Raw genomic sequence first — 57,671 nt, forward strand, 5'->3', positions numbered from 1 at the left:
GTAGGCGCTTGGAGCAAAGCTGACAGATTGCATTTCATTGTGCAGGGGTCTCAGGGAAAGAATGTCAGGACGAGGCGGAGAGCCTGCGGTATACCTGATCTGCCGTGTGCTCACGGAGATCCTCGGCAGGCTCCAGGCCCGCCCTGAATATTATCCAGTCCACCAGCCTCTCCCAGTGCGGGAGATCAGGAGTGAACAGGATGGATCCTGCCGGGGCTTTTATCTCAAACTTCACGGGCTTCACCGAGAGAGGCCCCGTGAGGTTCACGTCGGCTCCTGCGCTCCTGTGGACCCTCAGCTCCTCTATTTCTTCCCAGGATGCCTGAAAGGATGTGGTGCCCTTCCTGTAGACAAGGCCATCGCTTTTTATGTCTATTGCCATATCGCCATGAAGGATGGTGCTTGCCACCGTGGCCATGCCTATAAAAGCAAACCACACAGGGATGGCAATAAGAGTCTCCGGGTGGCCCCTGAAGAGAAAGTCAGCCACCGATGCGGTCACCGTGAGGATAGAACCTGCCTGCACCGCAAAGTTTTTCACGGGCACAAAGGCTCCGTACTCGTAATGAAGACGGTAGGGGTTCTCTATCGTGTTCTCCCTGAGGGCTCTCTGCATCTCCTTTGCTCCCTGCCAGCGGTCCTCCGGCCGGAGCTCCAGGGCCTTCATGATAACCTTTGAGAGGCCCAGGGAGACGCCGGGGACGAGCGTCGAGGGGGCGCTGAAAAAGAAGGGGGACTGCGAGGGGTCACAGCCTGTGAGGAGGGCATGGAGGGTGGCGCCGAGACTGTAAATGTCGCTTCTGGGATCGGTCTGGCCCTTTCCGTAATGCTCAGGCGAGGCATACCCGGGCGTTCCCACCACCACAGTATCGGATTTCTTCCCTGCCGTATAGAAGCGTGCGATGCCGAAATCCACAAGGCGGATCTCCCCGGCCCGGTCCAGCATGATGTTTCCCGGCTTGATATCGCGGTAAATGATCCCCTTGGAATGGAGATAATCCAGGACCTCGAGGAGCTCGTCGGCGATCTTTACCACCTCATACTGGCTCAGGTGCTTTTTCCCCGCAAGATGCTCCTCAAGGCTTGTGCCGTCTATGTACTCCTCCACGAGGTATTCTTTCCCGCCCTCGCTGAAGCAGTCGAGCACGCGGGGAAGGCCCCTGTGGGAGAGCCCCGAGAGAAGGGACGCCTCGCGCCTGAACTGCTCCTTGATCGCCCTGGTGTCCTCAGCATCGGCCTGCAGGTCAGCCATCTGCTTGATGACCCAGGTCCCTTCCATGTGCCTGTCCTTTGCGCAGTAAAGGACACTCATCCCGCCGCGGGCAAGAAGCCTCTCAACAGTGTATCTACCATTGAGAAGGGTTCCCGGAGAGAGCTCCCCGCCGCTCATCGGAGATACACCTCGTCAAGAACGTCACTGCCGGGGGCATCGGCATTCCTCAGCTTTGCCCTGGCGCGGATAAACCTGGTGAGCTCCTCCCATCCCTCCAGCTCTGAGGTGAATGAGAGCTTCTTGATCCACCCTTTTTCCAGAAGTGCTGCATCATCGAAAGAGGCGTGGGAAAGGGAAGTGTAAATCCTCTCTGAGCTTGTTCCTGCCTCTTCAATGGTATAAAGTATCTCTATTCTGCTTATGGCAATAGACTGCCGGGCCTCCTTCCCCCTTGATACAATTTTGCGCAGCGCTCCTGCCCACCTCTGGGCGCGGCAGATCCTGAGGGCCTTTATGGACTCCCAGGGAATAACCGTGCGGAAGGCGTTATAGCCGCTCCGCGAGAGTGTAAGATCTCTCAGGCTCGCCACTATCCTGGTTCTGCGCTTCTCCAGGTTCTCCGTCAGATATCCGTAACTCACGGCGGCCGAGAAGAGCGAAACCCCGATAAATGCGAGGTTGCCCTCGATTATTGCACTGCTGAGAAAACTGGCAGAGACAAAACCGAAAAGCACCGAGCACACCCCTCTCTTCCCCCTCAGGACGGGGAGGCGCTCGGGATAGCAGAAATTCCTGGCGCGCACCGGCGCATCGCGGGGGCCTGAAAGCACCTCCAGCATCTCCCGGGCGCTCTGGAACCTGTCTTCAGGGGAGAGCTCAACACCTGCCATGATAATGTCGCTGAACCACTTGCTCACTGCCTCGTTTACGATGCATGGAGGGTCAAAATGGAAGGGAGCAAGGGCGGAGTCCTTCCCGGTGACAAGAAAATGGAGGGTTGCCGCCATGCCGTATATATCGCTCCGCTCATCGGTCTGGCGCTGCCCGTAATGCTCGGGGGCGGCGAAGCCCGGCGTGCCCATAAGCACCGTGTCACGGCGTTTGCCGATGCTGAATAGACGCGCGATCCCGAAATCCACGAGCCTGTAAGTCCCGTCGGAGCAGGCCATGATGTGATGGGGCTTCACATCACGGTATATGATCCGGTGGGAATGCAGAAAATCGAGGAGGGAGAGGATCTGCACCGCCACCCCGAGGGCTTCCTCTTCCGAAAAGAGCCCCAGGGCCGCCTTTTTGTCCAGGGTGACTCCCTCGAGATGCTCCTCGACAAGATAGTGGCTTTCCTGTATGGAAAATGAGTCAATGACACGGGGAAGGCTCATGTGGGAAAGTTTTGAGAGGAGAGCGGCTTCCCTCCTGAACTGCCCTATGATGGCCTCCCTGTCTTCAGCAGAAGGGAAGATGTCTCCCATCTCCTTGACCACTATTTTTCCCGGCAGATGGCTGTCAGAAGCCAGATAGACCAGGCTCATGCCTCCCTTTGCAATGAGAGTTTCGATGGTGTAACGGTCATTGAGCACCGAGCCTGGCAAGAGCATGGCAGGCATTCCTCCCGCGTGGCACAGATAATCGTGCCTCTTCTCAGGATTCATCGGAAAGCCCCGGCATCCTTCCCGGGGTCTGCGCGGAAATGAAGCCGGCCTCAACGCACACTGCATATCCGCGGAAGGGGAAGCAGTGCCTGGTATGATGCCCTGGAGGGGCATGCAGAGGAGAAAGGCATCTTTCAGGAGAATCAGTGGTGAGAATCACTCAGAGAATCATGAATGGAGCTTTTATGCAGGCCAGGCACCTGACAGCATTTTTCTTCCTTCTCCTTGTCTGCCTGCTGCCGCCAGGCATTGCATGGGCGGATACCCTCAGCATGGGAGCCTGGAATGCCCCGCCCTATGTAATAATCGGCAAGGACGGCGAGCCCGATGGCATGAGTATCCAGGTCTGGAAGAGTGTTGCAGAGAGGGCAGGCCTGGACTTCAAGATTTACTATTACCGCAGCCTCCCTGATATCCTGGACGATCTCGACAAGGGGAAACTTGACGGTGCCATCGGCCCTGTTGCCATGTCTGCAGACAAGGCGGAAAAATATACCTTCACCATTCCCTACTATACGACGTGCATTGCCTTTATGACGCGGGCAAAGCCCCCGACTCTCTGGGACAGGGTGAAACCCCTCCTCACGAAAGCCTTCTTCACTGCGGCAGGCGGTATCCTGGTGGTCCTTCTCATAGTAGGTCACCTGCTCTGGCTTTTCGAGTACCGGCATAATCCTGAGCAGTTTCCCGCCACATGGCTCCACGGAGTGGGCCATGGCATGTGGCTTGCCCTCTCGGTGATGACCACCGTCGGCTTCGGCGATATCGTCCCGAAAACCAAAGGGGGGAAAATCGTATGCAGCATATGGATGATTATCTCGATGGTGACGGCCTCAACACTCACTGCAGGGCTTGCATCAGTCCTTACCACAATCTTTACTCTGGAGTATCTGCCTGGCGAATCATACAGCACCCCTGCGCAGATCTGCCAGAAGAAAGTGGTGCTGATCGAGGGAACCAACACCGCCCGCATTCTCGGCAAGTACGGCAAAAATTTCACCCTCACGGACAGCGTCCCTGAGGCGATAGGCATGCTTTCTGATGGCACCGCCGATGTCTTTGCCTTTGATCATCTGGCCCTCGAATATTACCTGAAACTCCGTCCCGGCAGCCGTCTGGCAATAAGCCCCTATTCAATGCGCTCGGTGAGTCTTGCCTTCATGTTCACCCGTCAGAACCAGAAAGCCGCTGATGATTTTGACGTAGCCCTCCTCAAAATGCTCGATGAGGGCTCCATAGAGGGTGTCATAGACTCATGGCTGGCAACGGTTTACCAGAAGAGGGGAAGGGCAGAAGCGGGGGACGCGGAAAAAAACGGGAATATTTACTCGCCTGACAGGTTCTGACGGGGCGCCTTCCTGCTTTCAATTTTCTCGTACCGCGCGATCATGTGCTTGGCCACCCTCACTGTCTCGTGATCCAGCACCTCCATGACGAGTGCTTTCTTGAGTTTCTCGCGGGCGCAGCGGGCTTTTGCACGGTCTCCCGATCTTAATACCCCGGGGAGCACTGATGTTCCCTGGCGGAAAAGCTCGAGAGCCTCTTCAAGCCTCGTAGGCCCGGGGCGCCGCTCCCTGACGCCAGGCTTTATCATAAGGCCCCCGCTGCTCGAAAGCTGCGGATAGTCCTCAGGCACTCCCAGGTGGGAGAACTCCTGGCCTTTGCAGAAAAGGGCATACTGCCTGTTCTTTCCGATGGCCTTATAGGTAAAGGCTCTCCTGCCGCCAGGGGTGAAGCAGCAGGGCTCGTCACCAAGGTAACGGGGGACAAGCTTCTGCTCCCGGTCGGGATAAAGTCCGCCATTCTCAGAGGCGTACATCTCGCATGCCGTGGCGACAAGCTTCATATTTGCAAGAGTCCTGGTGAGATATTCAATGCCTTCAGCGGAATTCTGGCTTCCCGGCAGGGGGAGGTCAAGAAGCTTCCGCACTTCCGACTCGTAATCAGATGCCTGTACCGGGCCTGAAACAGGAGGGGCGGGGGCAGCTGCAAGGGGAGCCGATGAGGCCGGTGAGGGCCGCAGAGCCGGGGAAGGTGCCGGCGAAGGAGGCCCTCCCTGGGACCGGCATCCTCCTGAGAGAAAAAGCACCATCGCTGCGAGGATTACAAGCTTGAAAAGCGGCACTATTCCTTTATCCCTTCATAACGCAATTTCACGCTCAACAAAGCATCGGGCATTCGCTTCCATGATTCGCCGCCGAGGCATCCTCTCCCGCTCTTTTCTCCATTTCCTGCCAGAATTCCAGGTGATCAGCCCCCCTGTTTCATCTCATTCACCTTCATTGAACTCCCGCATCGCAGGAGAAATAAGCCGGACAAAGAAGAGGTCATCATGAACAAATGCACCAATGAATGGTTCATTATTTTTCACAATAAGGAAAGATAAGACTATGGAAATCGCCCTGCGGGAAGAGAAAAATATCCATATCGTGACGGTTTCGGGGAAACTTGATGCCGTTTCCGTGAGAGATTTTGATGAAAAGATACAGGGGCTTCTGGAAAGCGGCGCATTGAAAATGCTTTTCAGGCTTGAAAGCCTTGAATACATAAGCAGCATAGGGCTCAGGAGCTTTCTGCAGGCCGCAAAGACCATGAAAAAGCAGAAAGGCAGAATAGCCTTCTCGGGGCTTCAGGAGACGACTGCGAAGATTTTTAAAATTGCAGGGTTCTATGAAATCCTCGGCATTTACTCCACAGAAGAGGAAGCCCTGGCTGCGCTGGTCTGAGAGTGAAGGTGCAGGCATCTTGGGCTCAAGGAGCGGGAGATGGCTCAAAAAACGGTAAAGAAAAAGGGCGGCCTCTTTATCAAGGTGCTCCTCGTTGCATTCTTTACCGTCATCCTCCTTGCCTGCCTCACCATCGGCGCCATTATGGCCGTAGTATCCAAGTACTCCAAGGATCTCCCCGACGTGCAGAAGCTCACCCGCTTCGAGCCGAGCGAGAGCTCGCAGATATTCTCTTTGGAAGGCTCGCTGATAGGCGTGCTATACAAGGAGAACCGCATCTGGGTCTCCATAAAGGATATTCCCCAGAAGATGCAGGAGGCCCTCATCGCCACAGAGGACGCCCGTTTTTACCAGCATAAGGGTGTCGATCCCGTGGGGATCACAAGGGCCGTCTACCAGAACCTCAAGGGCGGCGACATCTCGCAGGGCGCAAGCACCATTACGCAGCAGCTTGCAAGGAATATCTTTCTGAGCCCCGAGAGGAGCATAAAGAGGAAAATCCAGGAGATACTCCTCTCCCTCCAGATTGAGCGGAGCTTTTCCAAAAAAGAGATCCTGGAGTATTACCTGAACCAGATTTATTTCGGCTCCGGTGCCTACGGCATTGAGGCAGCGGCCCAGACTTACTTCGGCAGGCACGCCAGGGATCTCTCGCTTCCCGAGTGCGCCCTGATAGCAGGCCTTCCTGCGGCGCCGAGCCTCTTCTCCCCTCTTGTTGATGAAAAAGCGGCCCTGGAACGCCAGGACATCGTGCTGAAAAGAATGGCCATCTGCGGCTTCATTACCGGCGATGAGGAAAAGAAGGCAAGGGAGACAAAGCTCGACTTTGCGCCGAAAAAATCGGAATTCCAGATGATAAAGTACCCCTATTTCACTACGTTCGCCCTCCATGAGCTCTCTCAGAGATATGACGACAACACCCTTTACCGCGGCGGTCTCAAAATATACACCACCCTTGACCTCTCCATGCAGAAGGCTGCCGCAGCAGCCATCGCCGAGGGCCTGAAGAGGGCTGATAAGCAGCACATGAACGCCACAAACGCGGCGCTTGTGGCCGTAGACCCTGCCACTGGCTCCATCAGGGCAATGGTGGGTGGAAGCGGCTATACAGAGAAGAACCAGTTCAACAGGGCCTGGCAGGCCCGCCGTCTCCCGGGCTCAGCCTTCAAAGTCTTTGTTTACAGCGAGGCTATTGAAGAGGGATATACTCCCGAGACAGTCGTTGAAGACACGCCCGTCACTTACACCATCCCGGGAAGCACCCGGTGGAGCCCCAAGAACTCCGACAGGAGATTCTACGGGCCCCTTACGTTTCTCGACTCCATCAAGTGGTCCCGGAACGTCTGCGCCGTAAAGGTCATCAATACCGTGGGCCCGGGAAAGGTTATCGATCTTGCAAAGAAGATGGGAATCACCGATCCGCTTCAGCCCAATCTCTCCCTTGCCCTGGGATCGAGCGAGGTCAATGTGCTGGACATGGCATCAGCATACGGCGTCCTCGCAGCAGGGGGAAAGCGCTCAAAGCCCACCGCAATACGCCTCATTACCAACTCCAAGGGAAAGGTCATTGAAGACAACCGGAAACCGAAAAAAGAGGAAGTCCTGTCGGAAATGACAGCTTTTACAGTAACAGGGATGCTTGAGGAGGTCATCAAGAGCGGGACAGGGACAGCGGCACAGATCGGGCGCCCTGCGGCAGGCAAAACCGGCACTACCGACGATTACAGGGATGCCTGGTTCGCGGGCTATGTGCCGCAGCTTTCCTGCGCCGTATGGACAGGAAATGACGACTCCAGCGAAATGAACCGCGTCTTCGGGGGAACCCATGCCGCCGGCATATGGGCCGCCTTCATGAAGAAAGTCCTCAAGGGCAGACCCGCCAGGAATTTCGGTGCCAATGATGAGGACGAGATCGGCGTCATGATATGCAGCGACACTGGCCTTCGAGCTACAGGGAAGTGCACCGACATCAGGAAGGACTTCTTTGCGCCCGGCAAGGTACCTGCAAAATTCTGCACCGTTCATGGCATCAGGAAACTCGGGGACACGGGGAAGAAGACACCCAGCCCGACTCCGTCGGCTAGCCCTGCACCCACCATTGACGAGAGGCTGCAGTTCCACGACGAAAGCCCGGGGCCTGAAGAGAGCGGCACACCGGGAAAGAATACACCGGAGCGTGCCACCCAGGGCGTCCCGACGCTTGAGCCAGGCACCGACGGCTCACCGCCTGCTGAGATAGAGCTGCCCACCGAGTTTGAAGAGACTCCCGCGCCGGGGGAAGGCGAAGAGGGAACCGTAAATCCTGCGCCGCCGACGCCTGACGAAGGCAAGAAAACGCCGGGCAAAGTTGAGCTCTAGAAAAATCCGGGAGTGAATTAAAAAGAAGCCTTCCTGCCGGAACGGGGTAGATGAGTTTTCAGCAGGAGAGGCTTCTGTTACCTCTTTATTATAGCGGGGCAGTGTAAGGAAATCCCGCACTTTTGTAAGGAAACGGTAAGGAAATTGTTACCATTTTGCTAAAGGCCCTGGAGGTCCTCGAGGAGGGATATGACAGGGTAGGCGGGATTGTAATGCTTCTGGATGAACATGGGGGCCTTTTTCCGGTAAAGGCGGCGGGCCAGCCTGTCTGCGACGGGGATGACGATACGCTCCGTCTCGCAGAGCACCGGCGAGACCATGGCAATATCGCCGGCAGACTGCCAGTTGATGCAGCCGCAGCGGCTGTGGCATCTTTCCTCGATGGCGCAGCCCCGGCAGGACTCCTTGGCAGCATGAGCCCTCTGAAAAAGGGCTGTGCGCTTACCGTCATCAAAGCCCCTTCTCACGTCTCCGATCCTGAATTCCTCTGTGCTCACGCAGTCCTGCACAAAGGCGACACAGGGGTACAGGCCCCCGTCCGGGGCCACTGACACCTGTTTCACGCCTCCATGGCAGCGCTCGCAGAGGGCTCCCGCCCCATGGATATGGCCTGCAATCTTCACATCAAAAGGGCCGAAATAGAACTTGTGCTCCTCGAGAGTCAATCTCTCATAGAGCTTCGCCAGGAGGCCATACTGCTTTCTCAGCCGCCGCAGATCATTGTCGGTCCACACTCCGCGGTAATCAAGGGAGAGGAGAATATACCTGAAGCCCTTCTCAAGAAGGAATTTCACCGAGTCATGGAAATAATCCAGCGTCGCCGGCGTGACGACCATCATTGCATGGGTATAGGGCTGCCACTTGAGAAGCATCGAGGCCTTTTCATCGACAATGCTGAAAGTGCCCCTGCCATCGGCAGTCTTTCTGTGGCAGTCATGGGACCTTGCATCGCCGTCCATGCTGAGGGAGACTGCGATGTTCTCGCACCCGGCAAACTCGAGAAACTCCTCGTCAAGAAGGATCCCGTTGGTGGTGAGCTTGAAGTGGAAGCGGTGGCCGTGCTTTTCCTCTGCGTCCTTTGCAAGCGCCACGACAAGCCTGATTATATCCTTCCTGAGAAGAGGCTCGCCGCCGTAAAATACAATCCCTGAATGCTTCGGCTGGGTGGTTACGGCGAACTCCATGGCCTGCCGGGCAGTCTCCTCTGTCATATCAAGACGCGCGAGCGGCGGGGAGTAACAGTAATCGCACCGCATCGTGCATCCTGTCGTGAGGTGAAAGGTGAAGTGCATTGCCTCTCCTTCTGGCGGGGGAGCTTATTTCTTTATCCAGCCTTTGTTCCTTGCCCATGCGATGGCATCCTTCACCTGCGCGAGGAGATCCTTGCGCGACGCATCGAGGTCACCCCTGTTGTCCTTCATATCGAGGGGATCATAAAATATCAGCAGGTTCACTTTGCGGGCCCTCGTGAAAAGATCTTCCATGACCACCGCAGCGGGCCTGGAATAAGCTACGGGCGGCGCCGTGCTTCTTATCTCGCCCTTCTTTATATAGAGCGACTCATCGGCAGAGGAAATATACTCATAGGCGAAACGGTGTGCCGAGCTGTAACCGTCAAGCCCGACGGGCCCGCGGTAATTGGAGGGCTCGATTTCACCAAAAATGTCTTTGGCGGTTCCCTTATATTCGCCTGTCACACCGGAGATTATCACGTTGTGCCTGTCAAAGGTGATGCCGGCCTTTTTGAATTCCCCTTCGATGAGCTGCCTGGCCTCATCTTCTCCGAGAGGGGCAGGGAATGATGCCGCTTCGCCGCCGCTCCTCACAAAGCCGTAGCCATGGTTGAAGAGCGGAGCCACTGTGCCGCTTTGTTTCTGCAGGATATCACCGCTTCGCGGCTCGCAGGAAGAGACGGGGATATCCGGTGCAATGCCTCCCGTCCGGGCAGGCGTTCTCGTCGAGGAGACAGAAGGGGTGTCACCGGGGACTGCCTGCACCTGCCCGGCTTTGCCGGTGCAGCCTGAAAGTGCCAGGGCGCAGAGGGTTCCCGCGATGAGAGCATCATTTTTCCAGCGGGAGGGAAGGCATTTCCATGGCGATTCACTATCGCTCCGGAAATCCTCCAGCCCCGGGTAGGGGGGCTTCCTGTAACGCTTGAGCGGTTTTATCCTCATAAGGCCACTTCCTTTCCTGGTCTTCCCTCTTCTCTTCGCATTTTTCCCGATAGTTCTTCAATACGGCAGTGAGGCTCTTCCTCCTTCAGGAGAAACCTTTTCATGATCCTGAGGCCATGGGCTTTCAGCAATTGCTGGTGCTTCAGATGACAAAATGGCTGCCTGTGCAATCATTAACAGACACAGGAAAAAAGCCTTTTGTAAAGAAGTACAGGGGATATCTTCTCACTTTCCATCAGGCTTCAACGGCGCCATTGAGAGACCTGGGGCGCAGGGAAGCTGAAACTGATAGAGATGGCGAAAATTAGTGCAAGGGAGGAATCTCTATGAGAAAGACGGCCTTATGTGTTCTGCTTTTTGCCCTTCTCCTCACCTCATGGGCAGGCGCCCAGGACTTCTCCACCAAGGTGATCTCCATCACTGACGGCAATGATATCCTGGTCGGCGAAGGCACCCTGAAGCTCAACTGCATTGACTGCCCCGATCTTGACCAGCCTTTCGGTCCCCAGGCCAAGACATACCTGGAGCAGCTCATCCAGGGAAAAAACGTTGACGTGGAGGTAGTCTGGGTCGATCACAGCAACAGGAAAGTCTCAAAGATCTCCCTCGACGGGAAAGACGTGGGCACTGCCATCGCTTCAGCAGGGCTTGCCTGGTATGACGGCAAGCTCGAGCAGGACTCGGAGATTGCCCAGGCTGCAGATCTGGCAAAAGCGCAGAAAATCGGCCTCTGGACCCAGCCCAATCCTGTCGCTCCCTGGGATTTCAGGACCCAGCAGCGGGGTATTCAGCCCAACACATCGGGAGCGCCGACGGGAGCCAGCAACGGGAGCTACGGCTTCAATCCCCTCCAGAACAACGGCGATGCGGGAACCTCCTGGGATACCGGTACCACAGTCCTCAGCACGGAGCCTGTATACGGCAATTACGGGTACGGGTATGGCACCGGGGCAAGCCCTTATTACAACAGGACATTCTGCAACTACTGCAATGAATATCACAGGAACAACTCAAGCGAGGCCTGTGGTGCCGTGAGGAGGCGCTGAGCCAAAATCACTTTTGATGACCTGGGCCTTCATCATGATCATCTCGGGTGGAATTGTATTGAGCCGGGGCAGATCCCATCTGACTTTTAAAGGGAATTCCCTTCTGCGGCTTTTTTCATCGCTTCATCGCAGAAAATCCACTTCCCTTCAAGCATCGTCATCAGGACTTTCACCTTCCTGAGCTCTTCAGGCTTCGTCTCGAAAAGGTTCCTTTCCAGCACCACCAGGTCTGCCGCCTTGCCAGCCTCGAGGGATCCGGTGTCCTTCTCATGATGGCGAAGGTACGCGCCGTGGATTGTATAAGCCGCGAGGGCTTCATCAAGGCTGAGGCGCTCATCGGCATTCAATGGAGGCTTGCCTGGCTCTTCTGGGGGCTTCCTTGTGACGGCGACCTGGATTGCCTCAAGGGGATTCATGGTGCTCACAGGCCAGTCGCTTCCTGCAGCCAGGATGGCGCCTGTCTTTGCAATGCTCCCGAAGGGATAGAGGTACCGGGATCGTGCAGGGCCGATGATTGGCTCGGTCAGCTCGGTAATGTATTTGTCGGGGAAAGCCCAGAATGGCTGGCAGTTCGCCACGGCGCCCAGGCGGCGGAAACGCGGGATATCAGCAGGATCGATGAGCTCCAGGTGGGCAATGTGGTGGCGCCGGTCACCGTTGCCGTTTTTCATGAGAGCCTCCTGAAACGCGTCAAGCGCTGCCCTCACCCCCCTGTCGCCTATGGCATGGACATGAACCTGGAAGCCCTCACGGTCAAGGAGCACCACCAGCTCATTCAAAGGCCCCGGCTCGATAAGAAGCTTCCCCCTGTCAACGCCGCTTTGCAGATATGGCTCCAGCAGAGCGGCGGTTTTAGTCTCCAGGACGCCGTCAACAAAGAGCTTCGCCATGCCGGCTTCAACACGCGGCCCACGGTAGCGGTCCCGCCTCGCCATGAGAGCCGGAATCTGCGCGGCTCCCTTTTCTGGATCGACATGGAGTGAAGCAGTAACCCTCACAGTGAGCTCGCCTCTCTTCTCAAGCTCAAGGTACGTCTCAAGCTCATCCTTGTCGGCATTTGCCTCCACCAGGGAAGTGATGCCGAGGGCGCCGGCCTTCCGGAGAAAGGTCATCAATGCCTCGAGCCTCTCGCCGGGCGTCGCGGGAGGGATAAGCTTTTCCACAAGATCTGAGGCACTCTCACGGAGTGTCCCTGAGGGCTCGCCCGTTCCGGCGCGGCGCTCAATGCGCCCCCCCGGAGGATCGGCTGTCCCCTTCGTGATGCCTGCCATCGCGAGGGCTTTCGAGTTCGCCCACGAGGAGTGGCCGTCTGCAGAAGAGATGAACGCAGGCCTGTCAGGCACGAGCCTGTCAAGCTCCTCCTTCGTGGGATTGGCCCCGGGAAAAATGAAGGAAGCCCAGCCGCTTCCCAGAATCCAGCTCTTCTCCCTGTGGCTCTCAGCATAATGCTTCACGGCCTTGAATACTTCCTCCCTGGTGGACAGGTCGAAAAGGGCACATTGAGAAGTCTCGATCCCGCCGAAAATGGGGTGAATGTGGCTGTCGCAGAACCCCGGGAGAACCATGGCGCCCTTGAGATCGATGACTTTTGTCGCGGGACCTATATATTCCCCGGCCCCCTTTCGAGTGCCCGCGTAAAGAATCTTTCCTCCAAGAACCGCCACCGAGTCTGCCCAGCTCCTTGAGGTATCCATCGTGTAGATTGCGCCATTCTGGAGGAGAATGCCGGCTCTGGGGTGATCAGCGCTCCTGACGGCGCATGCAGCACCGAAGAAGAGAGTCAGAAGAATGATGATGATTTTTTTGAACACCGTGCCCTCCTAATGAGGCTCCGTTCCATGTACCGATAATTATACCATACTTTCCATTCTCAGGCCCAAGGGCTGCCGTCATCGGCACCCGGCGGGCTTCCCTTTCAAGATGCCTTCACCTCTCTAAAGAAAACCTAGGAATCTTTATCCGTGGAAACGAACTGTTATCGGAAGAGATTGGCAAAAAAGAGGGACCATGGCAGAAGCGCTTCCCACCGGTACCGTCTTCAGAGCGAGATACAGGATAACTGCCGTCATAGGCGAGGGAGCCACCGGGCGGGTCTACCAGGCGGAAGATCTCACCATTGCCGGGGCGCGGTGGGCTCTGAAGGAGCTTTCAACAGATGCTCTCTCCCCTGAAGAAGGCCGTGAAGCCCGGGAGTTTTTCCAGAGAGAATTCAGGATCCTTTCTGGCCTCAATCACACGGGGCTTCCCAAGGTGGTGGACTGCTTCCCTGAGAGCAGCCGCCACTACCTGGTGATGGAGTATATCGAGGGGGAAAACCTGGAAGAGAAGCTCTCACTCCGCGAGGGCTCCTTTTCCGCAGAGGAGCTCATGCCCTGGATATTCCAGATTATGGACATCCTTGAGTATCTCCACAGCCAGAGCCCTCCCCTCATCTACCGCGACCTGAAGCCTTCCAACATCGTCATCACCGCGGGGGGGAAAGCCAAGCTCATAGACTTCGGCATCACAAGAGCCTTTGACCCGGGTAAAATGCGGGACACCCAGGCCATAGGGACCCCGGGCTTCTCTGCGCCCGAGCAGTACGGCACCAGGCAGACCGACGGGCGCTCCGACATATACTCCCTGGGAGCCACGACGTTCCGCCTCCTCTCGGGAGAGAATCCCCAGAAATTCAATTTCCAGTTTCCCCCCCTGCTCCAGGTGAGGAGCGGCCTTGATCCCCGCCTCTCCCTTGCAGTGGGGAAAGCCCTGGAGAAAGAGCCTGAGCGGCGCTTCCAGTCAATCGCCGAAATGAGGGCATTTCTCCGGAAAGAGGAGGAGGGGGGCAGCAAAGCCCCACAGGCGCCTTCCGCGAAAAAATGGCAGCCCCTGGTGCTTCTCACCGACGAACCCTGGACACTCTTCCTGTACCTGATGACCATTGTGTTCTGCGCGGTCATACCGGTTGTGGGATCATTCATATGCATTGCAGGCTTTGCGGGGCTTGCCGTGCTTGTGCTGGCCTCACTGCCGGCAGCCTGTTTCCATATGGCAAAAGGCGAGTGGCGCAAAGCTGTCAATTCGCTGGGAGTCATAGCAGCTTCCCTTGTGCTGCTGCTGATCCCGGTTTTTCTCCTCTCCCCCTCCCTCAAGGGCACCGGAGACCGCACAATGCTTGACGGCTGCAGGGAGAACCTGAAAACCATCGCCGCGGCCATTGAAGTCTATTCCCATGAAAATAGCGGGTCCTCTCCCCCGAGGCTCGATGCCCTCACCCCGGCGTATCTTCAGAAGATTCCCTCATGCCCCGCGGCGGGCAAAGACACTTACCGCGGAAGCTACACAAGCGCCGGTGCTGACAAATACACCTTTTACTGCAGGGGATCATCTCACGGGAAGCTGCTCTCCCAGCCTGATTATCCCCGTTACAGCAGAAAGGAGGGTCTCGTGGTGGACCCGTCGGATTTATGAGCCTTAAGCCAGAAAGGCGGTGATTGTCCCGTGCTGTGCTCGAAATGCAAGGCCTCACTCGACGTGAAGCCCTCGCTTCCCTACGTTGAATGTTCCTCATGCGGCGCCCTGACAGCCCGTGCCCATCCTCTCCCGAAACCAGACAAGGTCCAGGTGTCCCTCACTCCCGAAGAGCTGAGACTGGTTATCGACTACAGGAGCCCCTGGAGCGGCGGAATATTGATTGCCTTGCTCATTTCAGGGGTAATCATTTTTACCTATATGTTCTTCAATGATCCCGAGACGAAGGGAATGGGAGCCCACCTCAGCGATTTCATGAGGGAGGAGCCTCTCCTCTTCCTGCTCCCCATGCTCTCATCCCTTGTCATGCCGCTTGCCATCTTCTATTTTGCCCTTACCCGCATGGTGAACAGGAATGTCATCACCGTCACCGCCACTCTCCTTACCCGCGCCACCACGCCTCTTCTCGGCCTGGACCGCCCCATGAGAGCAGCCCCTGGCGACATAGAAAGCCTTGAAGCGGAACATGTAAAGAATTACGGCTACCGCGCCAGGGCAGTCACCGTGCAAGGCAGGTCGCTCACTCTCTGGCCCACTGACACCAATCCCCTCATGGTCATCTACCTTGTGGAGAGAGTCCGGGAGTATCTCGATTATCTCAAGGACCGGGAGGGCAGCCCTTTCTATGAGGAATACTCCCAGGCCCTCGACAATGGCGACTGCGGTAAAATCCTTGCCATGCTCGACAAAAACCCCAGACTGGCAGGCATCCGCTCGGCAGGCGGGAAGCTTGCCCTCACGGTGGCCGCCTCGGGGGGGCACAGGGCCCTGGCGAAAATCGCCCTGGACCTTGGAGCCGATGTGAACGGCAGGGAGTGGAGAAGCCTCAGGACTGCCCTCCATTTCGCCTGCCACAGAGGTGACGGTGAGCTTGTGGACCTCCTGCTGGCTCACAGGGCGGAAGTGAACTGCATTGACAATGAGATGGCCACCGCGCTCCACCTGGCCCTGGCGGGCACTCACCGAAAGATTGCGGAAAAGCTCACCTCCCGCGGCGCCCAGGATATAATCGCTTACACTACCAAAGATCCAGGTTTTCCCTTTGCCAGACTGGCACCCTTGCTTGCCCTGCCGATCCTTTTCACTATAATCTTCACGCTTCAGATGAACAGCGTCCACATGGCGGCCAACAGGGGCGACCTGAAGAAAGTCCGGGCATATATCGATGCCAATCCCGGCCTCCTGAACGAGCCTTCCGCCAAGCTCCTCGAGACGCCGCTCCACGAGGCGGCAGGAATGGGCCGCCTGGAGGTGGTGAAATACCTCGTGGAAAAAGGAGCCGACTGCTCTCTGAAAGACAGTTCGGGCCATACCGCACTTGAGAAAGCGATCGACCGGGGCCACAACGATGTGGCGCTGTTCCTCATAGAGCATGCCGGCAGCGGGAAGAAAGGCATGGAAGGAACTCTGCTCCATCATGCCGCGTGGAACGGCAATATCGAGATGGCAAGGCTCCTGCTGGAAAAGGGCACCGAGGTCAACGGGCGTGACAAGGCAGGAAAGACTGCTCTTCATTATGCGATAAGCGCCGATTACCTGGACGTGGCGAAGCTGCTCATTGAAAAAGGCGCCGACGTCAACAGCCTCTCAGCAGGCAAAGAAAACGGAGCCAAGACTCCCCTTCATTCAGCCCGGAGCGACAAGGCAGTGAGGATACTGGTGAGAAAAGACGCCGATGTCAATGCAAAGGACAATGAAGGGAAGACGCCCCTGCACTATGCGGCGGAAGGTCACGGGAGCGCCGTCGAGGAGCTCATAGCGGGCGGCGCCGAGGTGAATGCAAGAGACAGTCTTGGAAAAACACCCCTTTACTATGCCAGGAATTACCGCTACTCCAAAAAATTCATCACCGAGCATGGCGGCAAGGAGTGACATGGTATAACTATCGATAAGTTAAAAAAACTTTTACAGATACTCTCCCTTTTTATTGCTATAATGGGCTGGAGAGGATATGAAATCTGTTCTGCCTGAGCGAGGTCCATGTACAACAACCCGGTCTCCCTTCCCCAGATGCCCTTCCCGGGGGCCTCTCTTTCGCTCCCTGTGGCCGATGCTCTTCCCGCTCCTGAAGGCACCTCCTCCGGGTCCTGTGACCGCGCCGAGATCGGCAAAGATCCAGGAAAGGCCGGGCAGGCGGAAAAGAAGCCCATGCTCCTCCTATGCTGCGACGCCCTAGAGAAAAAGCGCCTCCTCTCCTCCCTCGTCACCGATCACACCGGGAAAGCAGACGTCGAAGGCCTTATCTCTTCCCTGTCGTGCTTCCCCCTTTCCATGATAACAGAGGCAAAAGAGCACGGCCTCATTATCCACATCCTGAAGGACTCTCCCAAAGAGGGCGATATGAAGCCCACGGACCTCGGCTTCGGCCAGGATCTCGACAAAAACGGAAAAATCGAGGTGGGCAGGTGGATTGACCTCAACACGAATGGCACAGAAGATCCGGGAGAAAGGGAGGACCTCACTTCTGGAGGCTACTCCTGGAATGAGGTCATCGGGGCCTATGACACCATCAGCAACATCCTCTTCTACAAGGAGAGCGAGGTGAATTCAAAGAGCGACTTCCACAGCGCCATGATATTTCACGAGTTCTCCCACGCCGTCGATGACGCGATGAGAAACAGCGGGGAGGAAGCCGGAGAATGGTCTGGCACGGTGGATAAGAACTATGAAGCGGCCAGCGCCAATGAGTCAGGCCACGGGTTTGTTGACGGCTATGCCGCATCAGATAAGGGCGAATACCTTGCCCAGTCAATAGCTGCCTACCTCATCGACAAGGAAATCCCTGAAGATCCCTCTAATGACCACGTGAGCTACTTTGCCCCTGATAACCTCACGAAAGGCCATCTCAAGAGGAAAGATCCCGCCATGCATGACTTTCTTGAGGAGCGTTTCAGGTCCTGAGCTCCCCGCTCAGCAGGCAGCTACCATGTAATGGTCACTGCTTTCCCATATCTTTTCAGCCTTTTGAAATCCCGCACCGGTAAGAAACGATATGATTTCACCGGCCGTCAGGCGCTCGCTGCGGGGAGGGCCCTTGGATGATGGCGCATCGGGGTGCCAGTCAAGCACCGCCACCTTGCCGCCCGGCCTGGTTACGCGGCGGATTTCTGCTGCCATATCGGCGTGAGGAACGACCTCGTGAAAGATAAAGGATGCCCACACAAGGTCAACGGAGGCGTCGGGGAGGGTGATGAGGGGAAGCTCGCAGAGAAGGGGCTTCACCTGGGGCGGAGGGTTTTGTTCCGCGAGGCTTTCCAGCATCCTGCCGCTCACATCGAGGGCCCAGACAAGGCCCGTGGAGCCTGCGGCCTCGGCAAGGTGGAAGGTCCAGAACCCTGGGCCGCATCCAAGATCAAGGAGAGCCTGGCCGGGAAGGATGCCCATTTTCAGGAGAAAGGCGGGACGGTCCCACCGGGCTTCCCTCTCCTTGTCAAGCAAATTGGCCCATTGATCCTCATGAAAACGGCGGTCGTGGCAACTCATTTCTGCTCCTCGAAAAGTCATTTCCCCTTTTTTTAAAGATTTCCTTCATCATATCTTCACATTCAGGTGTTACATTATAGATGAAAGCAGGGGCACGGGAGGAGGAAAAGACGATGGATAAACTGCTGGAAATGATATGCAAAATGTTCGGGCCGCCGGAGTCGATGGATTCCTGCCCTGAAGAGTGGGACGTCATGAAGTAGAAAAGAGCTCAAGCCTCATCAGTTGAGGGCCTGGAGGGCAAGCTTCACCCACAGTGCCCTTCCCGGCTTTGCTGGAAAAAGCCTTCCCGCCTCCTTTCCTTCCCATGAGCGCATCAATTCAATGGATGAAGAAGCCTTTTCTTTCTCAGCCATAAGCAATGTGGCTAATATTCTTACCATGGCTGCGGGAAACCCGGCACGGGGCCAGAATTCATCGTGCCACACTGCAGGCCTTCCCAGGTGATCGCAGCTTGGAGGGATCATCACCTTTCCCCCATCGCTTCTCATTATAATGCCCGGTGTGAGTTCAAGTGAATGGCCAATGCCTTCGCATGTGATGCTTCTGCAGGAGTAAAGGTACGTCGAACGCCCGTCAGGTGCAGTGACAGAGGGAGTCCTTGGAATACCTTCCAGTGAGCCATCACGGAGAAGTGATGCAAGCTGCCCGCAGGCCCGGGCATCAACTTCCAGGGCAAGCATGTTAAAGGCCCTCCCTGTGCGGATATAAAGCACATCGAAGCCTTTCACGGAAGGTACCGCAGATACTCCTGAGCTCCCGGGGTTCTCATCATAAGGGCCCACGTAAGCAGAAAGTCCTCTCTCACTATATACAGGGATGTAGTCTTGAAGAAACACAGGTCACCGCCTATTCCTCAGGATGTTTGAAAAGCGAGGCATTGTCCTGGACCGACGACACCACAATGGCATTTCCCTCAAGAAACTCCCTCGCTTCCGCGCAGGGGGAAAAAGTTCCTAGGGGGAGGCCAAGAGCTTCAAAGAGCTTCCCCATTCTCCTCATTGTCTTGAGAGATGGAGAGCCGCACCGGACTTCCACGACGAAGGTGGCTATCCTGGAGATGGATGGCACCCCGCGCCAGTGCTCCTCCTGGCATCCCGAGATTTTGACTCCCTTTATGGGACAGAGGAACAAGGAGCGCAGCGTCGTTGAAATCTTCTCGCAGTGAAAGGGAAATTCCACAGGCAGGCAGTTGAGCACGAGGCCGCTCCTCCCATAGAGTCTTGCAAGGGTCTTCGCTTCCGCAGCACTCAGGAACTCGTCAAGGAAAAGCCAAACCATGGCACGCCTGTCGATGGAGAGGGCATCATATCCCAGAATGGCTCTGCCATATGGCAAGGGTGGCACGACCCGCCCCGAAAGAGTAACCCAGTGAAAAAAGTATTGCAGAGGTCCCTCGATGACATAGAAGGCGCGATAAAGTTCCAGCCTGCTCACGACAACCTCCTTCTCTTCAGCCTGCCCGGCCGCTCTCTTCCTCTCATATCACGTGCCCGGGAAGGCAGATTTTGCACTGCCACCTGATAGCCTTTTGAGAACCCCGCCCCGGTTGCCCCATTTATGCCGACATGACGATTATCCGCCACTTCCTGGATATCTTTCCTGATTTGATAGTACTACACTCCACTGACACATGAGTGTCAGTGACACGAAGTGAAGATGAGAAAATCCTCTCTATCACGCCGATTTTCAGTGGTATACCGGAGTGCATATGTATCCTTTTTGCACCATACTGCCTCCTGTTTCCCTATCCTGCAACGTTTTATATACTTACATGTCATCTTATGCTTCCAGCGACAGCGCAGCCGGGAAACAGCTGCATCCTGTGCCACTCAATTGATGGCCCTCCTGCCGGGAGGATATTGCCTCCGAGGAGGTAAATAGAGTGGAAATAAGGGGGGCACCATGCAGGTCGGCGATACCTTGAACAACCTCTACAAAGTAGAGAAAATCATTGGCATTGGCGCCTATGGTAAAGTGTACCTCGCCGAAGATCTCAGCTCACCGGAAAAAAAGGTGGCCATCAAGGAGATAATGGAGTGTGAGCTCTCGCCTGATGAGAGAAAAGACGCCGTGGAGTTATTCTGGCGGGAGGTGCAGATCCTCAAGGGCCTCCATCATGAGGGGCTCCCCATGGTCTATGATGCCTTATCATTACCAGATGCCACCTCTGGCGATGAATGCCACTACCTCATCATGGAATACATTGACGGCGAAACCCTCGAAGCCATCCAGAAAAGGAAAAACAAGCCATTCATATGCCGGGAGGTGACGGACTGGGCTCTCCAGCTCGCGGAAATACTGGAATACCTCCATTCCCGGAAACCTGATCCCCTCATTTTCAGGGACCTCAAGCCCTCGAACATCATGCTTGACAAGACAGGCAGAATAAGGCTCATTGACTTTGGCATCGCGCGGTTCTTTGCCCCAGGGAAGCTCAAGGATACCTATGCGATGGGGACACCGGGCTATTCCCCGCCCGAGCAGTACGGCTCCGGACAGTCCGACAGCCGGAGCGACGTTTACTCCTATGGCGTGACCCTTTACCGCCTTCTCTGCGACAAGGACCCCCTGCAGTTCACCTTCAAGCTTCCTCCCCTCGGGGCCCTCGCTCCCGAAGCGCCGCCATGGCTCGAATACATCGTGATGAAATGTGTTGCGGTGAACCCCGGTGACCGCTTCCAGACCTTCGCCGAGATTGCGGACCTTCTGAGGGAAGGCAGTACGGCGGTTTCCGGAGCCTCACCGGCAGGGACGGGAGCGCAGAAGCGGAGCATTGTTTCAATACTCATCGCCCCTGCCACGGGGCCGCAGCGATTATTCGTATGCATTGCCCTGCTTGTGCTCTCGGCAGGGGTTGCGAGGCTCGCTTTCTTTCTTGGCGAGAAGCAGAAGGGCGGCGAATGCCTTTTTTATCTCATAGGATTGGCATTGATCCTATGCTTCCTGTGGCACCTGGGGCATGTGGCGGGGTGCCGGATGACTCTCTTCGAGACGGTGCTGGGGCTCTTCATGCTTGCCTTCCTGGCCGCCATATTAGTGCCTGGAAACCTGCGGGCCGGTGCGCAGGGCAGGCTTACTCAATGCAAGGTGAACCTGAAAAATATCGGCACTGCCTTGGAGCTCTATTCCACGCATAACCAGGGAAGGTATCCTTCCTCGCTGGAAAAGGTGGTGCCTTCATATCTCGAGAGCATACCCACCTGCCCCGAAGCCCGCAAATCCACCTACTCTTACATGGTCACCGTTATCCCTGACAGCTATACAGTTTACTGCGATGGTGAGTATCATACCGGCGTGATGGGCCCGTCGAAGGCGAATTACCCCCAGTATGACGCCGTGCAGGGCCTTATTGATTAGTCCCACAGGCACAGCATAATGCCTTACCTTATTCCCTCCAAGAGAATACGATCATATCGGGTCATAATAAAATCCTTTGGACACTGCATTAAGGAGGGGCCGGCAGGGCCCGGTTTCGCATGGCATGGAATTTCTGCACACCTCTGAATAAGCCCTTCCAGCCCTTTTCCATGAATGATTCATACTGCAAAATTTTTCCTACGCCTTTCTCTTGCCCGCCTCCTTTGCCCTGCGGTAAGATGTCATTCTGCCCCGCTGGATTGCTTTATATGGCCTTTTTGCCGAAAAATCGCAAAAACCACCATCCAGGGGTTTGAGCACCAGTTTTTCGACAGCGTTCTATCCTTATTACTATAACGTTTTTTGATGCTATGCTCTTTGAAATTCTGCTTAATTTGAGGTATAATATATTTATAGATACATATGTTTCCATTTAAAAATATAATGAAAGGAGGATTATTGTGAATACTCTGGCTGGCGCTCACCTCATGGACGCCCCTCACCGGGAGGCTGCTCAGGCCACCCAGGTCGGGTTTGCTTCTCCCGCGGTGATCCGCGAGTATCCCGGCTACGAAGCCACCATGGAGGGCGGGCAGGTCTTCAAGGTTTGCCCCGGCCTCCCGCTGGTCACGTACGGCGCCGACGAGGTGCTCTCGCGCTCCAACTGCCGGCACATATTCCGCGATCTAGCCGGGGAGGTCCTGGACTGGAACCTCTGGTGCCTCTCACAGGCCGGAGTAAAGCTCGATCTTCTCATCGGAGAGGCTCTTCTCTCCCTCAACGTGAAGCTCGAAAAGCTCGGCTACGTGAGGGTTTCCGATTTTGTGCGTGAGGAGCTGGGGATCTCGTCCAGGAGCGGCTTTGAGCTGATGCGGAATGCGAAGGCCCTTCAGGAGCTCCCCCTCTTCAGGGAGGCTCTTGAAAAGGGGCTTCTGCGCAAGAGCGCGCTGCGATATCTCTTCCAGGTCGTGACGCCCGAGACCGAGGCGGAGTGGCTCCCAAAAGCCATGCAGTGCACCATAAGACAAATTGAAGAGGAGGTGAAGCGTTTTAAAGACGGGGAGGCCGGCACCAATTCCTTGGTCGCCGGGGATGACGACGAGGAGGACACAGGGAGCCTCGCGGTAAGCGCGCGGGTTCCTTTTTCCCTTGCCGCCAAGTGGGACCGGGCGCTGGAAGTGTTCCGCAGGATGGAGGAGGCGGATCTCCCTTCAGAGAGCTTCGTGGAGGCCCTTCTTGCGGAGTTCGCCGCTTCGTCGCCGCTCGAGGGTCTCGGGGCACAGTGTATAGGGAGCCTGGGCGCAGCTCTCTGCCACCCCACGGGGACAGCAGGCAGCGATGCAATCGATGCTCCCGGCACCATCGGGACAGAGAAGCAGGAGCTTCAGCGCCATTCCGGCATCGAGGAAAAAGCCCTTCTCGTGAGCGTCATGGCGAGGGCCCTGGCCTCACTCGATGACGATACCTGCCACTTTGGCGAGAAGGACAAGGAGCTTGCCCGCCAGGTCCACAAGGATCTTGAAGAGGTGTCGCACCTCTGGGATTACCTCCCCTGGAAGCCCGTCACGGTGGAGCTTCCTTCTGAGTTTCAGGCTCCCGGCGCCTCTTCGCCTTCTCCCGCCGATCCTTTCGAAACGGTCGCACGGCTTCGGAAGATGGCTTCGTTGCGCCACTCCCTCTCTTTCTACCAGGGGAGGCTCCTTCGCACTCTCAACAATTTCGGCCTCTACAAGGACATGCTCTTCCTCTCCCTGGGGCATTACACCAGGGAGCGCCTGGGAATGTCCCGCAGCGCCGCTTATTCCCTAATCTCATTAGAAAGGAGTTATCTGGAATATCCTGATATGCTGGACCTCGTGCAGGAGGGGAAGCTCAGCCCCGAGCAGGCGCGTCACCTTGCCAGGGTCTTCAATGAAGGGACCCGCGTCAAGGGGGCGTGGCTCTCCTACGCCCAGGAGGTTCCTGTGGCCACCCTGATGCAAGCTGTCGAGGGGTTCCTGCGCTTCGCGAAGAGGGCGGTCCACAAAAAGTGGGACATCGCGCCCGAGGCCTTCGAGGTAGCCGTCACAGGGAGGTCCGTCAAGAGGATTTCCCCTGCACTCTCTAATGTCACGGAACCCAGTGGGGATAAGGGTTTGGACGCTCCAGTCCAGATGTGTACACACGAGCCTGGAACCCCCTCCCAGGACGGGACCTTCCCCGTCATCTGGAAGGTCACCTGCGGTGGTGACCACCCTGAGCTCCCCGAGATTCTGTCGATCCTCTCGGGAGAGACCCCGAAAGAAGGGACCTTCGTATCAAACCCTCCGGACAGGGGTGACCTTATCCGCTTCTTTTTGAAACGGGACCTCATCACCCTCTGGAACCACGCCGTGAGGCTCTGGCAGGCTGCCAGGAGCACTCAGCTCCCCAAGGAGGCCCCCGGCTCTGCGGCACCAGATTCGTCGCTCCTTGCCCTTTTCCTGGAAGCCCTCCTCGACACCTTCCTCGCCGCCTGGGACCACCCCGAAAAAAGAGACCTTCACAGCCGCGTCCTTGCCCGGGACCACTACCAGTGCCAGGCCCCCGGCTGCCGGTGCCGGCGCAACCTCCATGCCCACCACATCAGGTACCGCTCCCACGGCGGCCCCACAACCGAAGCGAATCTCATCACCCTCTGCATGGCCCACCATCTGCGGTGCCTCCACGAGGGCCATCTCATCATCAGAGGCAGGGCGCCTCACGGCCTCACCTTCATCTTCAATCCCTCCAGAAGGGACTGAGATCGTTTCGCCTTGGACCGGGTAAAAAGAAAAGGGCCTCTGCGTTCCTGCCGCAGAAGCCCGGCACATGTATTTACCTGTTGAAGCTACTGGTTTGTGCTCTGCAGGTCATAATCACTTATTTCTCCTGCAATAGGCACAATCCCGGAGATGGACCCAAAAGTGTACCCCGTTTTCTGTGCCGTGAGACTGTAGGTCTGAGTGGTCGAGACTTTGTAGATGAAAGCGGAGCCTCCCTGAGTGGTGGATGTGCCGCTCCAGTCAAGGGTGGGAGGGGTGCCGCTGGTGACATAGGCCATTGCAGTGCCGCCGGGAGTGCAGATCACCACCGCTCCCTGGAGCATCTGGCTCTGAATGGTCCAGACATTGACCAGAAAATACCCGGAGCTCGCGTCATAGGGGTGGCTTGAGCCCATGAGGGTGTTCCAGTCGGTTATTTTACAGATGCTTGTGTACTGGCTTACATTTCCCTGGATGTTGAGATACTTGTTGAGGGGCACATAGCCGCTGCTGCTGAAGCGCAGGATGTAATCGCCTGCAGTGATATTCGAGAAGCTGAAGTTTCCACTGCTGTCGGTGGTAGTGCTTACCTGGGAGGAACCGCCGTTTACGGTGAGCGTGACACTGGCCCCTGATATGGCAGTCCCGGTCATCACATCCTTGAGATTTCCGGAAACATTGTTACCGCTGGAGCCCCCTGAAGCGTAAAGCTCATACATTGATATCTCCCCGGCAGTTGAGACTGCGCCGCCCACCTGCGTGGTGTAGCCGCTCCCTGTACCGGTGAGGGTGTAGGAGCTTCCCGGCGTCACCTTGTAGAACATGCCGTTTCCGTTCGACATCGTTGACGTGGCGGTGAAGTTCATGGTCCCCATCTGGTTCGTGGCATTGTTCATATATGCTAATGCTGTATACGTTGACGGCGACAGGCTGAAGGTGATACCCTGGAGACCGCCGGATCCTGAAGAGGTGCCGACCCAGAAGGCAATATAGCCAGAGCTGGCGTCATAGGGATGAGAGGTATCACCCATAAGAGTATTCCAGTCACTGAGTTTCACGAGGCTGTTATTTACCGTCTTGTTCGCTGAGAGACTAATATAATAGTTCATGGTGACATATTGAGAGGAGGTGACCCGCATTACATAGTTCCCTGCCGGATTGGCGGGGAAACTGAAGTTCCCGTTCGAGTCAGTGCTGGTTCCGCCTGAGCTGGACTGTCCCGTGAGGGTAATTGAAGCACCTGAGATCGCTGAGGTCGTCATGAGATCCCTGATTGATCCTGAAATGGTGTAGCCCGATGAGCTCCCGCCCACCGTGTAGCTGTAGCCGCTGCTCGCACCGTTCTGGTTTGAGAACACCACCACCGAGACACTGCCCGATATTCCTGTCGGGATGGCGCACGTGACCTGCGTTCCCCCGGAGAAGGTGGCAGTGTACTGGCTCATTGATCCGAAGGTCACGTAGCCCGAGGTGCCAAAATTAGTGCCGCTTATGGTGATGGTCCCTCCGGCAGACTGGCCCGATGGAGAAATACCGCTGATGGCCGGCGTCACTGTCGGCTGGGTGGGGGTAACATTGGATGATGCTGACGAGGACGAGCTTGAGCTTGATGAAGAGCCGTCAACAACTTTCACCACGTTGATCGTATAGGTGATCCCGTTTACCACGGTGCTGGGTATGATAAACACTATGGCGGTATCGCTCCAGCTCACTATGTTGGAATCAGGTACTTTCAAGGGAGTGCTGGCGTTATTCGGGAACAGTTCAATGTAGCTCGCGTAGGTTGTCCTGGTCCCCGTGTTGGTGGCACCGAAGCCCGTGCCGGCAAGTGAGCAGGAGGCGCCCGCTGCCACGCTCTGGCCTGCAAGGGAGCAGGAGGTGATAGTAGGTGTCGTGGTATTGCTACCAGGGTTATAGGTGGTTCCGCTGCTCGATCCCCCGCACCCCTGCAGTATGAAGGCGCAGGCCACCAGAATAATAAGTATGACTCCCGTTTTTTTCATTGAAACATCTCCTTTGATAAAGTATTAAAACCTTTGAGGAAAACACCCGTGGAAAACCTCTCCGGGCCCCACCCCCTCTCCCATTTCCGCTGGAAGCAGGATATAAAAGATAAGCTCTTATTCAGGCAGGTGCATTACGAGAAGATTATTGCAGTCAGGGCAAAAAAGAGGCAAGACAAGTTCTATATCTGTTCAGGATCGCAAAATATGTACAGGATAGGAATTCTCCATTTCCCCGCCTGCTCCTCTCAGGGAGAGAGGAGCAGCGTGCCTGTTGAATCTCTATAAAAACGAGAGAGAGCCCATTCTCAAGGCCCTCTCTCTTTCTTCACTTCTTCAGTGACACTTCGTCACTTTCTCCCGAATCTTCACCAGTCCATCTCACCGGCCTTCCCGGGGGTTTACCGTGTGCCCTGCCAGTAGATGTTCATCGGGGGGCAGATGCTCTGCTGCTGGTTCACATAGGAGGGGCTGAAGATGCTCCTCTGCTGGTTGGCATAGCCAGGGTCCAGGATGCTTTTGGGCTGCACATTCGTGTTCGCCATGCCCTGGGCATTGTAGTTCTTGAAATAGTACTGCTGGTACTCGGGATTCCAGTAATAGTAGTAGTTGCCGTATCCCGGAGTGGATGCGCGGCTGGCCAGCACCACGGTGGCATCGCCGGTTTCAACCTTCTGAGCTGCCGGGAAGCCGTGGCCGGAGGTGCCCTGTCCATCTGAGAACCCGTAGCCCGATGCCTTGGAAGGCTCGAAGCCGTAATCTGCATAACATGGCGCGGTAACAAGCAGCAGCAGTGCCATCGCGGCCATCACCTGGTAGAATCTCTTGTCGTTTTTCATTTTCTTGTCCCCACCTTCATCGTTATTTTTTGGGGTTATCCCCTCTCATATAGTAACACCTGAATGTGAAGCATCGGTGAAGGAAATGTGAAGATTCGGTGAAGAGAATTTTCAGAATCGACGGGGAACTAAAAAAGACGCCGGCTATGAGCCTGCGCCTTTAAAAGTCCGTGAAAACTGCTCTCTTACTGGGGCTTCTTGTCCACAGCAGCGGCGGCTGCAGCGGGCTGCTCATTCCCGGCGCCCTGGGCGCCTTTGCCCTGGCTTTCCTTCTCCCAGGCCTGGAGGAGCTGGGTCCCCTTCTCCTTGAACTTGGCCTGCAGATCGGCAGGGAACCTGGTCTCGTTCATAAGGGAGGTGGCTACCTGTATATGGGGAGGCATGCTGCCTGCCGCCTGCTTCCCGCCGCCCTGAGCGCCCTGGCCCTCACCGGTATTTGCTTCCCTTACCTTGTCGAAGTGCTCTTCCATAATAGGCTTGGCACCATAATTTTCCTTGGCCTCCTTGATGACCTCGAAAAACTCATCCTGGGCCTTCTTGAGGGAGACCTCGCCGGTTTTTTCCGTCTTGCCGGCCTCCTTGGCCTCGTCGCTCTTCAAGTCCTGGAACATCTTGGGGTTGTAAAGGCCCATATCCTTGCCTTCATCAGCCGCGAAGCGGTCGCCCGGTTCTGCCGGAGCCTGGGCCTCAGCGCCCTTCTTCTCCCCTGCTGCTCCCAGCTCTTTTCCATAAACCCCGCTTATATAATTTGTTCCCTGAAGGCCTGTCCTTATCTCATCTATCATTTTGCCACCTCTTTCTTCTGGCTTCCGGCATTTTTTGCGTTAAGTCCTTATCAAGACAAAAAGCCCCCCCGTAAACATTCCAAATGCTAACAGATTGCAACATATGTGAACATTTAGAATCAATACATGAGTCTTTTATTCACAAATTGAATTTTTATAAAACAAGAGTCGGGCACTGCAAGAGAGAATACCTTCTGATGAAAATCGGCTACCCATGCATCAACAGGAGCCTCCAGTGCCAGGGCGACAGGACCTTCAGGCTCAGGTCCTTCTCTCCGGAGAGGTTCGGTGAGACGGTGGAGAACAACCTTTCATGCCTTCTCCATATTCTCCAGTTCAACAAAACCCACGGGATTCTCTTTTTCCGCATCACCTCAGAGCTCATCCCTTTTGCATCTCATCCCGTGTGCACCATTCCCTGGCAGGATTCATACAGGGAGAGGCTGAAGGAAATCGGGGCTTTTATCAAGGCTCACCATATGAGGATTTCCATGCACCCTGACCAGTTCACCCTGCTGAACTCTCCCGATGAGAAGATATTCATAAGAAGCGTGGCAGAGCTTGCCTATCACTGCGACGTGCTGGACGGGATGGAGCTCGCAGGTGACGCAAAGATACAGATTCACGTGGGAGGCCTCTATGGAGACAGGAAGGCAAGCTTAAAGCGCTTCATGGAGCGTTACGGAACCCTCGAGGATCGCATTAAAAAGAGGCTTGTTATTGAGCACGACGACCGCTCCTACCCGCTCTCGGACTGCCTGGAGCTGAGCGGGAAAGCCGGAGTGCCTGTGCTCTTCGATTCCTTTCACCACAGGCTCCTTTCAGGGGGAGAGAAAGTCAGGGAGGCCCTGGAAGCCTGCAAAGAGACCTGGAAGGCTCCTGACGGCATACCTATGGCAGATTACAGCTCACAGGAGCCGGGGAAAAGGAGGGGCACCCATGCCACCACTCTGGATCCCGGAGATTTCAGGGCATTTCTCAAAGCGTCAAAGGACTGTGATTTCGACCTGATGCTGGAGATAAAGGACAAGGAGAAGAGTGCCCTGAAAGCCCTCGAAATAATGAAGGAGAGTGCCCATGCCCTTTGACCCCTCAATAGGAATATACGTCCTCATAGGCCTCTGTGCACAGCTTGTAGACGGCACGCTCGGCATGGGCTACGGAGTCCTCACCAACAGCGTCCTTATGAGCATGGGCCTCTCGCCGGCCGTCTCAAGCGCCAGCGTTCATCTTTCCGAGATATTCACCACGGGCCTTTCTGGCTTCTTTCACACGAGGTTCGGCAACGTGGAGAAGGGACTTTTCAGGAAACTGGTGGTCCCCGGCGTCATAGGGGGCGCCGTGGGCGCGTACCTTCTCACCTCCATAGACGGGAGATTCATCAGGCCCTTTATCTCCTGTTATCTCTGCATTATGGGGATAATCATCATCGTCAAGACCCTCAGGGAGAGAGAGCAGCAGAAGACCGAGAAGCACCTGATACCGCTGGGCCTTGCAGGCGGCTTTTTCGATGCCCTGGGCGGAGGAGGGTGGGGCCCCATAGTCACCTCGACTCTCATCGCGAAGGGAAACGCGCCGCGCTTCACCATCGGCTCCGTCAATACGGCGGAGTTCTTCGTGACCCTCGCGCAGTCCCTGGTGTTCATCGTGACCATCGGCTCCGTTCCCTGGAAGATAGTGATCGGCCTCCTCTGCGGGGGCGCCATCGCGGCACCATGGGGAGCCTGGCTCTGCAGGAAGCTTCCCCATAAGCCCTTCTCCTACGCCGTGGGAATCCTCATCATAGCCCTGAGCGCAAGAACATTGCTGCTTGCCTTCCTGAACCGCTGACCAGCCTGAAAGAGGGCACCCTTGGAGGAATAAGGAACAGTGCAGAGAGAATCTTTCTCTTAAGGGAATTTATCACAGGAGGTGCATTCATGGGGGAAGAGTACACGGTCAACAAAACGATTGGCTGGTGGTGCAGGGACCTCAATGACAAGGTCTTCGGCCAATACTCCCTCAATACGATGAGGGGATACCTGGAGCAGCGGATTATCAACCCCGACACGATGGTACGGCACAACACCGAAGACGAGTGGCGCCCCGCGGGAGAGGTGGAGGAGCTCCAGGCTCCCCCGGCAGGAAGCGGGATGGGAGGCGAGGCCCTGGTTGCGAGGAATAAAAGGAATGAATGGCAGAAGGCGGCCGAGGCCGAGACCCACTGCATCAAGCACAGGGACAAGCTGGCCATCACCGTATGCTACCGCTGCCATGCCCCTGTCTGCAGCAAGGATCTTTACAAGCCGAACCAGTGGATGTGCAAGCCCTGCCACAATTATCTCTATAACAGAAGAACCCTTGCCGGGATAGTGGATTATATCATCCTGCCCTATCTGCTGATTTTTCTTACCGTGCTGCCCATGGGCATGCTTGCCGTATTCAGGAACTCGCCCCTTGCGATGAAAAGCTATATGGGCGTCTCATACGCTTCGATGATCCTCATTCTCATTTATGTGCTTTTCAAGGATTATCTCTTCAAGGGGAGAAGCATAGGGAAGCTTGCCGCGGCCATCCAGGTCGTTGATGAGAAGACCAAGGAGCCCTGCACCCTGGTTCAGTCAATGAAGCGCAACTCAAACTACTGCTTCAGCTGGGTCCCCGTGATTGGCTTCTTTATGGCGTTGTTCTGGCTCGTTGATGTATCGAGGGCTTACTACGAGGAGAGGGAGCGGCGCTGGACCGATCAGTGGGCTGGGACCATCGTCGTGGATATCCCCGGGAAAGTCGAGGCGGCCCGCGAGAAGGTGAGGAAGAAGCTGAGCGGAGGCTAAGCGCCGAACCCGGCTTTCTCCGGCTCCGGAGGCGGATCTTCCGTGGCAGAGGTGATGATGTCGTTAAGAAAGCTCTCGGAGCTCCTGTTGGAAGGAATGGAAATGTCGAGCTTCCCGGCAAGGTAGGCGGCTGTGCGCTCGGCAAGCAGGATCCTGGACTTGTTGTTCATGTAGACGGAGCGCTGCATGAACTGCCTTACGAGCTCCAGGTCTTCCTCGCCGAGGCTCCGCGCCTCAGGAACATACTCGTGCTTCTTGAAAGGGGGGCGCTCCTTGACAGGAGGCTCTTCAAGGATGACATAGGTGCCGGCCGCCAGGTCTCCGAGGCGCTGGCCTTCGCCTGACAGAAGGATAGAGACTGCTCCCACGCCATAGATGCCGGGCAGCATATCAACAATGCGCATGAGGTTGCGCACGAGGGAATCCTGGAAGGATACGGGGAGGCCTCCTGACTTGATGGCGCGGATATAGAGGAGCTTTTTCCCTGGAGTCTGGCCATTCCGCCTTACTTCAAAATAGATGAAGTAGCCGTTGGTGATAAGAAAGACTATGAAGGTGATGAGGGCAAGCGCGATAAGGTTGGCCGTCTCCCCGGCAAAGCCCGAGAGGAGAACAATGCCAGCCATGGAAAGAATGTAGGTGAAGAGGCATATGGCAATGAGCTGGAGCATCGTGTCAAAGGCCCAGGCGAAGAACCTTGTGGCAAGCCCTGCAACGCGGTACGTGACCTCTATGTTCTCCGGGGTCACCACGGTAATAGTGCGCTCTCTCACACTGTACCTGGCGGGAGAGCCCTGGGGAGGTGCAAAGCCATAACTGTCCATACGTTTATCTCCCAGAACAAGGATTCATGGGATACCCTTTCGGGGCTCCTGGAAAAACTGACCTCTTCCAACGATAAAGGGTACGGCAGGGAGGAGCTTAAAACTTATTCCCGCCTTTACCGGAAAGTTGTCTCCGATTTTTCCTATGCAAGGACGCACTATAAAGGCCACCAGGTCGTGCGGCAGCTTGAAGTGCTGGTCGGAAGAGCCCACGGGCAGTTCTATTCCTCGGCGGTGCCGAAGAAAGAATCAATGCTCCTCTTTTTCACAGAGGTATTTCCCCATACTTTCAGAAAAAACCTTCACGTCGTGGCCTTTTCCATGGCACTCTTTTTCATTACCGCGCTTGTAGGGTACTTTTTCACCCTCGCCGACTGGGAGTTTGCCGAGATGATCCTGTCGCCGGGGCTTATAGAATGCATCCAGAATCATGAGATGTGGACTGTCTCGCTGAACTCGATAAAACCCCTGGCTTCGTCACAGATAGCCACCAACAACATCACCGTCACCATCGCAGCCTTTGCACTGGGTGTTTTTTTCGGCGCGGGCACCCTCTACATCATCGCTTTCAACGGCCTGCTCTTCGGCACGATTCTTGCCGCCACTTATCTTTACGGGCTGAATGACGAGCTGCTCCTCTTCGTGCTCCCTCACGGCGTCATCGAGCTTCCCTGCATCTTCATCGCCGCGGCGGGAGGCTTCATCATGGGACGGGCTCTCCTCTTTCCCGGGCGCTACAGCAGAAAGATCGAATTCCAGAGCGCCGCGAGAACCGGCGCCGAGCTCGTGCTGGGCACCGCGCCTCTCCTGCTCCTCGCAGGGCTGATAGAAGCCTACATCTCGCCCTCGGAGCTTCCCGTTGCCGTCCGCCTCACAGTATGCGTGCTGGCGGCCCTCTTCATGTGGATTTATCTCATGAGACCCTTCCGGTCAAAACCCGGCGTTGTGCCCGAAGCACCGGCTCCCCCCGCCCGGGAGCCCTCCGGCGGGGCGCAGGCCTAGATCTCCCGGCCCCCTGCAGCCTTTCCTTACAGCCTGTTTCGCATCTTGATATCCAGGTACTTCTTGACGGCTTCCATGTGGATCTGCTGGGCCGGCACATCAAGCACCAGGGCGCCCCTGGCTGCGAGGGCCGAAAAGACCTCCTCCCTGTCAAAGAGGAGCTCGCAGGAAGCGCCCACGCGGTACATCTCCTCCGTGGTCCGGGGGACTCTTTCGGCATATCTGAGGAGCTCCCTGTTGGTGATGCTTATGACCAGGGGAAGATGGGTGGGGCGCAGCAATGAGATGAAAGTGATGAAACGCTGGGAAAACACCGAGTCCTGGATGTCGGTGAAGAAAATCACCAGGGAGCGGCGCCTCTGGCGTGTCTTGATGAAAGTGATGACCTCCTCGTAGTTGCTCTCGGCAAGCCGCGGCTGGAGCCCGTAGGTGGCCTCGAGAATCCTGCTCATGTGGTGCTTGCCGCTCTCAGGAGGCACCGACGAGATTATCTTGTCGGCAAAGGCAACGATTCCCACCAGATCGCCCCTCATGAGGGCTACCTGCGAGAGGGCGATAGAGGCATTCAGGCAATAGTCGAGCTTGGTATGGCTCTCGTCTACGCGCTGCGCCATTGCCCGCCCCGCATCGAGGACCAGGTAGATGGTCTGGTGGCGCTCTATCTCGTAGGTCCTGGAGATGGGCCTGGCAAAGCGGGCAGTGGCGTTCCAGTCCACCCAGCGGATATCATCATCGCTGTTATAGTCCCTGAGGTGATCAAAATCGGTTCCCTCGCCGGGGAGACGCACCTTTTTCATGCCGAAGGGCTTAAGGAACACGGCCGTATCAATGGCGCCTGACCGCCTGATGGCAGACAGGTCGGGATAGACCTTCACAGCGAGACGCTCATTGATGATGGTCTGACGCATGAGAAGCCCCAGGATCCCCTCGACACGGAGAAAAATTCTCCCGAAGGCGAAAGCCCCCCTCATGGTGGGTGTCACGCGGTATAGGCATATCTTGTAATGATGAGCCCTTACCGATTCCCTCAGAAGAGGAGGAGAAGGCTCGGAAATGAACTGGGGGGGAGGGTTGTCATGGACAGTGCACATGACGGAGCGCCCCGAACGGTTGTAGAGGGTCAGAATGATTTCCTGGGCCTCGCCGATGGACATCCTTTCTGTTATGGTGCGCTCTACAGCCACTTCTTTCTTGCGGGGAAGGAGCAGGAAATCGCAGGCTGCAAGGAGCACGATGAGAAAAGCGGCACCGTAGGCCACCGCCGAAAAGACCGCTTCAAAGGCCCCGGCCCCGAAGAGCACGATGGAAAGGACCAGCAGCAGAAAAAGCCTTTCAGTGGCAAGTATCATCGCGGTACCTTCACCATTGCAAGAATTTCATTGACCACCTTGTCCTGCGTGACGCCCTCGACCTGTGCCTCAGGGGTGACAATAAGACGGTGCCGCAGCACGGGGGGCGCCATCTCCTTCACCTCGTCAGGAGAGAGATAGTCCTTGCCCCTTATAGCCGCCAGAGAGCGCGACACCTGCAGCAGCGATATCCCTGCCCGGGGGCTCCCTCCAAGGGAAAGCTTTGGCATCTCCCTTGTCTTCTGGATGATCGACGAGATGTATTTCAGAATATCCTCCTCCACGCGTATCGTGCTGATCGATTCCCTGCAGTGCATGACCTCGTCGAGGGAGACCACATGGGCAACTCCGAGGGCCTTAAGGTTCATCAGATCTTCCCCCTTCTCATACCTGCGGTAGATCTGGAGCTCTTCGTCAGGTGAGGGGTATTGTATCAGAAGCTTGAGCATGAAACGGTCCAGCTGTGCCTCGGGAAGAGGGTACGTGCCCTCGTATTCAATGGGGTTCTGCGTGGCAAGGACCGTGAAGACCGGCGAGAGGGTATAGGTTTTCCCGGCGATTGACGTGGTCCTCTCCTGCATGCACTCCAGCAGGGCGCTCTGCGTCTTGGGGGGGGTCCTGTTTATCTCGTCGGCAAGCAGGATGTCGGTAAATATGGGCCCTTTCTTCAATTCAAAGGAACTCGTGGCCATTGTAAATACTTCCGTGCCCATCACATCGGAAGGCATCAGATCGGGGGTGAACTGGATCCTCCGGAACTCACCGCCGATAGTGTGGGCCAGAGTCCTTGAAAGAAGCGTCTTTGCAGTGCCGGGGACTCCCTCAAGGAGCATGTGCCCCCCTGCGAGAAGACAGGCAAGTATCTGCTCAATCACGGCTTTCTGCCCCACGAGCACCTTGGTGATCTCAGCCGATATCTTTCCAAAGGTATCCTGGATAGCTTGTGCACTCTTTTCCATGGCATTTCTCCTTATAAAAGCATGTTCTTTCTCATTATCTCAAGAGACAGCTGCAGGTCCTGGAAAAGCTTCAGCGACCTCTGAGCATCGCGAGGGCTTTCCTCCGATGCAAGCTCAGCTTCAACGGCGGCGATGGCCGACCTGCACTCATTCCGCTCAGCTTCGGAAAGATGGGGGATAAAGGTGAGGGCCTCTGAAAGCTTTTTCACCTGTAGAGTGGCTCCCCTCTGGGTGAAGAGATTCAGCCCCCTCCGGTAAGCCGACTCAAGGGCAATGTGCGACGCGCCGAAACGCCGGTAAAATCCGGCCATAGCCTCAACGAACTCCATCTGGAGGCGCTCCTTCCTCGTGGCCGGCTCAAGCACCTCGTAGTTGCGCACATTCCTGGAGAGCACGTACAAAAGCCCCAGGACGAAAAGGGCAAGCACCATGAGGCGCACGGTCCTGTTCCCCAGGAGTTTCCTCGCGATGGAAGGTGCCTCCTCGGAGTAAACCAGGAACGCGGGGCGCTCCCTCGCCAGGAGGAAGAGGGCGAGGTCGGCATTCTGCTCCCTGTCAAGGGCGTCATTGGAGAAGACCCAGGGGTCGGCAAGCACGTACAGGGCTCCCTGACCCTTGGGAAAGGTGGCAAGGACGGCTCCCTCCTGATCCTCAATGAGCCTCTGGGACCCGGGAACCCCTGAAAGCCTGGCCCCTTTGCCTTCCACAGCTATCCTGGTGAGAGGTGCAAGAAGGGGAGAACAGGGAAGAATCTTCGCATCGCTCCTGAAGGCCTTGGGGAACACGTACTTGATGCCCAGGCTCTCCAGCAGCACGTCCTGCCTGTAGGGAACAAAGAGAAGAACCCCGCCGCTCTCCACGTAGCCAGTGATATCCTTCAGGTCCTTCTTTTCCACGGCAACTCCTGGAAGAGAGAAAAAGAGGCCCCCCGGCAGCTCTTCCCCGCCGCGCCATTTGAACTTGTCACACTGCACCTTTACCGGCTGACGGCCTGCCTGACCCAGAAGGAGAAAAAGGGCCTTTGATCCCCCCCGTCCCGCATCTGAAGGATCAAGATGGAGAGGAGTCCATTCCTGGGTGTAGCGGCGATCTTCCGCGACAAGGAGCAGCATGGTGAAAACCACCATTATCACCGCTACCACGGCAAGAGCCTTAATGTGCTTTTTCAATGGCTGCTCCCTCCAGAATTCTGGTGCATATGGCCACGTATCCCCTCACGTCTCTCGATTCCGGCACGGCCCGGCCATACCAGACGCGGTCAAAAGTGAGCGTGATAGAGCGGAAATCCCCATGCATAGGCACATTTCCGGGAATCTGCTTCAGATACTCGGTATTGGTGATACCGGGGCCGTATTTCAGCACGTTCCTGTCGTTGAGATAAGAGAGAAGGGCCAGGTAGAAGAGGCGGATGCCTTTGCGCAATTCATTGCGGCCAAGAGCATCATTTCCCTTGGTCCTGAGCGTTTCCCATTGAGGCAGCACCTCAGGATCCTCCACAAGGAGCTTTTCCAGGCTTCTCGTGGTGAGGACGGCCCCTTTCCCGGCCTGGTATTCCTTGATGGTCTTCACAAGAGACTTCACCACAGGGTAAAGGAAATAAAGAGCCCCCGCTATCAGCGCGATGATGAAAAAATTGGCTATCCACTTGAGAAGCGATGGATTCGCGCGGGGCGGGGAGCCATGGCGGGGGGGAAAAAGCTTCTTCAGAATATTCTGAAGCCATTCAATGAAATCCCTTATCCCTTTGGCGAGTCTCTCCATAAAAGGGTTGGCAAGGGTGGGCTTCTTATGCTTCCACCAGAACTCCTTCCTTGAAAAAATACCGTCCAGAAGCTGTCCGGGCTCTTCATGGAGGGCTTTCCGGGGCTGCTCCTGCTTCAAGGCGGGGTCTGCCTTGGGGCCGGTGCTCTCATTCTCCTGACAGATGCCGGGTACAGGGCAGAGAAGCATGATGGTGAATACTATAATAATAAAAAGGAAATGGCTCCTGGCGCTCACTCCCGGCTATCCTTCCCTTCCAGGTGGTCAAGGAGGCATGAGAAGTCCCATCCTTCCCGGAAAATCTTCGTATCGCGGTACATGAGCACAAGGGAGACCTCCAGAAGAGGGAGGGCAAGCGAAGTAAGAGCGCAGTAAATTGCCGCCTTGAAATAGGGGTACCAGGCAAGGGTTTTTATGTTTATCTCAAGGGCTGCCGTCACCCAGGGTACAAGGAGCTCCATCAGGGAAGCACTCAGCATGGCCAGCAGAAACATGAGCCCGAAGGCAAAGAGGAGCACTCCTGCCACTATGGAGGGATTCCCCTTCACAATCTCCCTTGACTGCCGGTACGCCTGGGTCCAGTGTGCCCTCGTGATGCCGATTATGGCAGGCACAAGCAGGGCATATACATAAGGGTAACAGAGCAGGAAGAAGGTGAGGCCGCAGAGCAAGGAGAGGCCCAGGGTCCCGAAAAACCTTCCCAGGCCTTTCATCACCGCATTTCCTTCACCTGCCGGGGGGAAATCCTCCTGGAGGCAGTCCCGCCACAGGTGACGGGAAAGCGGGGCAAGCGAGAGGTGAAGAAAGGGGATGAAGGCCGGGGCGAGCATGAACCAGAGAAAGGACAGGGAGGGAGGCTGCATGTACAGGAAGGCAAAGCCCGCAGCGAAGAGCACAAGGTACAGCACTGAGCTCTTGAGAATGGAAAAGAGGTTATCGGTGAAAATCCATATGGCGCTGTCCACAAGCTCGCCCACCCAGGCGGGCCTTGACTTGAAAAAACGCTCCTCTGCTCTTTCCACTGGCACTTCCTCCCCGGGATATAGCATTTCTTCCTGGACCCCCGAGGTCCCTTTTTTAAGCCTTGCGGAAATCGGCTTCTCGAGCGGGGATAGTGCCGGCCACCCTGAGAGCAGCAGGAAAGCACTCTTTCTACTTCGCCCCCTTGCCTTTCAGCAATTCAGCCATCCTGGTGTCGCCTTTCCTTACCGCGGCCTGAAGAGGCGTCACTCCATTGGCCATGGGAAGGTTCACATTGGCTCCGCTCTGGACAAGCACTGCAGCAACGTCATAATTTCCCTTCATAATCGCAATCATGAGAGGCGTCATGCCGCCCTCCCTCCTCAGGCCGTCCACCTTGGCTCCCTTTGCTAAAAGGATTCTGGCGCATTCCGGCTGGTTCTGCGAAGCCGCCACGTGGAGGGGCGTGCCGCCGTTATTGTTCAGGGCATTGATATCGGCGCCTGCGCCGAGCAGGTAAACGACTATCTCGATCTTCCCCCACCCTGTCGCCATGTGGAGAGGTGATTTCCCCTCCTCGGTCTTCGCCTGGAGCAGCGAGGGATCTTTTGCGAGAAGGGCCTTCACTTTCGCAAGGTCCCCCGCCTTGCAGGCATCATGGATCTCCCCGGCAAAAGCCCCGTGAGCCACTGCCAGCACAAGCGTTAAAGCAATCAGCACGATGGTTACCCGCATATCGTCACCTCCTGAGATAATTAATCCTACTTCAGGGGCTCAAGGATGAGGCCCTTTTCAATGGCAGAGAGGCAGGCTCTCACGGCCCCGGGGTCAAACTGCTCGCCTGCGCACCGGGCAAGCTCCTTCTTGGCCTGATCAAGGGTAAGGGCTTTCCGGTAAGGCCTGTCGGAAAGCATTGCATCAAGGGCGTCAGCAACAGAGATGATTCTTGCGCCAAGGGGAATCTCATCACCTTTCAGCCCGTCGGGATAGCCCGAGCCGTCGTAAAACTCCTGGTGATGCTTCACCATCAGAAGGGCTTTCCGGAGGAACTTTACCGGCTGTATTATTTTCGCGCCCACGATGGGATGGCGCTTCACTATGGAATATTCCTCGTCGGTGAGGGGGCCCGTCTTCTTCAGGATGGAGTCGGGAACCTCAATCTTGCCGATGTCATGGAGGATCAGGGCATAGCGGAAGATATCATCCTGCAAGAGCTCGCTGCCAAGCTCCAGGGCTATTGCCAGGCCGTACTCGGTGACGCGCTCAATATGGCCGTGAGTATATGAGTCTTTTGCCTCTATCGCCTTGGAGAGGGCATCAACGGTGCTCAGATAGGAGTCCTTCATTTCCTGGTATGAGCGCCTCACGTTATCATAGAGCTCACTCTTCTCGATGGCCTGGCTTGCAAGGTTCGCGAGGTTTGTGAGGGTTTTAAGGTCATTTTCATTGAAATTGTAACGGGATATCTTTGAGATGTTGAGGACTCCCCTTACATGGTCCCTCACCTTGAGGGGGACCGAGATTGCCGATTTGACGTCCTTGCTCTTTTCAACCCATCCCTTGTCGTTTTCATCAAGGTCCACAAGGAGCACGGGCTCGGCATTCTGGAAGACCCTGCCCGATATCCCGGAGCCTCTTGAGACCCTTGTTTCTCTGATAATATCCTCCGACAGGCCCAGGGCATATTTTATCACAAGGGCGTCCAGGACAGGATCAAGAAGCATGATGGAGACCACGTCGGCTTTCATGGCATGCTTGGCATCCTTGATGATGAGCTTGAGAAGCTGGTCCTGGTCAAGGGTTGATGAGAGCGCCATGCTCACGTCGTAAAGAGTGGTGAGCTCGCTGATGGTGTGCTGGAGATCCGAGTCGGCCCGCATGAACACTTCGGAAATTGATATCGATGCGGCAATGTGATCGGTGAGGTACATGAGCTTCATGAGGTCATCCCTGTCAAAGATGCCATCCTTCTTGTTGCAGAGTATGAGCATTCCCATGTTCTTGTCTTTCCCTATTATGGGGGCGCTCATGAGGGACCCCACGGCATACTGCTGGAAGAAGGTATGCTCAAGACACTCGATATTCACGCTCGTGTCCTCGATGAGGAGGGGCTCTTCCATGATGAGGACCCTCGGCGCAACGAAATCGCCAATCTTTATGAAGACACCTTCGGGAATATTGCCCTCGCCTGCCTTGAATTTCAGCTTCTCATGGTCATCAGCGATAAATATGGCTATATTTTCCGCGTTAAGGAAGGTGACGAGTATCTTGACGATGGTCCTGAGGACCTCCTCTATCTTCAGCGTTGAATAGGGCAGGCGGGATATCTGCGTGACAATCTGGAGCTCCCTGAGGCGTGAGGTCATCCGCTCCCGGTTCCTGCACTTGTTTATCGCAAGGGGGATCCTCCAGCGCAGCTCTTTACCATTAATAGGCAGGACTATATAGTCGTCGGCCTGGAACTCTGTCTCATAGGCTTTATACTCGGGCGACAGGACAAAGAGCACGGGGATATTGAGGGTGGCCTGGTTGCTTTTGAGCTGCTTGGTGACTTCCCAGCCGTTCACTCCCTGCAGCTCGGATTGAAGCAGGAGGAAGCTGTATTTTTTCTTGGTGAGCTCCTTGAGGATATCGATTCCGCTTGTCATGACGTGGATCTCCCACTCACTTTTCAGGGTTTCCCGAATTGTCACAATAGATGTAGGATCATTTACTGCCACAAGAATTTTTCTCATCGCTCCCCCTCCCTGCATTTTTCTCTAAAACGGGGAAATACTCCTCTATTAGCATTCCTGCAGCAACAGGGCTTTCGGCAGTATGAACGGGCACGGAGTCTGTCCCTATTTTCCCATGATGATGAAAGGGGCCCACTTTCCGGGGTGGAGATTCTCTTTGATGGCGGCGCACTGGGCATGCCTGAGGGCATCAGCGGACGTGGCGCCCCCCTTGAGGGAGCCATAGAAATCTTCCATAAGTGAGGCTGTCTCTTCATCATGGATTGGCCAGAGTGTCGCCACGACCGCAGGTGTCCCGGCGTACATGAAAGCCCTTACGAGTCCCTCAAGGTCGTTACCTGGCGAGTCTTTTAAGAGCGCCGTATCACAGCCTGAAAGCGTTACCAGCTGGGCAGAAAGCTTTAAATGAAAGACTTCCGCAGTGGTGAGAAAGCTTTCAGAGGTGACCAGGGCTGAAGCAAGAGGGTGGTTCCCATCCACTCTCCCATGGGTGGCGAAATGAACGATTCGCCCCCTGGGTGAAGCTTCTTTCACGCTGTCCAGGGTGAAATCCTGGCCGCAGAAAACGAGAGACCCGGGGAAAAGGGAGGCCGCTTTCTGCACCTCTTTCTCTGTTCCCGGCAGGGGCATGATGCCGCTCCTGGTTTTTCCTCCAAGGGCAAAGCCAACAAAGGTGCCAGTCCGCGGCATCTCTTTTGCGGCGCAGATCTTCCATACCGCAGCGGAAGGGGCATACCCGATGGAGTACTCCTCCACGAGAAGCCTGCCTTCCGGGGAGAGAAGCACTGCAAAGGGAAGATAATTGAGGGCCCTGTGAGAGAGTATCACGATATTCTTTTTCCCTTTCAGGACTTCTTTAACCGGCCCGATGAGGAGCCGGTACAGATCCCCGGCCGATTTCCTCCAGCCTTCGCCCCGTGCCCCTCGCGAATAAAGAAGGCCCCTCGCGTCGGTTATTTTCTCATAGAGCGACGACACCCCGCAGGGCACCTCGGCATATTCAACAGCCTTGTCCGAGAGCGCCCAGACAAAAACCTTGTCCTGCGCCATGAAGTATTCAAGGAGGACAGTATCAGGCGGGATTGCTTTCTGCACCACGGCGGGAGAGACGCCCGATATGGCCGTGAGCGAGGAATACTCGGGGGCTTCCCCTGCAAGGATTGCCTGGACCTCCCTGTAATCATTCTCAATGCGTGCAACCCTTGCCCTCTCGCCGTCGTCGAGACCTGTTTTGATGGCCTTTGAAACAAAGTAAGCAATGGCCTGCCTGAGGCTCTCTTCCTTTTTCACCAGCTCCTGCTCCTGTGCCTGGATTCTTTCAGGCATGGGAAGAGAGAGGGATACCATCGTGGAGAGAAAGCCCATGGAGCGGGAACGCTCGTTATAGACAAATGCTTCATCATAGCGGTGATCATCCATCAAGAGCTCTATGAGCAGGTAATAGACATGATACCAGTCTCTTGCGAAGGCCTCCCTGTAGGGTTCCGTGTGGATCGCTGAGAGGGCTTTCTCGATGCATTCCACGGAGCTCATGAGGGAGCGGATGGCTTCTTCCCTGTTATTTTCCTTATGAGAGAGGAAGCCCAGGGAAGCGTAAACAAAGGCTTCTCCCTTTATATCCCCCGCAGCCTTCTTCTTCGCAAGCGCCTTGTCATAGAAGCCGCGGGCTTCTGAGAACTCGCCTTTTTCCTCGTGAATGAGCGCTATATTCCCCAGCAGAGTGCCCTCAAGAGGTGCGAGTTTCATGGCCTGCGCCCTCTTCAGTGCTTCCTGGTACTTCTCGAGCGCGGCGCTGAAATGCCAGGCTTCACGGCTTCTCAACGCCTGGCTGTATTTCATGAATCCGATGTTGTTGAGTGCAATGGCGGCTGTCAGGGCATCGCAATCCTTTGCGTATTCCTGTGCTTTCTCAAGCATTTCAGAAGCTTTTGCATCATTGCCCTTTGCAAGATACATGTCTCCCATCTTGAGAAACGCATCGGCCTGCAAAGCTTTGTTTCCAAGGCTTCCGGCAATCTCATGAGATCTGGTGAAATACTCAAGAGCCTTCTCATGATCTGAAAGATCTTCATAGACGACGCCGATATTGCTCAACACTACGCTCTCGCGGACCCTGTCGCCGGTTTTTCTGACTTTCTTGAGGGCCTCCTCATAGCTTTTGAGCGCATCTTCAAACCGCAGGAGCCCCTGGTATACTGCACCTGAGTTGATATTGAGAAGCACTTCCTGGGCATCGCTCCCCGAGGGACTCACAAGCTTTTTTGCGTCTTCAAAGCACCTGAGGGCTTCTTGAAGTTCACCTCTCACTTTGTAGACACTCCCTATGTCAATAAGGCTGATGCATTCGCTCTCCTTGTTTCCCGCTGCTTTGTTGATGAGCAGGGCGCGCTGATAATGGGCAAGGGCCCCGTCATAATCTCCCCTCGCCTGGCAGATGCTTCCCAGATGATTTTCAATGATGGCTTCGCCCGCCTTGTTCTTTTCCTGCTTCATTATCTCGAGCGCTTCATAGTACTTACTGAGAGCCCCGGATAGATCACCGGTGCTTTTCAGCATGCCCCCCAGGTGCACCAGTCCTTTTGCCTCCAGGTCTCTGTCTTTAACAGATCTGGCCAGCTTAATCTGAGCGGAAAAAGCTTTCTGAGCCTTTTCATAGTCACCTGTCCCGGCAAAGAAGCTCCCGAAGTCGCAGCAGACTACTGCAGCCTTATGTCTAAATAGTGGATGCCATTGCAGTATTTCCGGTTTGTCAATAAGGGTGAAAGCTTCTTCCATGAGCGGCCGGGCCTGTTCTGCGCCTTCCTTCGTGAAAGTGATCAAGCCGAGCGCCGAGAAAGACTGAGCGATAAGGCTCTCATGAACAGCTCCTTTCATGGTGAGAGTCCGCTCATAGTACCCCCTTGCCTTTTCATTATCCCCGAGCAACCTGAAATTATCACCGATTGAGACCAGAGCCATGGCCATAGACTGCTTATCATCGGAGGACTTGGCAATGACGAAGGACTGTTGCAGAAGGCCCTCAGCCTCTTTGAACTCTCCGGAAACCTGGTAGCCCATACCCAGCCACCAAAGAGCATCAGCTTCACCTTTCTTATCGCCTTTCTCCCTGAATGACTCTACGGCCTGCCTTATAAGGGAAATCCCTTCGCTTCTCCTGCTTTTCCTCAGTGATTCAATTCCTTTGTCTAAGAGCTCTTGATTTGCAAGAACTCTTCCCTGGATCAGGGCGGCAAGAAAAAGTGCAAGCACCGTCAAGAGCGCAAGGCGGGTGAGCAGTTTCATGGCATTTAATCCTTTCAGGCAGCGAAAGTGACTCATTGCTTCAGGGAATCTCTTCTACTTCGTTGAGGTGCCGCCATGAATCCTGCTGCAATAACGGCTGGCATTGCCATTGCATGCTTCCATGGAGCCGGATATAAAGGTAAAAAGGAAGTCCCGATGACGGGGCTCCCTTAAAAGAAATGCAATTGTGAGGGCTAGATAAAGAGGGTGGTCCTGCTGGAGCCTGCCTCGCCCAGGAATTTCCCCACGCCGGCAACCTTCATGTTGGGGTAGTCTATCAGCTCCCTGGTCGTGAAGCCCATGAGCTCCATGCTCATCTGGCACACGTAAAGCTCCACATTTGACTCAGCAGCGGTCTTGATGAGCTGCTCAAGCATCATCACGTTCTTTTTCTGCATGAGGCCCTTCAGCATGGTAGTCCCCATGCCGCCCATGTTCATCTTGGAGAGAAAGACCTTCGAGGCCCCCTTGGGGAGCATGAAGCCGAACATCTTGCTCATGAAGTCCTTGGGCCCTGAATGCTTCTTGGGGTCCCTCAGGGCTGCCGTGGCCCAGAAGGTGAAGAACATGACCACCTTCTCATACATCACGGCAGCTCCCGTGGCGATGATGAAGGCCGCCAGGAGCTTGTCCAGGTCACCGCTGAAGACCACCATAGAGAGCTTGTCTTCAGGCTGGGATGCCTTGAGCTGCTCCACCTCTTCCCTGAGCTTTTTGACCTCGGCCAGAATCCCCGCATTGTCAGTCATAAGGTCCTGTGTCATTTTTCCATCATCCTTTCATTGATTTCTCTGCCTCCAGGAAATACCTGAAAAGGGCAAGGGGGCGGTAAATGGCGTGAGAGAGCTTTGTGCCCATCCACATGAGGACAAGCATCATCGCCATGGCAACATGAAGGAGCAGCATAAGGTTATGGACCCGGGGAAGAGTGTCACCGGTGCCGGGCGGGATCACGGTGACGACAGCGGTGAGCCAGAACCCTGTAAAGCCGACTGCCCATGAGACCACCAGGGGCCACCAGTCGCTGAAGCGCGTATGCTCAGCATTTTTGTCGCGCTTCATAAGGCGCTTCACTATGGCGGCCGTCACGCCGTACATCATGAGAAGCCCCCCTGCGATGCCGCTTAAGCGGGCCGGCCAGAAGGGGATCATCCCCAGGGGGAAGACGACTATGAAGAAGAAGTCGAGGGTCGTGGCAAGGAGAAGGCCAAGATAGCCGAACATGATGCACTGGTGGATAAAACGGTCTGAGACAGGCCAGGCTTTGACGGGCATCGTGTCCGAGGCGCATTTCCGGTGCCTCTCCATGGTGAGAATCTCCCTTATTACCCTGAAGGCGGCCCTGCCATGGTCTTTCAACGAGAATGCTCTCAATACCTCAAGCGATCTCCCGAACACGCCTCTCAGCATGGAGGCCACACCGACGATGAGCGTGATGGCAAAAAACACTGAAATGATAATACCGATATGGTGAATCACCTCGTATGGCACCATGCTGAAAAGCCAGTGGCTGTATTGATGCATTGATCCGTCGGAGGCTTTCATGGTGATGAAAAAGCATCCGAGAAGCACCATGAGAAACGATGAAACCAGCAGATTGACCGCCGCGTATTTAAAGAGAAGCCCCGCCAGACCTGTGGGCTCGTATTTTGACACTGCAAATCGTCGGAGTGACGCCATGTATTCTCCAGGCTCAGCCGACCGGGGGCACGTGAGGGAGCACTCGCCGCAGTAATAGCAGAACCACATCTCGGGGCTCTCAAGGAGCTTCGCCTCGGAGCCTACCTGCCCCAGGCGGATAAGCTTCCTGGGGAACGATCCCTTTTCGTCGGCAAGGGGGCACACCGCGGTGCAGTTCCCGCAATTGAAGCATGCCGAGATGTCAAAGGCGCCGTAACGCTTTATTTCCTTCAGCAGATCAGGGTTGACCCTTATGCTCATATCCCATCTCCTATTTCTTTCTGTAAAAGGTATAGTCGCCGCGCCTCTTCTCTTCCGTAAGCACATTATACTTGCGGAGGGCGTTAATATGCCAGAAGACAAGGCCTGGCTCAATGCCGGTCTTTTCAGCCAGCTGGGGGACCGTGGCGGCCTCCTCCTCCAGGGCCTTCACAATGGCCTTCTGGATCTCATCATTGGTTTTCCGCCTCTCGATGAGCTCCTTGAGGGGGGGGCCCCAGGCCTGTCGGGCCTTCTTGAGGTCCCCGGCAGCCTTCTTATTCTTCTCAGCAGAATCAGCATTTTCAGTCATGAGGGCTCCTTCAGCGATTAATCGTCGCGGTGATGGCGTCTATCATGGCGTCAAACTGGTCGAGAGTCCATCCCGCCACAGCTATGGCCCTGTGCGGGCACACCGCGGCGCAGGCCCCGCAGCCTTTGCAGAGCGCGGGGTTCACCCGGGCATGCTTTTTCCCGCTGTCATCTTCAGTGAGGGCGAGCGCCCCTTTGTAGCTGCACTCCCCCATACAGAGGCCGCAGCCTGTGCACAGCTCCTTATCGACTTCCGCCACAAAAGGATCAAGGCTTATCATGGGCGAGGAGAGTAGTATTGAAGCCTTCACGGCCGCAGCCTCCGCTGCGGCGCATGCTTCAGGGACAGTCATGGGACCCTGGCACGTGCCGGCAATGAATACACCGCTGTTTGCAAGCTCCACGGGTCTCAGCTTGGGATGGACCTCCTGGAGGAAACCGTCGGAGCCCAGGGGGAGCTTGAGAGAATCCACAAGCTCGGGGAGCTCTCCAGGCATCATACCGGTGGCAAGCACCACAAGGTCTGCCTGGAAAACCACCTCTTCATTCCATGTGAGGACATCCTTCAGGGATATTTCACAGGACCCGTCCTTTAATGTGACGGAGGGATCCATGTCCTGGGAGCACCTGAAGAAAAGGACTCCCTTCTTTGAGGCATCCTCGTAATACTGCTCCTGGCCCCTGCCATACGTCCTTATGTCCTTGTAAACGTCATAGACCTGAACAGAGGGAAAGCGATCAAGAAGATCATTTATGGAGTGAAGCACTGCGGCGCAGCAATACCGCGAGCAGTAGTCATTCAGACGGCCTTCCGGACCAGGCTGGTGAAGGCCCTCGCGCTGCATGCTTCCGACGCAATGGATGAAGGCGATGCTCTTTATCACTCTCCCCGCAAAGACCGGGGTGCCATCTCTCCCTGAAACCTCACTGAGGCCTTTGATGAAAGCGGGGAGGGTCACCACGGTGGCCGAAGCCTCCTGAAAGGCCATCTCCCCGCCATAGGGGGAATAGTGCCGGAACCCCGTGGCGATAATAATCACACCTGCCTTTACCACATGTCCCTTATCGGTCTTTACGGTAAAATTGCCCACGTAGCCGTCGATATCGGTAACGCGCGTGCCGCAGAGAAGGGAGATATTCTCACGGGATGCCACCTGGGCCTTGAAGCGCTCAAGAAGCACTGATGCTTCCTCAGCAGTGGGAAACACCGTGGCAAGCTCTTTCAGGTGCCCTCCCGGTGTCTCATCCTTTTCGATAAGGGTCACCCCGATGCCGCGGTCGGCCAGGGAAAGGGCTGCCTTCATGCCGGCAGGGCCTGCGCCGATGACCACCGCGTGGTGCTCGGCATTCACCTGTATCACGGTGAGAGGATCATGGCGCATCACTTTCTCGATGCCCGCCCTGATGAGCCGCACTGCCTTCTCTGTGGCCTTGTCCTTGTGCTCCTTATGGACCCAGCTCACCTGCTCCCTGATGTTTACATGCTCGTAAAGATAGGCATTGAGGCCCGCGCGCTGGAGAGCGTTCCTGAAAGTGAGCTCATGGAGGGCCGGTGAGCAGGCTGCCACCACGACTCTGTCGATGCCATTCTTCCTGATGTCTTCAATAATGAGTCCCTGGCCGGGATCGGAGCACATGAAAGGATAGTCCTTCACAGTGGCTGCCGGGGAGTTTTTCAGAAGAAGGTTCCGGGCACCCTCGATATCGACGACATCGGAGATATTCCCGCCGCAGTGGCAGAGATAGACGCCGACACGGGGGGTCCCTGCCTTCTCTTCACTTTGATCCATCTTGTTTTTCTCCACGGATTTTCTTCAGAAAGGTGGTGATCTCCATGGCGGCGGCGCTTGCCTCCACGATGGAATCCACTATGTCCTTTGGGCCCAGGGCCGTGCCGGCGGCAAATATTCCCTCAACGGTAGTCCTTGCCGGCCCTTCCACGGGGTGGGGCGAATGGATAAAGCCGTCAGGCGCAACCTCCACCGGGATGACGGCGCTCATCTCCTTATCCCATGAGGGAACAAGGCCCAGGGAGAGTACCACGAGATCGTGGCGGGCCTCCTCAGGGAGGCTTTGATCCTCCTGGCGCTCTATGCGAAGGAGAAGATCGTCATCGTCAGTGCCGGTGATCCTTCCCACCTTGGCCTTCACGAAATTGATGCCCATGGCTTTCGCATTCTGGTAGAACTGCTCGTAGCCTTTGCCGAAGGCCCTTATGTCCATATAATAGATGGTAATATCGGCCACAGGCAGGGATCCAGAGAGGAGCATCGCCTGCTTGATGGCATACATGCAGCACACGCGGGAGCAGTAAGGCACCCCAAGGCTCCTGTCCCTCGATCCGGCACACTGCACGTAGGCAATCGAGGAAGGCGTCCTGCCGTCAGAGGGCCTCATCACGCCGCCATAAGGGCCATGGGGGGCAAGAAGGCGCTCGGCCTGCATCGGTGAGATGACGTTGGGGAATTTCCCTTTTCCGTACTGATCTTTCGCATCAAGGGGGGTGAGGTTCCATCCCGTGGCGATGAGGACGGCCCCTGCCTCCACTTCCAGCGCCTCAGGCTCCTGGAGGTAATCAACGGCCGCCGTAGGACATATTCTCGCGCAGGACCCGCAGAGGATACAGTTTTTCCTGTCCAGCACGGGATACTGCGGGATGGCATTGGTGAAAGGGATGGAGATTGCCTTGCGGGCTCCCAGGGAGTGCTCATACTCATCAGGTGCATAGACGGGGCACTCCTCTTCGCAGCGCTTGCAGCCGATACAGAGAGCCTCTCTGACATACCGGGGCTTCTTTTCAAGCTTGACAGTAAAGCCCCCCGCCTTTTTCTCAAGCCCTCTCATCTCCGTGAAGGTAAGGGTGAGAATGCGGGGGTGATGGGCCACCGAGGCCATTCTGGGTGTAGTGATGCAGCTTGCACAGTCAAGCGTCGGGAAGACCTTGCTCAGGTTGATCATTCTGCCGCCTATGCTGGGGCCCTTCTCGACAAGTATCACGTCATAGCCTTCATCGGCAAGGTCAAGGGAGGCCTGGAGGCCTGCTATGCCTGCTCCCAGCACGAGCACGTCTGCCTTGACGGCATTTCCTGCGGTGATTTCTTTTTGCATTCTCTGCACTCTTTCAGAATTCCGTCATGAAGCCCGCGGAGCGCTTTCTTTTGCAATATGCGCCTCCATGTCCCTTATCTCCTTGAGAAAGGCTGCCTTGCACACTGTGCATATGGTAGTGAGCTTCAGCCGTGTCTGGGATATCCCGCGCTCCTTCATAGCCTCGTAGACCCGGCCTATTTTTGCAGAGAGCCTCTGGTAGGCGCCTTCATAAGGGCAGTCCGATCCGCTGCTCATCACAATGATACCGGCGATGCCTTTCTCAAAGCACCGCAGGTAGAAGCCCTCGGGGAACATGACAGGGTCAGGCACCCTTATGATATAAGTGTCGGGCGAATACTGAAGGCGCGCCTGCCCGACCGTATTGGCCCCGGGGTAAGAGCTTATGAGCGTCGTGATGATGAGTATCTTGGGAGCCTCAGGAGCTTCCATTTCGCGGCTCCTTTATTTTTTCCTGATGACAAAGAGGCTGTCGTAGCCTGCCCTCTCCACGTGGCCAAGGTATTCATGGCCCATCTTCTTGCACCAGGCGGGGATGTCTTCCTGGCTTCCCTTGTCGCCCGACTGGATCTCCAGCACCTGCCCCACCGATACGGCGCCTATTGACTTCTTTGCTTCAAGAAGGGGACCGGGGCATGCCATTGACCGTGCGTCTACCACCTTGTCAGCTTTGCGTTCCTCAAGATTTGCCATTGGTAACCTCCTGCGACCCTCCAGGGTCATTTATTGTTCTATTTGCTTATATATATATTATAATATTTGAATATATTTGTCAAGGGGGCTGGTAAAAGTTTTCACGGTGCCTTCCCGGCTTCTTGGCGGTGACCGCCGGTCATGAATGTTTCAACGCGAGCCTGATGCCCTTTTCATAGATATGGTTCTCCTTCAGAGGGAACCCGAAAGTGAAGGTAAGGCTGTGGGGCGCTTTCCCATCAATGGTGAGAGTCCCCAGGTTGTGCAGAATGTGAAGGGGGTGAGCTTCACAGAGCGTGATGAGGTTCCTGGGATTATCGGTGCCACCCTGGGAGCGCCTGACGATGTGGCCATGCGTCCAATGACAACTCTCCCGGTCCCCGGCCTTTCCTACAGGAGCCTGCAGGCGAGCATCGCACAAAGCATGTTGCCACGGGGGATACAACGGTTCAGGGCCGGCACTGCGTGCAGGCTCGGAAGCCCCGGCGCTTTGCATCATCCTTCGTAAGTGCCGCCGCAGTGGTGCAGGCGCTGCAGCCCGGGCGGTGGTAAAAACCGTCAGAAGTGACTGCCACTTTTGAGGTGCCTGAAAGAACACTGCCTGAGGAAGGCTTTACTGCAGTGCCAGATGCTCCGCTTGCAGGAGAAGCGCCCATGAAGACCACTCCCTGCCGGGTTGAGCCCGGAACATTCTGCCGGGCGTGGGAGGAACTGCTCCCGGAGGCGCCTGACGGGTAATAAAGGCTATTATACTGATAATAATCTGTCTTTGGCGGAGGCGGAAGCGTCGCCTGCTCCTTCATGGGCGTGATGATTGTGTCCGGCTTCTCGTCGAAGACAGTCTTCTGCTTCTGGTCGAAGATGGTTCTGGTCTGCACCGTGAACACGCTGTTCCGGGGGGTGCCGGGATAGACCGGCGCCCTTCCTGATCCCGAAGTGCAGCCACTCACCGGCATCGATGAGGCGCCTGTCCTGCATGAATGGCCCGTGGTGATTCCGCTGGAAGATCCCTGCCTGGAAGACGTTGCATATGACCGCGTCGGTGACGTCGATGAATATGACCTCGATGTTGATGAATATGACCTTGACGATGTTGAGCCAGACGAGGAGCGCGATGAAGAGCGCCCGCCGGAAGTGCTCCCCCGGGAGGAAGAGCCCCCACTCCCCCCTCCCGTGAGGAACGTCATGCCGCCCACAGGTCTTCCTGCGAGGGCGGGATCGAAAGGTATGAAGCCCCATTCCGATGACCGTGACTGCGACCCTTTACAGAGTTCCTCGGCCGTCACCGCCTGAGGAACAATGCCTGCCTGCCCCCGCTTGAAGTCCCATGGGGCCGCAGGGTTTTTCGAGGGCCCAGAGGCCGCACTCTTTCTTCTTTGCTTCTTCCTGAATGCTCTCCAGGCGCCTGTCCCGGGCAAAGCGGCTGTCATACCAGGCAAGGCCTGCCTTGAGAAGCTCCTCGGAGAGATCTGTGCCGTCAATTACCACGCGGGCCACGCGCTTCCCGCTGTGATCGACCTGCCTCACCTCAATCCATACACTCTTCCCTGCCACGCGGTCCTGCACAAACTGCCAGGCTTCCATGAAGAAGGGCTGCCCCCGCTCCGGGCAGTCTATTCCATCAAGGCGGACAATGACACCCTCTTCACCCTTTGTGAGGACCATGATATCGCCTTCTATGACGGCCATCACAGGGGCAGTATAGCTTTCTCCGAATACCCCATCCCCCGGGAATGCGGCAAAAAACACAACCCATGCAAGGATCAGAGCCACCCCCCTCATTCCTCATCACCCTCCTTTGCAAAGTTCACTCCGGCCATAGGAAGACGGTGGCGCTCTGCTGCCCTGAAGGCCGCCCGGCACCCCCCTGTCCCTCTTTTTATTTTGACAGCCATGAGTGTCACATGAGTGTCAGTCCCTTTATAAAATATATTAAATGGATTCTTCTGAAAAGTGACAAGGAAGCAGGAAATTTCAAGAAAATTTAGCTGCCCTCAAGGAGAGGCCGCTCAATGCACCGGGGAGGTCAGATGCTCCCCTCGCGGCCTACTGTCACGCCATGGCTTTCGAGGGTTTTCAATATGACAGTGATATGGTCTTCAAGAGAGCCTTGATAAAGCTCTATATGCTGGATTCCGGCGAGCTGGTAGCGCAGGTTCGGAGGGACTTCGGCCTCTTCGAGGTACACGGGGAGAATGGGCTTCTTCGCCTCGGAGGCAAGCGTCACTTCCTTGACAATGTTGTGGGACTGGTATGCCTGTTTTGAAGCCATCACCACAAGCACCTTGCATGCATCAATAGCCTCCACGATCTGCTCCTCCCACATCCTGGCAGGCCTGATGCCTTCCTTGTCGATCCACAGTGACATACCGGCCTTCTCAAGATGGCCGGCGATTTTCATTACCATGGCAGTGTCACTGCTCGCATAGCTTATGAAGACCTCACAGGGCTTCACCCCCTTTTCGGGAAGGGCATTCCCGTCCTTCCCGCTTCCGCTCCCATGACAGGAGAAGAACATGGCCCATAATGTCACTGCCAGCAGGGCAAGTGCCCACCCCGTTATCCTTACCTCCAGGGAAAGATACTTGATAAGAAAAAAAGAGAGCAAACCCATCAGGAGCAGCACCAGAGAGTTTATCAGTATTCCACGGCTGCGTCCCAGGAAATGCATGCTGGAGAATGCCATAAGAGCGATGAACACGGCGATAATCCCCTCAAGAACAAAGGGCAGTTTTTTGATAAAGACTCCGCATGCCATGGTGGCAACTGCCGAAGCCAGTATCTCAGCCCTGGCCATGGGGCTCTTCCCCGCCAGGCTCGCCGGAACATTGAGGAAATCAGATGCGCTGTTGACGCTGCGACCTATGATTACTGCCTTCCCGCCGAAGCGCTCCCTGAAATAGCCTTTGTCACTCCGCTCTGCAGAGGCCAGAGCTTCTGAGAAGGAACATGCCATGAAGGCTTCTCCCGGAGCCCGGTAGTTGATCCTCAGACCGGCGGCCTCGAGAGGAAGGGCCTGTTCCCCCAGAAAGACTGCCTCGCCGGCAAAATGAAACGGCTTGCCTGAGAGCCTGGAGGCAACGATGAGAGGGTATGCAGGAATCTTCTGAATGGCTCCCCCGTTTTTCTCATCGAACCAGAGGGGAATATGCCTCACTATGCCGTCATTGTCAGGCCTGATGACAAGGGGCGCCACGTCACCGGGGCCTGCCGCCGCGGCAAAGGGGCCGTAGGGAGGCTCCACCTCACCTCTTTCCTCATTGAAGCGCGCCATGAGGAGAATGGCATACCGGGAGAGGAGATCCTCCAGCTTCCTGTCATCGGAGAATTCCTTGATATCTCTTGAGCCGTCAAGAAAGACCATAGGCGCTATCGCCACGGCCCCGCCCGAGGCGACGGCACCCATCACTTCAGCCAGGGCGGGAGTGGTGAGGCCATGGAGCTCATTATCGCTCTTTTCATCATAAAGAATAAGAGTGATGTCCTTGCTTACCGAAGGCGCTGCTCTGGATCCAAGGGCTCTATCCTGAATTACTCTCTCAGTTGCCGTGAAAAACGGGAGGTATGCCAGAGCCTGAAAAAGCAGTGCAGCTGCAAGGGAGACCAAGATGCCTCCCATGAGTCTCCTGCCACGTTCAATCTTTCCTGCTACCATTGAGAAATTTCCCTCGAGAGATTAGACCGCCATTTTGTAAAGGCTCCCGGCCTTAAAATATTCATTTGAATCAAGGTTACTCCTTCTGAAATTCTTCAGAGGCCCGGACTCCGGAACAGAAAGGAGCCATACAGCAGCTTTGGGATTCTCTGGTGCCGATGAAAAGATTTTTCAGTCCGGAAGTGTGTCACTTTTCTCCATGGCAGGTTTAATTATATAGTGAAGGCAGTGCAACAGGCCCCAGGGAGAAACCAGGGGGAACTCAGCAGTGTTGACTTTTGCAGGAGGAGGGTGATACAATCTAGGTTATCAACAAAAGCATGCAGGCAGAAACAGGAAATGTCAGAGCACCAATCTTTCTCCCAGCTCGTCAATGGTTATAACAAAACCCGTGACAAAAGACTAGGTGAGCAGATTCTCACGAAACTCCTGGAGACAACGAGAAACACCTTCAGATATCTCATCAGCAGGAATTTCACGGGTGTGACGGCAGCCTTCATCGTAAAGTCCGAAGCTGTTTTTGCCACAGCAAACGCCTGCTTCATAGCTCTCACGGAAGAAAGCTTCATCGAAGGCTTCCAGCTCTTCAAGAAGAAACGGGAAGCCGTCGCCCCGCAGCCGCAAGTCACAGGCGACGAGGAACTCTTCCAGAAATACGTGGGAAACCTGGCTGCCCGCGTGATATACCGGCTTTCACGTGATGAGTTTTCCGAGTTCTCCCTCCTCTTCTCCCGGAAAAGAACAATGCAGTACATCGAGAACAAGAAGGATCTTTACAACAGGTCAAATATCAGCGGCACTGCAGAAGGGAGAGGTATGACAGCGCCAGAGCTATTCGGAGGAATCCTGGAAGGGGACATGCATCCCCATGTCCTCGACGAGAGCAATTCCTTTGTCATGCAGGCCTTCACGATGATAAGGAATCCTTCATACAGGGAGATACTCCGTCGGTATGACCTCGAGGCGGTGCCCCTCACGGAAATTGCCGAGGAGATGAACAAGGAGTACCCGCTGATAAGGCAGTGGCATAAACGGGCCCTCAGGGAACTGAAAAACAATCTGGAGGAAATCCTGAAGGGTAAATGGGGAGTATGCTATTTCAGGGCCCTCGAGAGGATAAGGGACAGCTATGCATCGCTTGACGGCACCTATGCCTTCCGCCTCAGGCTGCTTGATCTGAACCTCCAGGGGAAGACCATCAGAGAATCCGTTGACCTGCTTGTCAAGGATGGAATCCTTCCATACCCTGACAGCATCTTGGTAAAGAGGCAAAATTCGCCTCAGGAGAACCTCATCTCCTGGATAAAGGGCATTCCCTTCATGGAAGAGCGGCTCCTTAACGACAATCACTTCCGCGACAGCTTCTACCAGGAGGCAAGGAAAGAGAACACCGATGGAGGCCTCGTGGGCTATATCTACCAGCAGGTCGCGAGGTTCCAGCTGCAGCAGATTTTGTGGCACCTTTATGAGACTTTCAAGGAACTCGCGGAAGAGATGCCAAGGGAAAAGTGAACCGTCTATGAGGACAAGAAGCGCTGGATTGAAACAACCGTTGCCATTCTAAGGCAGAGAGAGGTACAGCCATGCCAGAAATGAACTTTGAACTCTTCAAGTCGCTTCACGATTCGGTGACAATAAGAAACAGGCTGGACTTCGTTGAAGAGGATGAAACTCCATGCAAAGGGGAGCTTGTTGACAGGCTTATCGCCGGAACACTCAAGCCTGAGGAGGAAGATCTTGTGAAAGCCCATCTTGGCATATGTCCCTCCTGCAGAAAGCTTCTCGATGAACTCAACATCATCGGCGAGACTTTTGCAGCCCACCTGGGAGAAAAATGGGATACAAAGAAAGCGCCTGAGATTGCCGCCGCAAGGAAGAAGAAGGAGAAGGCCGGCAAAAAGGCCCGGATCCGCTCTATCCCGCCTCAATCACCACTGAGCCATTGACAGCCTTGATAGCGATCCTGCTCACCCGGTCAGGCTCACGGTAGAGAATCCTCCCGATTTCCACCGCGATGAGATCATTGAACTTGCGCTCAAGGTAGCGCACGCCGTACCGGGAGCTGAAACCCTCGAGCGCCAGCACCTCCTCCACGTCCTTTCCCACTGAAAGGGCTATATTCCGGTCTTTCAAGAGCCCTTCTATCCTGGCCAGGTATTTCTGCCTGATGATCTTTCTCACCGTTTCCTTCTTGAGAGGCTTGAACAGAATAATCCTGTCAATCCTGTTGATGAACTCCTTTGAGAAGTATTTCCTTATCTCCCTGTCAAGAGAGTCATCAGAGACCTCGATCTCGTCGGGAGTGCGCTGGATAAAGCCCATGGCGCCGGCAGTATCGAGCAGTTCTGCGCCTATGTTGCCGGTCATGAAGATCAGGGTCTCCTGAAAGCTCACCAGGTCTCCCTTGGAATCCCTGAGCTTCCCCTCGTCAAAAATCTGCAGGAAGAGGTTCTGCACATGATGATGAGCCTTCTCTATCTCGTCCAGCAGCAGAAGGCTGTGGGGCGTCTTGGCAATAAGCTCGGTGAGTATCACTCCCTCATTATAACCGACGTAGCCGGGAGGTGCCCCTATAAGCCTTGAGACAGAGTGCGGCTCTGAGTATTCTGACATGTTGAGGCGGATAAATGATGAGTCATTCTTGAAAAGCAGCCTGGCAATAATGCGTGCCATCTCGGTTTTCCCCACGCCTGTGGGGCCAAGGAGCAGAAAAATCCCCTCGGGCCTTGCCCCCCTTATCTCAGGAAATCCCAGGTTTACCCGCAGTATGTCGCAGAGGGCTTCTGTCGCTTCTTCCTGGCCTATGATCTCGCGGGCGATAAGGGACTCCAGGCTGCCCAGAAGGGCATTTTTTCCCGTACCCTTGTTTGAAAGGGGAATGCCCAGAGCGTCCTCCAGATAGGATTCAAGGTGCTGGGTGTTGAGGACCGGCCCTTCGGCATCCTGCCGCCCCTGTTCCCCCTGAGGCGATGCCATGCAGATCATGCGGGCGCAGGCGGAATCAAGCAGATCAAGAGCCCTGTCAGGCTGAAACTTGTTCCGGACATACCTGTTGGAGAGCCTTACGGCATGGGTAATGATGTCCTCTGCTATTGAGATGGCATAGTAGGATTCGAGGACATGCTTCATGTTCATGATAATCTTGACACATTCTTCCTCGCGGGGCTCATTGATGAAGAGGGAGGTAAAGTACTGCTTGAGATGTTGATCCTCGAGAAGGGGGCGCTCATGGAACGGAGTGGTGGTGGCAATTATCGCGAGCGACCTGCTGTCGAGGTATTTTTCCAGCACGTTCCGCACGTAGGTATCGTGCTCATCATTATAGTAAAGCGTATCGATGTCTTCGATGAAGAGTATGATATTCCCGGCAGCGGCGCTGGTGACGAGAAGCTCGTCAAAAAGCGCTGAGGGCTTCTCTATCTCCGGCACAAAAAGTGCCCTGGGGTTCACCTCCACGATGCGCTTGAATCTGAGGGACGGTATTTCCCCCAGGGCGATGGAGATGGCGAGGGATTCTACAATTACCCTCTTCCCTACCCCATGGTCGCCCACCAGGAGGGCATTACAGCGCTTTCTCCGGCAGAGTATCTCCTGCAGAAGGCGTAGCTCCCTGTCCCGGCGGTACTTGGGCGCTATGGAGCCCTGGACAGCCTGGAGTGTGAGATCGCGGGTTATCAGTCGTTCCATTGTGCATCCTGAGGCGTGCATGTGACTGAGACTATCCACTGCCCTTCGGGCAGGCTTTCTCCTCAGCTCAATGAACTCTATTCCTTCATTAAGCCTGTTTTCCTTCCGAAGAAAGAGGTCCGAACCTGCAGGACTCCAGTGAAAAATTCTTAAGGCTTCTGATACCCCGCGGCAACAGATTGTGAAGGAGGAACTGCTCAATTTCCCGAAAATTCATAAAACCATCGGAACTGGCCGAACACAATAAAGGGCAGCGAAAAGAAGTGATGGACATAAATCACCTTGACAGACGCAAAACCGCCTTAATAATAGGAGCGGGTCCGGCAGGTCTCACCGCTGCATACGAATTGCTTGAAAAGACTGATGTTATCCCCATTATTTATGAATTGACCGATTCTATCGGGGGCATCTCGAGGACAATAGATTATAAGGGTAACAGAATCGATATGGGAGGACACAGGTTTTTTTCAAAATCCGATATGATTATTGCCTGGTGGGCCCGGATAATGCCTTTTCAAGATAAGTTCTCCCATGAAATTGCTTTTCCGCACAGGAAGCATAGAGGCTCCCGGATTTATGATACTTCTACCGATACTGGGGAAAAGGGGGAAAGCGACAAGGTAATGCTCATCCGTCAAAGAATTTCCAGGATATTGTTCCTGGGCAAATTCTTTGACTATCC

General features: G+C 55.6%; 50 protein-coding genes (1 of these 50 running past the window's edge). 17 read left to right on the forward strand and 33 right to left on the reverse strand.

Features of this window, described 5'->3' with window-relative positions; genetic code table 11:
• Positions 1 to 64: 64 nt before the first annotated feature.
• Both RDV48_26275 and RDV48_26280 read right to left on the reverse strand, forming a co-directional pair.
• Complete coding sequence (locus tag RDV48_26275) at positions 65 to 1,390, reverse strand: serine/threonine-protein kinase (GenBank protein MDQ7826337.1); 1,326 nt, start codon at positions 1,388 to 1,390, stop codon at positions 65 to 67.
• The gene (locus tag RDV48_26280; protein MDQ7826338.1) at positions 1,387 to 2,811 is read right to left on the reverse strand and encodes a serine/threonine-protein kinase; all 1,425 of its coding nucleotides are present in this window, start codon (positions 2,809 to 2,811) and stop codon (positions 1,387 to 1,389) included. The genes RDV48_26275 and RDV48_26280 overlap by 4 nt, the downstream gene beginning before the upstream one ends.
• Positions 2,812 to 3,050: 239 nt before the next feature.
• Here RDV48_26280 and RDV48_26285 point away from each other — a divergent pair, with 239 nt between their 5' ends.
• Positions 3,051 to 4,211: a transporter substrate-binding domain-containing protein gene (locus RDV48_26285; protein MDQ7826339.1), complete on the forward strand. Its 1,161-nt coding sequence runs from the start codon at positions 3,051 to 3,053 to the stop codon at positions 4,209 to 4,211.
• Here the strand turns inward: RDV48_26285 and RDV48_26290 are convergent.
• Entirely contained in the window at positions 4,190 to 4,990 is an 801-nt protein-coding gene (locus tag RDV48_26290) for a hypothetical protein (GenBank protein ID MDQ7826340.1), read from the reverse strand. The genes RDV48_26285 and RDV48_26290 overlap by 22 nt on opposite strands.
• 265 nt (positions 4,991 to 5,255) lie before the next feature.
• Between RDV48_26290 and RDV48_26295 the strand changes: the two genes are divergently transcribed.
• Positions 5,256 to 5,591: an STAS domain-containing protein gene (locus RDV48_26295; GenBank protein MDQ7826341.1), complete on the forward strand. Its 336-nt coding sequence runs from the start codon at positions 5,256 to 5,258 to the stop codon at positions 5,589 to 5,591.
• Between the two features lie 39 nt (positions 5,592 to 5,630).
• On the forward strand, positions 5,631 to 7,949 hold the full coding sequence (locus RDV48_26300; GenBank protein MDQ7826342.1) for a PBP1A family penicillin-binding protein: 2,319 nt from the start codon (positions 5,631 to 5,633) through the stop codon (positions 7,947 to 7,949).
• A gap of 158 nt (positions 7,950 to 8,107) precedes the next feature.
• Here the strand turns inward: RDV48_26300 and RDV48_26305 are convergent, their stop codons facing one another.
• Positions 8,108 to 9,241 (reverse strand): radical SAM protein, encoded by a 1,134-nt coding sequence (locus tag RDV48_26305; GenBank protein MDQ7826343.1) that lies wholly within the window; start codon positions 9,239 to 9,241, stop codon positions 8,108 to 8,110.
• 24 nt (positions 9,242 to 9,265) lie between these two features.
• Entirely contained in the window at positions 9,266 to 10,123 is an 858-nt protein-coding gene (locus tag RDV48_26310) for a hypothetical protein (GenBank protein ID MDQ7826344.1), read from the reverse strand.
• A 326-nt stretch (positions 10,124 to 10,449) separates the two neighbouring features.
• Between RDV48_26310 and RDV48_26315 the strand changes: the two genes are divergently transcribed.
• On the forward strand, positions 10,450 to 11,169 hold the full coding sequence (locus RDV48_26315; protein ID MDQ7826345.1) for a thermonuclease family protein: 720 nt from the start codon (positions 10,450 to 10,452) through the stop codon (positions 11,167 to 11,169).
• An 86-nt stretch (positions 11,170 to 11,255) separates the two neighbouring features.
• On the opposite strand, the gene RDV48_26320 is transcribed toward RDV48_26315, so the two are convergent.
• Positions 11,256 to 12,980 (reverse strand): amidohydrolase, encoded by a 1,725-nt coding sequence (locus RDV48_26320; protein ID MDQ7826346.1) that lies wholly within the window; start codon positions 12,978 to 12,980, stop codon positions 11,256 to 11,258.
• A gap of 196 nt (positions 12,981 to 13,176) precedes the next feature.
• Between RDV48_26320 and RDV48_26325 the strand changes: the two genes are divergently transcribed.
• From RDV48_26325 to RDV48_26335, 3 genes are all read left to right on the forward strand, one after another.
• Positions 13,177 to 14,619: a serine/threonine-protein kinase gene (locus RDV48_26325; protein ID MDQ7826347.1), complete on the forward strand. Its 1,443-nt coding sequence runs from the start codon at positions 13,177 to 13,179 to the stop codon at positions 14,617 to 14,619.
• A 30-nt stretch (positions 14,620 to 14,649) separates the two neighbouring features.
• Positions 14,650 to 16,551 carry an ankyrin repeat domain-containing protein gene (locus RDV48_26330; GenBank protein MDQ7826348.1) on the forward strand — a complete coding sequence of 634 codons (1,902 nt, stop codon included), beginning with the start codon at positions 14,650 to 14,652 and terminating at the stop codon, positions 16,549 to 16,551.
• Between the two features lie 108 nt (positions 16,552 to 16,659).
• Positions 16,660 to 17,580, forward strand: coding sequence for a hypothetical protein (locus RDV48_26335; protein MDQ7826349.1), 921 nt, complete (start codon positions 16,660 to 16,662; stop codon positions 17,578 to 17,580).
• Positions 17,581 to 17,589: 9 nt separating this feature from the next.
• Here RDV48_26335 and RDV48_26340 read toward each other — a convergent pair whose 3' ends face one another.
• The 3 genes from RDV48_26340 to RDV48_26350 form a co-directional block, all read right to left on the reverse strand.
• Positions 17,590 to 18,162 carry a methyltransferase domain-containing protein gene (locus RDV48_26340; GenBank protein ID MDQ7826350.1) on the reverse strand — a complete coding sequence of 191 codons (573 nt, stop codon included), beginning with the start codon at positions 18,160 to 18,162 and terminating at the stop codon, positions 17,590 to 17,592.
• Positions 18,163 to 18,383: 221 nt separating this feature from the next.
• Positions 18,384 to 19,001, reverse strand: coding sequence for a bifunctional DNA primase/polymerase (locus RDV48_26345; GenBank protein ID MDQ7826351.1), 618 nt, complete (start codon positions 18,999 to 19,001; stop codon positions 18,384 to 18,386).
• Between the two features lie 10 nt (positions 19,002 to 19,011).
• Positions 19,012 to 19,599 (reverse strand): hypothetical protein, encoded by a 588-nt coding sequence (locus tag RDV48_26350; GenBank protein MDQ7826352.1) that lies wholly within the window; start codon positions 19,597 to 19,599, stop codon positions 19,012 to 19,014.
• Positions 19,600 to 20,067: 468 nt separating this feature from the next.
• Here RDV48_26350 and RDV48_26355 point away from each other — a divergent pair, with 468 nt between their 5' ends.
• A complete protein-coding gene (locus RDV48_26355) occupies positions 20,068 to 21,522 on the forward strand; it encodes a serine/threonine-protein kinase (protein ID MDQ7826353.1) in 1,455 nt (484 codons plus the stop codon).
• A gap of 461 nt (positions 21,523 to 21,983) precedes the next feature.
• Positions 21,984 to 24,284: an HNH endonuclease signature motif containing protein gene (locus RDV48_26360; GenBank protein ID MDQ7826354.1), complete on the forward strand. Its 2,301-nt coding sequence runs from the start codon at positions 21,984 to 21,986 to the stop codon at positions 24,282 to 24,284.
• 86 nt (positions 24,285 to 24,370) lie between these two features.
• On the opposite strand, the gene RDV48_26365 is transcribed toward RDV48_26360, so the two are convergent.
• From RDV48_26365 to RDV48_26375, 3 genes are all read right to left on the reverse strand, one after another.
• Entirely contained in the window at positions 24,371 to 26,287 is a 1,917-nt protein-coding gene (locus tag RDV48_26365) for a carboxypeptidase regulatory-like domain-containing protein (protein ID MDQ7826355.1), read from the reverse strand.
• Between the two features lie 401 nt (positions 26,288 to 26,688).
• Positions 26,689 to 27,126 (reverse strand): hypothetical protein, encoded by a 438-nt coding sequence (locus tag RDV48_26370; GenBank protein ID MDQ7826356.1) that lies wholly within the window; start codon positions 27,124 to 27,126, stop codon positions 26,689 to 26,691.
• A gap of 185 nt (positions 27,127 to 27,311) precedes the next feature.
• Complete coding sequence (locus RDV48_26375) at positions 27,312 to 27,911, reverse strand: hypothetical protein (GenBank protein ID MDQ7826357.1); 600 nt, start codon at positions 27,909 to 27,911, stop codon at positions 27,312 to 27,314.
• Between the two features lie 197 nt (positions 27,912 to 28,108).
• Here RDV48_26375 and uvsE point away from each other — a divergent pair, with 197 nt between their 5' ends.
• The 3 genes from uvsE to RDV48_26390 all read left to right on the forward strand — a co-directional run bounded on the left by uvsE (position 28,109) and on the right by RDV48_26390 (position 30,724).
• A complete protein-coding gene (uvsE, locus tag RDV48_26380; protein MDQ7826358.1) occupies positions 28,109 to 28,999 on the forward strand; it encodes a UV DNA damage repair endonuclease UvsE in 891 nt (296 codons plus the stop codon).
• Positions 28,989 to 29,741 carry a sulfite exporter TauE/SafE family protein gene (locus RDV48_26385; GenBank protein ID MDQ7826359.1) on the forward strand — a complete coding sequence of 251 codons (753 nt, stop codon included), beginning with the start codon at positions 28,989 to 28,991 and terminating at the stop codon, positions 29,739 to 29,741. The genes uvsE and RDV48_26385 overlap by 11 nt, the downstream gene beginning before the upstream one ends.
• Positions 29,742 to 29,830: 89 nt before the next feature.
• Complete coding sequence (locus RDV48_26390) at positions 29,831 to 30,724, forward strand: RDD family protein (protein MDQ7826360.1); 894 nt, start codon at positions 29,831 to 29,833, stop codon at positions 30,722 to 30,724.
• Here RDV48_26390 and RDV48_26395 read toward each other — a convergent pair.
• Entirely contained in the window at positions 30,721 to 31,548 is an 828-nt protein-coding gene (locus RDV48_26395) for an RDD family protein (GenBank protein ID MDQ7826361.1), read from the reverse strand. The genes RDV48_26390 and RDV48_26395 overlap by 4 nt on opposite strands.
• Before the next feature lie 177 nt (positions 31,549 to 31,725).
• On the opposite strand from RDV48_26395, the gene RDV48_26400 reads away from it, so the two are divergent.
• Positions 31,726 to 32,550: a stage II sporulation protein M gene (locus RDV48_26400; GenBank protein ID MDQ7826362.1), complete on the forward strand. Its 825-nt coding sequence runs from the start codon at positions 31,726 to 31,728 to the stop codon at positions 32,548 to 32,550.
• 26 nt (positions 32,551 to 32,576) lie between these two features.
• On the opposite strand, the gene RDV48_26405 is transcribed toward RDV48_26400, so the two are convergent.
• The 17 genes from RDV48_26405 to RDV48_26485 all read right to left on the reverse strand — a co-directional run bounded on the left by RDV48_26405 (position 32,577) and on the right by RDV48_26485 (position 50,603).
• On the reverse strand, positions 32,577 to 33,899 hold the full coding sequence (locus tag RDV48_26405; protein MDQ7826363.1) for a DUF58 domain-containing protein: 1,323 nt from the start codon (positions 33,897 to 33,899) through the stop codon (positions 32,577 to 32,579).
• Positions 33,896 to 34,858, reverse strand: a complete 963-nt coding sequence (locus RDV48_26410; GenBank protein MDQ7826364.1) for a MoxR family ATPase — start codon at positions 34,856 to 34,858, stop codon at positions 33,896 to 33,898. The genes RDV48_26405 and RDV48_26410 overlap by 4 nt, the downstream gene beginning before the upstream one ends.
• 11 nt (positions 34,859 to 34,869) lie before the next feature.
• Positions 34,870 to 36,027, reverse strand: coding sequence for a DUF4350 domain-containing protein (locus RDV48_26415; GenBank protein ID MDQ7826365.1), 1,158 nt, complete (start codon positions 36,025 to 36,027; stop codon positions 34,870 to 34,872).
• Positions 36,011 to 36,856 (reverse strand): DUF4129 domain-containing protein, encoded by an 846-nt coding sequence (locus RDV48_26420; protein ID MDQ7826366.1) that lies wholly within the window; start codon positions 36,854 to 36,856, stop codon positions 36,011 to 36,013. The genes RDV48_26415 and RDV48_26420 overlap by 17 nt, the downstream gene beginning before the upstream one ends.
• The gene (locus RDV48_26425) at positions 36,853 to 37,641 is read right to left on the reverse strand and encodes a hypothetical protein (protein MDQ7826367.1); all 789 of its coding nucleotides are present in this window, start codon (positions 37,639 to 37,641) and stop codon (positions 36,853 to 36,855) included. The genes RDV48_26420 and RDV48_26425 overlap by 4 nt, the downstream gene beginning before the upstream one ends.
• Positions 37,642 to 37,771: 130 nt before the next feature.
• On the reverse strand, positions 37,772 to 38,314 hold the full coding sequence (locus RDV48_26430) for an ankyrin repeat domain-containing protein (protein ID MDQ7826368.1): 543 nt from the start codon (positions 38,312 to 38,314) through the stop codon (positions 37,772 to 37,774).
• A 26-nt stretch (positions 38,315 to 38,340) separates the two neighbouring features.
• On the reverse strand, positions 38,341 to 40,314 hold the full coding sequence (locus tag RDV48_26435; protein MDQ7826369.1) for a GAF domain-containing protein: 1,974 nt from the start codon (positions 40,312 to 40,314) through the stop codon (positions 38,341 to 38,343).
• A 105-nt stretch (positions 40,315 to 40,419) separates the two neighbouring features.
• Complete coding sequence (locus tag RDV48_26440; protein ID MDQ7826370.1) at positions 40,420 to 43,596, reverse strand: CHAT domain-containing protein; 3,177 nt, start codon at positions 43,594 to 43,596, stop codon at positions 40,420 to 40,422.
• A gap of 194 nt (positions 43,597 to 43,790) precedes the next feature.
• Positions 43,791 to 44,360 (reverse strand): DsrE/DsrF/DrsH-like family protein, encoded by a 570-nt coding sequence (locus tag RDV48_26445; GenBank protein ID MDQ7826371.1) that lies wholly within the window; start codon positions 44,358 to 44,360, stop codon positions 43,791 to 43,793.
• Positions 44,361 to 44,367: 7 nt separating this feature from the next.
• A complete protein-coding gene (locus tag RDV48_26450; protein ID MDQ7826372.1) occupies positions 44,368 to 45,537 on the reverse strand; it encodes a 4Fe-4S dicluster domain-containing protein in 1,170 nt (389 codons plus the stop codon).
• Between the two features lie 10 nt (positions 45,538 to 45,547).
• Positions 45,548 to 45,847: a winged helix-turn-helix domain-containing protein gene (locus tag RDV48_26455; protein ID MDQ7826373.1), complete on the reverse strand. Its 300-nt coding sequence runs from the start codon at positions 45,845 to 45,847 to the stop codon at positions 45,548 to 45,550.
• Positions 45,848 to 45,857: 10 nt separating this feature from the next.
• A complete protein-coding gene (locus tag RDV48_26460) occupies positions 45,858 to 47,636 on the reverse strand; it encodes an FAD-dependent oxidoreductase (protein ID MDQ7826374.1) in 1,779 nt (592 codons plus the stop codon).
• Positions 47,623 to 48,954, reverse strand: a complete 1,332-nt coding sequence (locus tag RDV48_26465; GenBank protein MDQ7826375.1) for a CoB--CoM heterodisulfide reductase iron-sulfur subunit A family protein — start codon at positions 48,952 to 48,954, stop codon at positions 47,623 to 47,625. The genes RDV48_26460 and RDV48_26465 overlap by 14 nt, the downstream gene beginning before the upstream one ends.
• 24 nt (positions 48,955 to 48,978) lie before the next feature.
• Complete coding sequence (locus RDV48_26470) at positions 48,979 to 49,386, reverse strand: hydrogenase iron-sulfur subunit (protein ID MDQ7826376.1); 408 nt, start codon at positions 49,384 to 49,386, stop codon at positions 48,979 to 48,981.
• Positions 49,387 to 49,398: 12 nt separating this feature from the next.
• Entirely contained in the window at positions 49,399 to 49,647 is a 249-nt protein-coding gene (locus RDV48_26475) for a sulfurtransferase TusA family protein (protein ID MDQ7826377.1), read from the reverse strand.
• Between the two features lie 139 nt (positions 49,648 to 49,786).
• On the reverse strand, positions 49,787 to 50,068 hold the full coding sequence (locus RDV48_26480; protein ID MDQ7826378.1) for an HNH endonuclease: 282 nt from the start codon (positions 50,066 to 50,068) through the stop codon (positions 49,787 to 49,789).
• 28 nt (positions 50,069 to 50,096) lie between these two features.
• On the reverse strand, positions 50,097 to 50,603 hold the full coding sequence (locus tag RDV48_26485) for a hypothetical protein (GenBank protein MDQ7826379.1): 507 nt from the start codon (positions 50,601 to 50,603) through the stop codon (positions 50,097 to 50,099).
• Positions 50,604 to 50,634: 31 nt separating this feature from the next.
• Here RDV48_26485 and RDV48_26490 point away from each other — a divergent pair, with 31 nt between their 5' ends.
• Positions 50,635 to 50,940: a hypothetical protein gene (locus RDV48_26490; GenBank protein ID MDQ7826380.1), complete on the forward strand. Its 306-nt coding sequence runs from the start codon at positions 50,635 to 50,637 to the stop codon at positions 50,938 to 50,940.
• On the opposite strand, the gene RDV48_26495 is transcribed toward RDV48_26490, so the two are convergent.
• Positions 50,911 to 51,429 carry a thermonuclease family protein gene (locus RDV48_26495; GenBank protein MDQ7826381.1) on the reverse strand — a complete coding sequence of 173 codons (519 nt, stop codon included), beginning with the start codon at positions 51,427 to 51,429 and terminating at the stop codon, positions 50,911 to 50,913. The two genes, RDV48_26490 and RDV48_26495, sit on opposite strands and share 30 nt — an antisense overlap.
• 244 nt (positions 51,430 to 51,673) lie before the next feature.
• A complete protein-coding gene (locus tag RDV48_26500; GenBank protein ID MDQ7826382.1) occupies positions 51,674 to 53,266 on the reverse strand; it encodes a TIR domain-containing protein in 1,593 nt (530 codons plus the stop codon).
• Between the two features lie 375 nt (positions 53,267 to 53,641).
• Between RDV48_26500 and RDV48_26505 the strand changes: the two genes are divergently transcribed.
• Complete coding sequence (locus RDV48_26505; protein ID MDQ7826383.1) at positions 53,642 to 54,814, forward strand: hypothetical protein; 1,173 nt, start codon at positions 53,642 to 53,644, stop codon at positions 54,812 to 54,814.
• A 71-nt stretch (positions 54,815 to 54,885) separates the two neighbouring features.
• Positions 54,886 to 55,248: a zf-HC2 domain-containing protein gene (locus RDV48_26510; protein MDQ7826384.1), complete on the forward strand. Its 363-nt coding sequence runs from the start codon at positions 54,886 to 54,888 to the stop codon at positions 55,246 to 55,248.
• Here RDV48_26510 and RDV48_26515 read toward each other — a convergent pair.
• Positions 55,217 to 56,989, reverse strand: coding sequence for an ATP-dependent Clp protease ATP-binding subunit (locus RDV48_26515; protein MDQ7826385.1), 1,773 nt, complete (start codon positions 56,987 to 56,989; stop codon positions 55,217 to 55,219). The two genes, RDV48_26510 and RDV48_26515, sit on opposite strands and share 32 nt — an antisense overlap.
• Before the next feature lie 266 nt (positions 56,990 to 57,255).
• Between RDV48_26515 and RDV48_26520 the strand changes: the two genes are divergently transcribed.
• A protein-coding gene (locus tag RDV48_26520; GenBank protein ID MDQ7826386.1) for an NAD(P)/FAD-dependent oxidoreductase crosses the window boundary here: on the forward strand, positions 57,256 to 57,671 show its beginning. 1,240 nt of this gene lie beyond the right edge of the window; 416 of the gene's 1,656 nt are visible here — the first part of the coding sequence; the start codon lies at positions 57,256 to 57,258; the stop codon falls past the right edge of the window.

Source organism: Candidatus Eremiobacterota bacterium (assembly GCA_031082125.1).
Lineage (GTDB): Bacteria > Vulcanimicrobiota > CADAWZ01 > CADAWZ01 > Ess09-12 > Ess09-12.

What these genes read in the sequence shown, in the direction of transcription:
- RDV48_26410 (MDQ7826364.1), bottom strand. Translation starts at nt 34,858, where the DNA reads ATGGAAAAGAGTGCACAAGCTATCCAGGATACCTTTGGAAAGATATCG.
- RDV48_26365 (MDQ7826355.1), bottom strand. Translation starts at nt 26,287, where the DNA reads ATGAAAAAAACGGGAGTCATACTTATTATTCTGGTGGCCTGCGCCTTC.
- RDV48_26385 (MDQ7826359.1), top strand. Translation starts at nt 28,989, where the DNA reads ATGCCCTTTGACCCCTCAATAGGAATATACGTCCTCATAGGCCTCTGT.
- RDV48_26445 (MDQ7826371.1), bottom strand. Translation starts at nt 44,360, where the DNA reads ATGACACAGGACCTTATGACTGACAATGCGGGGATTCTGGCCGAGGTC.
- RDV48_26315 (MDQ7826345.1), top strand. Translation starts at nt 10,450, where the DNA reads ATGAGAAAGACGGCCTTATGTGTTCTGCTTTTTGCCCTTCTCCTCACC.
- RDV48_26300 (MDQ7826342.1), top strand. Translation starts at nt 5,631, where the DNA reads ATGGCTCAAAAAACGGTAAAGAAAAAGGGCGGCCTCTTTATCAAGGTG.
- RDV48_26295 (MDQ7826341.1), top strand. Translation starts at nt 5,256, where the DNA reads ATGGAAATCGCCCTGCGGGAAGAGAAAAATATCCATATCGTGACGGTT.
- RDV48_26495 (MDQ7826381.1), bottom strand. Translation starts at nt 51,429, where the DNA reads ATGAGGGGGGTGGCTCTGATCCTTGCATGGGTTGTGTTTTTTGCCGCA.
- RDV48_26305 (MDQ7826343.1), bottom strand. Translation starts at nt 9,241, where the DNA reads ATGCACTTCACCTTTCACCTCACGACAGGATGCACGATGCGGTGCGAT.
- RDV48_26440 (MDQ7826370.1), bottom strand. Translation starts at nt 43,596, where the DNA reads ATGAAACTGCTCACCCGCCTTGCGCTCTTGACGGTGCTTGCACTTTTT.
- RDV48_26505 (MDQ7826383.1), top strand. Translation starts at nt 53,642, where the DNA reads ATGTCAGAGCACCAATCTTTCTCCCAGCTCGTCAATGGTTATAACAAA.
- RDV48_26275 (MDQ7826337.1), bottom strand. Translation starts at nt 1,390, where the DNA reads ATGAGCGGCGGGGAGCTCTCTCCGGGAACCCTTCTCAATGGTAGATAC.
- RDV48_26370 (MDQ7826356.1), bottom strand. Translation starts at nt 27,126, where the DNA reads ATGAAAAACGACAAGAGATTCTACCAGGTGATGGCCGCGATGGCACTG.
- RDV48_26310 (MDQ7826344.1), bottom strand. Translation starts at nt 10,123, where the DNA reads ATGAGGATAAAACCGCTCAAGCGTTACAGGAAGCCCCCCTACCCGGGG.
- uvsE (MDQ7826358.1), top strand. Translation starts at nt 28,109, where the DNA reads ATGAAAATCGGCTACCCATGCATCAACAGGAGCCTCCAGTGCCAGGGC.
- RDV48_26450 (MDQ7826372.1), bottom strand. Translation starts at nt 45,537, where the DNA reads ATGAGCATAAGGGTCAACCCTGATCTGCTGAAGGAAATAAAGCGTTAC.
- RDV48_26485 (MDQ7826379.1), bottom strand. Translation starts at nt 50,603, where the DNA reads ATGCCGGTGAGTGGCTGCACTTCGGGATCAGGAAGGGCGCCGGTCTAT.
- RDV48_26390 (MDQ7826360.1), top strand. Translation starts at nt 29,831, where the DNA reads ATGGGGGAAGAGTACACGGTCAACAAAACGATTGGCTGGTGGTGCAGG.
- RDV48_26405 (MDQ7826363.1), bottom strand. Translation starts at nt 33,899, where the DNA reads ATGATACTTGCCACTGAAAGGCTTTTTCTGCTGCTGGTCCTTTCCATC.
- RDV48_26435 (MDQ7826369.1), bottom strand. Translation starts at nt 40,314, where the DNA reads ATGAGAAAAATTCTTGTGGCAGTAAATGATCCTACATCTATTGTGACA.
- RDV48_26285 (MDQ7826339.1), top strand. Translation starts at nt 3,051, where the DNA reads ATGCAGGCCAGGCACCTGACAGCATTTTTCTTCCTTCTCCTTGTCTGC.
- RDV48_26465 (MDQ7826375.1), bottom strand. Translation starts at nt 48,954, where the DNA reads ATGCAAAAAGAAATCACCGCAGGAAATGCCGTCAAGGCAGACGTGCTC.
- RDV48_26395 (MDQ7826361.1), bottom strand. Translation starts at nt 31,548, where the DNA reads ATGGACAGTTATGGCTTTGCACCTCCCCAGGGCTCTCCCGCCAGGTAC.
- RDV48_26500 (MDQ7826382.1), bottom strand. Translation starts at nt 53,266, where the DNA reads ATGGGAGGCATCTTGGTCTCCCTTGCAGCTGCACTGCTTTTTCAGGCT.
- RDV48_26430 (MDQ7826368.1), bottom strand. Translation starts at nt 38,314, where the DNA reads ATGCGGGTAACCATCGTGCTGATTGCTTTAACGCTTGTGCTGGCAGTG.
- RDV48_26375 (MDQ7826357.1), bottom strand. Translation starts at nt 27,911, where the DNA reads ATGATAGATGAGATAAGGACAGGCCTTCAGGGAACAAATTATATAAGC.
- RDV48_26470 (MDQ7826376.1), bottom strand. Translation starts at nt 49,386, where the DNA reads ATGGAAGCTCCTGAGGCTCCCAAGATACTCATCATCACGACGCTCATA.
- RDV48_26510 (MDQ7826384.1), top strand. Translation starts at nt 54,886, where the DNA reads ATGCCAGAAATGAACTTTGAACTCTTCAAGTCGCTTCACGATTCGGTG.
- RDV48_26460 (MDQ7826374.1), bottom strand. Translation starts at nt 47,636, where the DNA reads ATGGATCAAAGTGAAGAGAAGGCAGGGACCCCCCGTGTCGGCGTCTAT.
- RDV48_26280 (MDQ7826338.1), bottom strand. Translation starts at nt 2,811, where the DNA reads ATGCTCTTGCCAGGCTCGGTGCTCAATGACCGTTACACCATCGAAACT.
- RDV48_26515 (MDQ7826385.1), bottom strand. Translation starts at nt 56,989, where the DNA reads ATGGAACGACTGATAACCCGCGATCTCACACTCCAGGCTGTCCAGGGC.
- RDV48_26355 (MDQ7826353.1), top strand. Translation starts at nt 20,068, where the DNA reads ATGCAGGTCGGCGATACCTTGAACAACCTCTACAAAGTAGAGAAAATC.
- RDV48_26340 (MDQ7826350.1), bottom strand. Translation starts at nt 18,162, where the DNA reads ATGAGTTGCCACGACCGCCGTTTTCATGAGGATCAATGGGCCAATTTG.
- RDV48_26475 (MDQ7826377.1), bottom strand. Translation starts at nt 49,647, where the DNA reads ATGGCAAATCTTGAGGAACGCAAAGCTGACAAGGTGGTAGACGCACGG.
- RDV48_26455 (MDQ7826373.1), bottom strand. Translation starts at nt 45,847, where the DNA reads ATGACTGAAAATGCTGATTCTGCTGAGAAGAATAAGAAGGCTGCCGGG.
- RDV48_26335 (MDQ7826349.1), top strand. Translation starts at nt 16,660, where the DNA reads ATGTACAACAACCCGGTCTCCCTTCCCCAGATGCCCTTCCCGGGGGCC.
- RDV48_26325 (MDQ7826347.1), top strand. Translation starts at nt 13,177, where the DNA reads ATGGCAGAAGCGCTTCCCACCGGTACCGTCTTCAGAGCGAGATACAGG.